Here is a 40,460-nt window from a genome sequence, read left to right on the forward strand (position 1 = left end):
AAGAAAAGGCACCAGAAATGTATCCTGATGCCTGGCCGTTCTATATTGAATCTAACGAGCCGCGTAACACGTGATACTATCTTTTTACTAATCTTCTCAAAAAGGGCAAAGTTGCTAATCCGAGTCCACCAATGATTAAAGCGATGCCAACCGTTACGAAATAAGGAGGAGTAATTAAAAACCCAAATTCTGAAACAGCTATACCCGTGCCAGTCACTTCTAATTGGCATAGTAACCAGCCTCTATAGGCAGCGTAAAGTCCAAAAATCTGCAGGAGATACAGTCCCCATCGCATTACTAATACACCCCCTTCAGATGAAGTGTACCTATTTATGGAAGTTTTTACAAAAGACAAAAGGATTATTTTTGGCTTGAGATAAGAAAAACGTCCAAGTTGCCTTCATTATGGAATATTTACATTTCCTCCACCGTTCATGCGGCGGGCTGTTTTAGCTACCATTCTAATATGGTAATCATCACCCTCAGGAATATCATAGAAAGTATGAGATTCTAGAGTGCTTCCGTTATTATTTAATGTGAATGTTTCGGTATCTCCATGCAACTTCCATCCATACCAGACATCTTCAACAACTCCATACTGGATTTTTGCTAAAGCGTCATTAACCCCTGTTGATTGCCAAAACTTAATGGTTACTCGCTCTTTAGAATTTACCGAATACGCATCATCAGTATACAAAATACCGCCGTTTTTCCAAGTGGTATCAAAATTCGTAAATTCCCAGTAGTCTACAACACCTGCGAAAGCAGACGAACCTAATGCTAAGGTACCAATAAGTACAGCAGTCGCACCTAGTTTTTTCTCAAATTTCATTTTTCCACTTCCCCTTTTCATATTTTTCAGAATTTGAAATCATTCAACGGTGACACTGCCATCTACAATAAGTTTCCAGTCACCATTAACTTTTTCAATAGGGAGAGAAATTTCAACGGCTCCTTTGTCATCAAAGATTCGGAAACTAGCTTTAATTGTATTCTCACTTTGTTTTTCTACCGAAATCAATTCGATTGGGTCAACTTTTGTTAGGTATTTACTTTCACTGTTGTGATTTATTTGTTTTTGCAGTTTTTTCTTGGAAGTATTCTTGGCTGTATTTTTATTGCGAGTATCTAAGATGTACTGAGCAGCTTCATCAGCCTTACCTTCATTCATAGCTTTAACAAATGCTGCAGCACTGTTCTCTGCTTCTGTCAAATCACTGGATGCATAACCTGGGGAAATTCCGGCTGAACTAAAAGCTACTATTCCTGCGACTGCAAGACCAAGCATAGAAAAGTCAATTTTTTTCATCAGAATTACCTCTATTTTCCTTAAATTACAATAATAACTATAAAACAAAAGATAGGATTTTCCAACAATTTCTCTCAAATTTTTTTCTGTTAAAAATATATCTTTCATTCCCAATCATTGTAAATTGTTGCATCAAAAAAGTAAAATTTAACCAAAAGCCAATTCCCTTTCTCGCAATACCTATATTAGGGAATCAATACCAAAACGTATTGGAACAAAAAATAAAACACCAGAAATTTATTCTGATGCCGCCGTAGATCTCAATTATGTTTGCCCTATGCTTCTATAGTTATCTTTAAAAAAACTAATTTCCCATTGTAACTTTAGTGTCTTATCAAGCTGTCGGGAAAGGGAAAGTCGATAGCCCTTCATATTCTGTTGACCGCACTGTATCCAAACGCTTTGGCTCATTCCATTTACTTTACTTGACTTTTCGTTTGCATCAATTCTGTTTGTGATGCTGGTATTCCAGATAAGGCTAACGAGGGTGATTGTGCTTGTGGGTTCCACAGGCGGACCTCTATTGAAGCAACTGGTGAACACCGATCAAGCCGCTGGCAAATTGAATCGGAAGCCGGACCCTGTCTTCTGCCGTCTTTAGCTGATAGATATCCCTGCCCTGGGTCTTTCCCGGCTTGATATTTACCTCGATGATCCAAATGTGCCCGTTCTGGTCTACTCCCAGGTCCAAACCGAGCTCCACTAGTCTTTTACACTTTACCTCCTCCAAACCTGCACAGATCCGGCCGGAAATCTCCCGCAGCTTTTGTTCTATCGCCTCGGCTCGCTCAGGGCCAAAGTTTTTCTCCAAATAGGGAAACACCTGACGAGCGCTTCCCCCGCCGGAAAGATTAGATGTAAATTTTCCCGCACCTCCTTCTCGTACGCAGAATCCCATAAGCTGCCACTCTCCCTGTCGGTCTTTCTGCATCAACGAACGAATATCATAGACACGCCCTTCCTGGCTGCGAATGTCTAGCCACTGTTGAACAATGTACTTTCCTTTGCGGCAAATGGCATTGAGAGCCTTTCCGATCGTTCGTCGGGTGCAGTGGCGCATCGGCTCCCCGCCCCCCTCTAAAAGGTAGCCTTCTCCCCCGCTGCTCAACCGATAGATTCCTTTTCCACCTAACCCATTGATTGGCTTCAGCATGACCATTTTGTGCTTTTTGAGCATATCGAGCACATCAGCTTTTTCACGGTATCGCACAGTCTCAGGCAGATGGGGCTGCAATGCGGGAATGCTGAACAACGCCTTGTGAATGCTCCACTTGCTGCCCAGTCCATATCCAAGAAACGGCATCTTTTCTTGACTTTTCAAGGCTTTTACTTTTTGAATCGTCTTCGGCTTGCGATAGTATCCGACATCATAGGAAATGAGCGGAAACGGCACATGTTTCCTCATCCAGCGGCCCTTCTCACATATCCAGCCCGCTATCGTTTCCTTCCGCAGATCTGCGTCATGTGGCGTAAAGACAATAACCCCTGCAAACCCTTCCTCTGCCGCTACGTGAAAGAATGGTCCAAACCGCTTCGGCTCCGTTATGCGATGCGTCATAATCCCAAGCATTTTCCCCATCTTGATCACCCGCTTCCGAAAATGGTATCTACCTCAAACTATTCGATCCCACGGAAAGGGTCGCCAATCAAACAGAGATATCCGCAGATATCCGTTTGGCCGCTTTCACTGAATCACAAGCTCACAAGAACAAAAAAACAGCTTGAGGCATTTTTGCGCCTCGCTGTTTTTCCCGTTATGAGGTAACTTCACCCGGCCACGCCAGCATGCCGCCAGCCATGTTCTCCACCTTGTAGCCGTAATACTGCGCGAATTCCGTCGCCCGCCAGCTGCGTGCGCCGCTGCGGCAGACCATCACGATCGGCGTCTCCTTATCAAGCGCCGGCAGTTTTTCGGGAAGGGTCCCGAGCGGTATGTGAATCGCTTGGGGAATGTGACCGTCATCCCATTCGTGCTGCTCGCGCACGTCGACGATCTGAATTTTATCTCCCCGCTCGATCCGTTTGATTAATTCCTCGGGGAGAATCTCTTTAACCTCGGTTTCCACCGTTTTCGCCCTCCTGTACACTGCGTAGCTGTCATTTTTCCATGAATTCATCTTAACACAAACCTTCAGCCGCGCGCCAATGAGCCGTTATTTTCCCTGCACGTACTTGGTGTCAAACAGGAACAGGCGCATCAGCAGAATCAAGGACGGAACCAGCAGACACAGGCCGGCGATAAACCCGATCACCAGCGCCACCCCCATCTGCGGACTGGTGACGCTGTCCGAGATCGTAATGTACGGGTACAACAGGTAGGGCAGATGGGAAGCGCCGTAGCCGAAGAAGGCGAAGGCGAACTGCAGCATGACAAACACAAACGCCCATCCGTAATTCCGCTTTTTGAGCAGCAACGCCAGAGCGATCAGAAAGCAACCGAGCGACAGCAAAAACAGCCAACTCATATCCAGCATGTTGTCGAAGTGCTCCGGATTGTGCGTTCTGATCGAGAAAAAGACGAGAAAGCTGGCAAAAATGGTCGGCAAGCTCCAGCCGATCGCAAACGACCTGAGAAGCTTCGCCGCGGCGGCATCCTTGGCCTTGTCGGCATAGTAGGTCAGGAAGCTGGCGCTGATAAACAACACGCTGACCAGCGCCAGGATCACGACCGCCCAGGAATAGGGACTGGTCAGCAGTTTATCCATCAGCAGGGTGATGCGCTCACCCTCGACCGAGATAAAGCCGCCCTCGGAGATCGTCAATATCGTCGCCAGCGAAGCGGGAATCAACAGCCCGGTCACGCCGTAGACAAACTGGTACGTCGTGTTCTCCCGCGCTCCGTAGTGGGCAAAAGCGTAAAACGAACCGCGCAGCGAGATCAGGACGAGCGCGATGCTCCCCGGCACCAAAAGAGCCGTACCATAGTAGTAGGCGGTATCAGGGAAAAAGCCGATCAAGCCGACCACGAAAAAGATCAAAAAGACGTTGGTCACTTCCCATACCGGCGAGAGATAGCGATCGATGACTCCATTGATGAGGTGATCCTGCCGGCGCATTTTGCTGTAAAAGGAGAAGAAGCCTGCGCCAAAATCGATGGATGCGACGATGATGTAGCCGTACAAAAAGGTCCACAGCACGATAATTCCCAGCATTTCCAGCATGTTACTTCTCCTCCTTTCAATGAATGTCTTGTGCTTTGGCCAAGTCGTTTTCGACCGGATTCTTTTTAAACATTCTCCGCAGTACCAATGTACAGACGATCCCTAGGAAGAGGTACAAGCATCCGAACAGGATCAGCATCTCGCCGACGTTGTCCGCAGTCGTAGCGGCGTGCTGTGTCTTCATATAGCCGTACAGGATCCACGGCTGCCGGCCGATTTCGGAAAAGATCCAGCCGAGCTCAATCGCCAGAAAAGAGAGCAGCGCGCCCAGCAGAATCGCCCACAACATGGGACGGGAAGTGGCGCTGCGCTTCTTTCTCCAGCGCAGAAGGACGTACAGCAGAGGTACAATGACCAAGTAACCGCCAATCGCCACCATTCCGTCGAACAGATAGTGAATAAACAACGGGGGCCTTAGCTCCTCGGGAATCTCATTCAGCCCCTTCACTTCCCCCGTCGGCTTGCCTGTCGCCAGAATGCTCAGCACGTAAGGAAGTTTGATCCCATACTTCACTTCATTCGTTTCTTTATCCAGCATGCCGCCAAAAATCAGTTCGGCGTTCGGCTTGGTTTCAAAGTGCCATTCGGCTGCCGCCAGTTTTTCCGGTTGGTATTTGGCCAGGAACTTCCCGGCGATATCTCCCCAGACCGCTGTTCCAACGGAGAAGATCAAGGCCAGCACTACCGTAAAATGAAGCGACTTGCGATAATATTCGTGATTTCTCCCCTTGATAAACTGGTATGCGGCAATGGCTGCCAAGGCAAAGGCGGAAGCGGCGTAGGCGGACAGAATCATGTGCCCCGCTTTCGAAGGCGTCGCCGGGTTAAACATCGCGACGAGCGGCTGGATGTCGACGATCTTGCCGTCAGCAAGCGTAAAGCCCTGCGGCGCATTCATAAAGGCGTTTACCGTCATGATGAAAAAAGCGGACGCCGTGGAACCGATGATCACCGGGATGGAGAAGAGCCAGTGAACGTACGGGTTCTTAAACCGATCCCAGGTGTACAGATAAATCCCTAAGAAAATCGCTTCAAAAAAGAAGGCAAATGTCTCTAAAAACAACGGCAGGGATATCGCCTCACCAGCTATCTTCATAAAACTTGGCCACAACAAGCTAAGCTGCAACCCGATGCAGGTACCTGTCACGACTCCTACCGCCACAGTGACGGTGAAGCCTTTCAGCCACCGCTTTGCCATGACCAGGTAGAGCGGATTTTTCTTGCGGATGCCAATCCATTCCGCAATCGAGACTGCGACGGGAATGCCCACCCCCAAAGCAGCAAAGATGATGTGAAAGCCCAGTGTTAGCGACGTCAGGATGCGGGCAAGCATGGTATTATCCAGTTCCATATCTGTCTCTCCCTTCCACAGGCAGATGATTGTTGCCCTCACCATTACTTTACGCTAAATTGCGGCGGCGAAAGGAAAAGATTGTGAATAACGGACGGCGAATTATTTACGAATTTGTAACACTGTTAGTCGGCGAAAAAGTTTTCAAAACTGGTTGACAATTATCTCTGCTATCTTTTACAATACGAGAAACAACTACATATCTCATCAAGAGAGGTGGAGGGACTGGCCCGATGAAACCCGGCAACCGGCACAGGCAATGTGCAAGGTGCTAATTCCTGCAGAATCTACAGATTCTGAGAGATGAAACCGGTGACACAATCGTGTAACGAGCCTTCTTCCACTCAGAAGAAGGCTTTTCTTATTCCCCAAAAAACGTAGAAAACAGGAGAGATGCAAAATGGCAGATCAACAGTGGAAATTAGAAACCATCGCCCTGCACGGCGGACAAGAGGCCGATCCTACTACCGGTTCGCTGGCTGTTCCCATTTATCAGACCTCATCGTACGTATTTCGTGATGCAGAACACGCCGCCAACCTGTTCGCCTTAAAGGAGTTTGGCAACATCTATACCCGCATCATGAATCCGACACAAGACGTGTTCGAGAAGCGTGTCGCCCTGCTCGAAGGGGGCGTGGGAGCTCTGGCAACGGCTTCCGGACAGGCTGCCATCACGTTTGCCATCCTCAACATCGCCGGAGCTGGCGACGAGATCGTTTCGTCCAGCAGCTTATACGGCGGAACCTACAACTTGTTTGCCCACACGCTGCCGAGGATGGGAGTCAAATTCCACTTTGTCGATCAATCCAACCCTGAGAACTTCCGGGCCAAAATCAACGAGAAGACCAAAGCCCTATTCTGCGAAACCATCGGCAACCCCCGCATCGACGTCGCTGACCTGGAAGCCATCGCCCGGATTGCCCACGAGCACGGGATCCCACTGATCGTGGACAACACGTTTGCTTCACCGATTCTCTGCCGGCCATTTGAGCACGGGGCTGACATCGTCGTCCATTCCACGACCAAATTTATCGGCGGACACGGCACTTCCATCGGCGGGATCATCGTCGACTCCGGCAAGTTTGATTGGAACAACGGCAAGTTTCCCGGCTTGACCACTCCTGACCCGAGCTACCACGGCATCGTCTATACAGAAGCAGTCGGCAATCTGGCCTACATCATCAAAGCCCGCGTCCAACTGCTGCGCGATATTGGCGCTGCGCTTTCGCCGTTCAACTCCTTCCTGTTCCTGCAAGGTCTGGAAACCCTGCACCTGCGGATGGAGCGGCACAGCCAAAACGCACTGGCGGCAGCCCGGTTCCTCGCCGATCACCCGCTGGTCAGCTGGGTGAATTATCCTGGTCTGGAGACAGACTCACAGCACCAACTGGCGAAGAAATACCTGCCGAAAGGACAAGGAGCCATCCTGACGTTCGGGATTAAAGGCGGAGTTGCACAGGGCAGCAAGCTGATCGAATCTGTCAAGCTGTTCTCCCACCTGGCCAACGTCGGTGACTCCAAGTCGCTGATCATCCATCCGGCCAGCACCACCCATCAACAGCTCACGGAAGAAGAACAGCGCCAATCCGGGGTATTGCCCGAGATGATCCGCCTGTCGATCGGCACAGAGGCGATTGAGGACATCCTGGCTGATCTGGATCAGGCATTGAAGACGGCAGTCGCCGGTTAAGCATCTATCCAAAAAATGCAAATAAGCCCGCACATGTCAAAGCGATGTGCGGGCTGTTTGCATCACTTGCCGGTCTTTCCTTTATTGCCATTAGGCGAATTGGATCGATTGCCCTGCTCAAGTACGACAAATTCCCTGGCACAGACAGGCGAATTGCCTGCGTACACGGTTGCCTTGTACGTACCGTTGGTGACGACCGAGTATTGGCGGGTATGGAACTGTGCCAGGGAATGGCTGCCGGTGCGCTCCAGCGACCCGTCAGCCGAAGAGAATACTTATGTTGCGCTGCCGCCGCCTGTCCCTGGTCCGGTGATTTCCAGTCGGACCTCTCCGGCTCCCTTGGCATCGTCGGGAAGCTCGAATTTGATGGGGACGTTTGACACCGCGGCATTACCGCGGTGTAGCATCAATTCCAGCGGTTTTTCAGGTAATTTGCGCTAGATTGGATTGAAGAAAATCTACCATTTCATCATACCAGAGAACGACAAAGGGTCTATACCCCAAACGGGTGATTCTTCCCTCGCAAGGAGGGGATAAAGGCTGCCTGTTTTGGGCAGCTTCGAGCTGTACTTGCCTGATTGCAGTCTCTATCATCTATCGTTCATCATCCATTCATGACAGGTATCCGTATGCAGCATGTCGATTAAGGGAGCATGATGGCGCAGCATAACACGAAAGCAGACACAAATGCGGAAGCGCGATGCTTCCGTATCTGTGTCTGCCGTTTCAATCAAGCGGGCGTCCGCCTGCTGCCCGCCCTTGGGATTAATCCGGAATTTTGCCTGTGTATGCCGATTGCGGCCGAATAATCCGGTTGTTCGCCGCCTGCTCCAGGACGTGGGCCGACCAGCCGACGACCCGGCTGACGGCAAATGTCGGGGTAAACAGCGTATCTGCCAAACCGACTGCCCGCATCACCGCCGCGGCGTAGAATTCGACATTGGTGTTGAGCTTGCGTCCCGGTTTGTACTCTTCCAGCAGTTGCAAGCCTACTTTCTCCACATGAACCGCCAGATCAAACCACGGGTCATCTCCCGCCAGAGCGGAAGCTACCGTGCGAAGGGCGGTCGCCCGCGGATCGGTGGTCTTGTAGACGCGGTGGCCGAAGCCCATCAGACGCTCTCCGGCCTCCAAAGCCCTCCGCAGCCACGGCTCGGCGTTTTCCTTGCTGCCGATTTGCTCCATCATCTCGGTGACCTCCGACGGGGCACCGCCGTGGAGCGGTCCCTTCAGAGCACCGATGGCCGCCGTGATGGATGAAATCAGGTCCGAACGTGTGGAGGCGACTACCCTGGCGGCAAATGTAGACGCGTTCATGCCGTGCTCCTGGGTCAGGATCAAATAGGCATCCAATGCCCGTACATGGGCGCTGCTGGGTTCCTTGCCCTGCAGCATATACAGGTAATTGGCCGTATGTCCGAGGTCTTTTCGCGGTTCCGGCATCTCCCGCCCTTCCAGACGAGCCTGGCGGTAGGCGACAATCGTCGGCAGCTTCGCGGTCAGCGAAATGACCTGCTCCAGGGTCGGGGGCCAGCTGTGAGACGGTTCACCGAGCAGCGATACTGCAGACCGCAGCACGCTCATCATGTCTACGTCGGCGGGAATCAGGTCAATGGCCGCCTTTACATGCTCGGGAAGCTGGCGATTGGCCGCCAGGGCTGCCTGCAGATTGGCTGTCTCCTGCTCACTCGGCAGATGTCCGTACCACAACAGGTGCGCCACTTCCTCGAACGTGTTGTTCACAGCGAGATCGCGCGCCCAGTGATTGCGATAGACTAAAAGACCGTTTATTCCGTCGACCAAACTCAGGTCGGTTTCCGCGACAACGATACCCTCCAAGCCTATGGCTACAATATGTTCCGCCATACCATTCCACCCCTTTTTTCTTTCAATATATCAAGAGAAAATCAACAGGGGAAATAGAATAAAACGACATGATCAATTACGATTTGTAATCAATCACGGTCGGCTACATCGACCGGATCAGCGGCAGCGGCGGGTACAGGGAGGCGAGAATTTCAATCATCTGTTTGGCCGTTTGCGAACAGCCGGTTTTGGAAACGACTAAATACGAAGCGGCCTGGGGCAGGACAAGCCCTGGCGTCTCCAGCTCGATAAAGCGATTTTCAAACAACTCCCGGCCAATGGCCGACCTGGGCAGAAAAGAGACCCCCAACCCTTCTTCAATAAACCGTTTGGTAATATCCACATGGGTTACCGTCATGGTTCGAAAGGACAGCCCCCGCTGCCGCAGCGCCAGCAGAAGGTCATCCCAATAGCCCGGATGGTTGTGCGTCAGCAGCAGATTTCCCGTCAGTTCCTGCTCCCAGTCGGGCAGGGGCGCCTCGATATCTCCCCCGTTCAGCGGAACGGCAAACACGACCGGATCCGTCTGGATCAAGTGTGCGTCCAATTGGAACTCTCCCGGCACCATCCGGGACAGGCCGAGATCGACCTGCCCGCTTTGCACCAACCTGCCGATCTCGAGGGAATCGGCAATTCGAATCGATATATCTACCTCGGGATACCGTTTGGTGTAGTGGCGAATCAAGCCGGGGAGGGAACTGCGGGCGATCACCGGGGAGACGGCGATGTGCAGATTTTCGCTGTAACCCTGCTGCCACGCCAGCAGATCCTCCATCCCTGCCTGCCAACCTGCCAGCAGGGCGGTGGCATGGGGCAGGAACCGCTTTCCGGCGGGAGTGAGCTTGACGAATTTCCCCACCCGGTCAAACAACTCAATCCCCAGTTCTTTCTCCAGCAGGCGAATATGCTGGGTGACCGTCGGTTGAGCGATAAACAGCGCTTCTGCTGTCTGCCGGAAGTTCTCAAACTTCGCGGCCACGACGAACGTCTGAAGGATACGCAAATCGATATGGATTCACCCCGCTACCCGAGCCTGCCTATCCGGTTCAATACCTGCCGGGCTTCCGCAAACAGGCTCTCGACGATTTCCCCGGCTGTTTCGCTTCCTTTTTTCGCCAGCTGAGGGACTCCTTGCCCGGCCCAAAGCGACATGTACTCGGCTTGGTTATTCTTCGCCGCCGCGTTGCGGATCTCGCGGGTCAAGCTATTTTGCAGCGGATAGGGCAGAGACGTCAGCTGCTGCCGGGCAAAGGTCTCCATCAGCCGATTCGACAGCCCCCGCGCCGGCCGGCCGGAAAAAGCCCGTGTGATCTGCGGCTCGGTCTCTTTCGCCTGGGCCAGTTTTTCCTTGTAGGCCCGGTGAGCAAGGCTTTCCTCACAGGCCAAAAACCGCGTACCCAGCTGCACTGCGTCCGCTCCCAGCGCCAAGGCCGCAACCACTCCGCGCCCATCCATGATGCCGCCGGCCGCGATGACCGGGGTATCAGGCAAAGCGTCTGCCATCAACGGCAGCAGCGCCATCATCCCGACTGTTTCGCCATTTCCGCTCGGGCCGACGGAAAAAGTCCCGCGGTGTCCTCCCGCTTCTCCACCCTGGGCGACGACCGCGTCCACCCCTTCGGCCTGCAGTGCGAGCGCTTCGGCCACCGTCGTAGCCATACCGATCAGCTTCATGCCAGCCTGCTTGGCCGCTTGGCCGTATCGCCCAGGCAATTGGAAGGCCACGCTGAACACCGGCACTTTTTCGTCGAGGATCACCGAAAAACACTCGTCCAGATCGTTAACGTAGTCCGGCACCTCCCCCGACCAGGCGTCCAAGCCTACCTCTGCGCGCATCTGGTTGATCCAGTCCGTGAGCTCCGGGCTGACTGCCGCCTGCGGCGGTTCATCGGAGATGAGCAGGTTGACGCTAAACGGCTTTTTGGTCAGTTCCTTCACCTGGCGAATAGCCTGACGCAGCGCATCCGGCTTCATATAGGCTCCGCCGAGCGTTCCCAGCCCGCCGGCTTCCGATACCGCGGCCACCATTTGCGGCGAAGTGATATTCCCCGCCATTCCCGCTTGCACCAACGGCAATCTGATCGAAAAGAGATCACAGAACCGGGTGTGAAATAGCTCCTCCATCACTGTTTCCTCCTCATGTGCTGGCAATTTCTCACTATCAGCGTATCTCAATTTTCCCTATTTCGCCAGTGCCCTGAAAATAACCGCACGGCTGCCGACGGTAAACGGCAAAGTGTTTTGGCGTCCACCGTGCCGGAGCGGCCCTGCAGCAAAAAAAGGACCACTCAGTACCTGAGTGGCCGCAATGGAAGAGGATAACACGTGAAAAACAAGAAGTTACACTTATTAACGAATGCAGCTGTACAATTGTTGCGAAAAAAAAGAAATCACGAAAATCGCCCTAATGATCTGCCTCCTATCTCAGGAACAGATGCTGCAACCTGCCTAATTTGCAGCGGATGAAATGACAAAAGCTTCAGGATTTTTTCGTTCTATTCTATCATTTGCGTCAACTAGAAACATTGGTACAATGGCGGTGTCTTTGAAAGACACCATTTACGAGAAGGAGGAACATGAATGAAGAGGATCTTACCGGTATCACTTGCGGCAGCACTGATTTTCTCAGCGGTTCCCTCAGCATTTGCCGAAACCAATGTCAGCGTTGACGGAAATACGTCGTTAGACGGCGGCGGGCAAGGCGACAGTTACTCCAACGGCACAACAGAGACAATTGACGATCCGACATCTGATCCAACATCCGATACGACATCCGACCCAGCTTCTGATCCGACATCCGATATGAATGACGAATCTTCTCCAAAGACCCATGCCCCGGCCGAGGAGAATACCGCCCCGGACGCGGCAGATCAGCCCGCTGACGACCAGGGTGACGAGGACTCCGGAAAAACGGCGGAACAACTGTCCGAGCTCCGTGAACAGCTAAAAAACGCGCCGGAAGTGACAGACGAGGTGGAAGCCGCCTATGGCCAATTGGTCACCGACCTCACCGATGCGTCCGATCTTCCCCAAGCGATTGAAGTTCAAAAAGAACTGCTCGAGCGAACCTACCAGCCCGGGGAACATGAGAATTTTACTAGATTGGGCGACCTGTACACCCAGGCCAATGTTCCAGGCGTAAAGGCGTTCGTAAACGGTCACGAACAGCAAATGGACCAGCCCCCGTATATCCAGGATGGCAGAACGCTGGTGACAGAGCAGACGATCACAACGGCATTAAAAGCAGAGGTAAACCGGGATGTCACCGGTTTGGTCACCATTACCCGCGACGACAAGGCGATCACCCTGTACCTTGACAAGAAAGAGGCCGCAGCGGACGGAGAGACGGTAGCGCTGGAGACTGCGCCGACGATCAAAAACGGCCTGCTCTATTTGCCGCTTCGCTTCATCTGTGAACAGCTGGGCGCAGACGTCGACTGGCAGCAAGCGGGGCAGATCATCATCATTGACGATCATCAGACTGACATGGCCGCACCGCCAACAGCAGAATCGGGACAATCCGGCGCCGCAGCAGCTCCGATCGCTCCGGAACAGAATGCCTCTGCCGGTACCGACGACTCTGACGGAACTTCGGCACAAGACTAACCCCCGGCTGTCATACGGAAAAAAGGGTTGAGAAGACAGCTTCTCAACCCTTTAACCTGCTCCGCCAGAAGTCTCCCACCTCTTAGGTGGGGGATGAATGGTGGAATATTTTATGGTAAAATATTCAGTAGTAGACATAGGAAAAAAAGTGATGGTAATGAAACTGAATAATAACAACCATTCAGTATTCCTCCTCTATTATCACCTCGTTCTGGTCATCAAATATCGCCGAAAAGTCATCCATGTTCACATATCAGATAGACTCAAAGAGATTTTCGAATATATTCAGCCTGGCTACAATATTTCCTTGCGAAATTTCGAAATAATGAAGGTACGGGCGAACGCGAAACCAGGATCAGCCTCTGCTTTCCCGTCTTGTGATCACTTCCCTCCGCTGTGGTCCTGCATGCAACTGAAGCTGATAAGACGGAAACCCTATACTCCTACATTATGAACAGCGCAAAAGGCAAGGCAGGGCTAAATCATCTTGCGTTCGAAATATATTCAGCTGCCTCCAAGGAAGATTTTTGCCGGTGAACTTCAGGGAGCGGACAGGAATGATCTGATGCCGTAACGAATAAGAATAGGAGTTCACGTTCACATACTTTCAACCTAATTCTTTAGCAACGGGAGGTTGGGTTTTATGTCATCGGCAACACCATTTTCCTTGGAGATACCTGAATATTACAACTTCGCTGAACAGGTAGACAATTACGCCGCCGAAAATCCGGACAAACAAGCACTGGTAATCGTGAACGAGTCGGGAGAGTCCGCTTCCCTGACCTACCGGGAACTGGTTTGCTACGCCAACCGGGTCGTCAATGTCTGCGCTATTTTGGGCATCGAACGCGGAGACAAAGTGATCGTCCTGGTACCGCGCGGGCTCGAATCTTACGGCATTTATCTCGGGCTGATCAAACTGGGCGCTGTCGTCATGCCGGGCTCGGAAATGCTGCGGAGCAAGGACATCGAGTATCGAGCCAACCACTCCGGTGCGAAGGCAGTGATCGCTTTTGCGGGTATTTCCCAGGAAGTAGACAAGATTCGCCCGCTGTGTCCATCTATTCAGCATTACGTCCTGATCGGCGAGCAAAAGCCGGGCTGGCTGGCATTTGATGAGCTGCTGACCGATGTATCCGATGAAGCCCCCGCAGCCAAAACACGCTCAGATGAATTGGCACTTCTGTCCTACACCTCAGGCACCACCGGCGGACCAAAAGGTGTCATGCACGTCCACGGCTGGCCGTATGCCCACATCGCCGTAGCAACAACGCAATGGCTCGACGTCCGCGAAGACGACCTCGTCTGGGCGACTGCGGGGCCGGGATGGGCCAAGTGGGTGTGGAGCCCGTTTGTCTCGGTGCTGGGAAGAGGAGCTACGGCATTTGTTTACAAGGGCAGATTTGTCCCTGAAAAGTACTTCGAATTGCTGGAGAGCCATCCCATCTCCGTCCTCTGTGCCACGCCGACAGAGTACCGGCTTATGGCAAAAGTAACCGACATCGAGTCTCACAAGCTGCCTGCGCTCCGCTCGGCCTGCTCTGCCGGAGAGCCGCTCAACCGGGAAGTCATCGATACCTTCAGACGGGTATTTGGCATCACCGTCCGCGACGGTTACGGCCAGACGGAAAACACCCTCATGATCGGCACGTTTGTCGGCATGGAACCGCGCCCCGGCTCCATGGGTCGACCATCCCCGCTGGTGAAGGCAGCCATTATCGACGAGCAGGGGACAGAGCTTCCCATCGGACAGGTAGGAGATATCGCCATCGACAAGGGCATGGTCGCCCTGTTTAAAGGATATCTGAACGACCCTGAGCGGACGGCCCGCGCATTTCGCGGAAACTGGTATGTGACCGGCGACCAGGGGCGGATGGATGAAGACGGCTACATCTGGTTTGAAGGGCGTTCCGACGACATCATCATCTCCGCCGGCTACACGATCGGTCCGTTCGAGGTGGAAGACGCCCTGGTGAAGCACCCGTCTGTTGCCGAATGCGCCGTGGTGGCCAGTCCCGACCCGGACCGGGGCCACATCGTCAAAGCGTTTGTCGTTTTGAAAAAGGGCTGCGAGCCATCCGAGCAGTTGGTCGTCGAGCTGCAGGAACACACCAAACAGCTTACCGCGCCGTACAAGTATCCGCGCAAGATCGAGTTCGTGAGCGACCTGCCGAAAACCACCTCCGGCAAAATTCGCCGCATCGAACTTCGCCAGCAGGAACAAAAGTGAGCTTGACAGTTATAACCACCGGCTAAGCCGGTGGTTCAATAGAAGTTGAACTTAAATATGTGTCCCTATAATACACATTATGAAAGAAACGCCCGGAAGTCTATATTCGGGCGTTTTATGCCGTTATAAGCGACTATGGTCTAAACGTTGAGGTGTAATTGTCCTTTCCAAGTGGACAAACCAGCAATTTGGAGTGAAAAATTGATCTCGTTCTAGCTCCGTTTTGCTTCAATTCTCGCCTTGCGAAAGCTCTTGCCAAGGCATACGATTTCCTTTGAAATTTATTAGTTTATGGTTCCGGCTTGTAGTTGTCAAAAGTATACACCAACCTGGAGGAGCTGGGCGCGATCCGGGCGCTGCCGGTTCTTTGTTGTATCAAATAAATATCCGGAATGAGCTGGCCAGGGGCGTTTTTGTATTCAGTTTTTGCCCTACAGCTCGCCGGCCGATCGTACGACGGTAGGCTGTAAGCGATTATTATGGCTTGAATACTTCTTTCAAGATGTTCAGCGCCTTCTGCTGGCGGCTTTCGCTTTGCTCCAGCAAGAGGGTGACAGCTTCCCATATCAGCTTGTTTCGAAGCACCTCTTTTTGTTCACAGTCGAAAAAATCAAAAACGCTTACTTGAAGCGCTTCGGCTGCTATTTCAAGTGTTTGCAATGTAACGTTACGCTCGCCGCGTTCGAGGCGTCCGACGTAAGAGCCGGTCGAGACGATGGCTTCTGCAAGCTGATCCTGCGTTTAGTTCCGCAGTTTCCGAAGCTCGCGAATTCTTAAGATTTCACTTAATCAAATTCTTTCTGCCGAATTGGGATAATGTTAAAAAAATTAGGAAATGTTGTAACGAATATTTAGTATGGTTCGTCTTTATTTACGGAGGGGACTACTTTAAGCGGTCATGTAATTATCATGTACCGCCAGCAAAACGCGAATTTACCACGTTAAGAAAACCAGCGTAGCTGTTACAGCCCGCAAATTATTACCATAAATTTACATAAGTTTGCCCCTGGTGTAACGGACGCTGGACGCTGGTATAGGCTTAGCGTATAAAACCGTCAAAATGTTGTCTCTACCCCTTAACGTACATTTTTCGTATTTAGTTGGCGGTGCCCCCGGAAAGAAAAAAACCAGATATGTCGAATTTTATTGTAAATTTAGAAAATATGTGAACATTTCGCAAAAACTGTAGACCCAGTATTATCCATGTTATATTATCCCATAAAAGGGAGGAGGATGAAATATGAAGAAAATACTTATTTTCTGTTCCGTCTTTTTGTTAGTATCAACTCTATTTGGTGGTTTGTTGGCATTTGCAGAAACGAATAGCCTTGGAGATTTATCAGAGCAACAAAAAAGAGAATATTATAAGCAGTATCAGGAAATTGTAGAAGCAATCAATTCAGAAAATCCAAGATTTACATTGGAACTTGTACCTTTTGAAGACTTTAAATCAGAAGATTATATTGAACCATCAGAATTTAAAAAATATGCAATCGGAAGAGCTAATGCAGAACTTGTTCATGAATGGAAATCTAACAGTGACATTACACCTTTGAGTACAGCATCAGCTTCAAAGCAAGTAACTGTAGATTCTAAAGGGACATCAGTAGGTATTACTATTAAAGGTTCTTTTGAAACTCAATATGATTCTCAAAGTAATCGACAATTTTTTGCTGGAATCAACTCAATTACTTCTTCATCTGACAAAGGAACATGGAATCAAACAGGTTATACTCCAAGGTTAATTGATGGCAGACAAACTTATGAAATTACAGTAGGAGGTAGATTGACTTTAAATAGTATTACTACTTCGCATAATATCACTGTTGAATTTTACTGTGATGCAAATGGTAGAGTTAGTTAAGAACTTGAGTCTTGCAAATTAACTACTCCAATCCCCCAAATGGGCAGACGGGTAGCGTTGTAGTTAGGCAGTCGTTTTTAGGCGCTTAGTTTCAATTCGGCCAGTATTTCGGCTAGAGGTCTTTTGAACCAATTTCAAACGGATAACAAAAACTTGGTGGCCCTTCCGAGTAGCGGGAAGGGCTACATTGATTATTAAGACACGCGAATTAATCAGCTTTAAAATGTAATGTATACATCATCCTGAAGCAGCTCCGCGAGATCGCGGTGCCGGTGATTTTTATATATTGGTGGAGATCCGGAAAGAGTTGGCCAGGGGTGATTTTATATAACGTTTTCGCCCCTGCAGCTCGCCGGCCGATCGCTTTTTTGTATACGACCGTATAACAGAATATGAGTAGGAGAACAGTCATGGAAGGCTGGTTTACCGTTCCGCAGGCAGGCCGATTTGCCTGCCGCCGCGGCTGTACCATCGCCAGCACCGTCCGACGTCTTTTTGGTCAAAACCAGGTGACTCCATACCAATCTCCCCCTGTATGGCCCAACACTTTTACGGACAATAAGAGCAGTCACTTGCGCCGCTGGAACACGGTTAAAATCAAACGGGCTGACCTCGTCCCCATTGGATGGAAGGTCAGCCCGTTTTTCCTTGCTTGCGGTCTATTCTGCTCTCAGTTGCCCGGAGCCGGTTCAAGCGCTTTTTGCCCCGCTACGGGTGCCGGCGCCGGCGCGGGAGCCGGTGCAGAGGGTGCCTTCTTTTTTCGTAAATAGAAGAACACAAGCGGTATGCAGGCGAACACCGGCATCGCCGAAATGAAGAAGGCATCGCCAATTGCCCTGACCATCGCCTCCTGCTGGATCACGCCTCCCAGCGTTGACATCGCGGCAGCCTGCGCCGAAGCCGCGTCAAGCCCGCCTTGGGCCAGCGTCGCCGAGAGCATTTGCAGCGTTTGATTAGCGGTATCGTTCGTCACCGAGACGCCTTCTGCGATCACGGCTCCGTGCCAGGTCGCACGGGTCGTCATGATCGCCGTCAGGATGGCGATTGACAGCGAGCCCAGCACCTGCCGGATTACATTGGACAGCGGAGATGCCCTCCCGACGAGGTGCTTCGGCACCGCGTTCATCCCGACGGTAGACAGCGGCATCATACACAGCCCGATCCCGATTCCGCGAATCGTCACCAGGATGTTCAACCAGTGGGTTGGCGTGTTGACTTCCAGAAGGTGCAGGTCATACGTGGTAATCCCGACAATCGCCAGTCCCACAACACCCAACGGAACCACGCCCACCTTGTCAAACAGCCGTCCGCTCAACGGCATCATCAACGCCATCGCAATCGACTGCGGCATCAGCAGAAGACCTGTCTGGATCGCGGACATCCCCAGGATGTTTTGCAAATAGATCGGCATCAGGAAGATCCCGCCGAACATCCCCATCGTGACCAGGCCCGAGGTGATGACGCTCAGGCTGAATTCGGGAATCTTGAACAAGCGCAAATCCATCAGCGGCTGTTCCTGGCCGAGTTCTACCCAGATGAACAAAATCAGACTGAAAAACCCGGTAAACAGCAAGCTGACGATATAAAGAGAGGTCCATCCCTCTGACTGGCCCTTGCTCAGCGCCAACAGAATCGTTCCAAAGGCGGTCATTGACAACACGGTACCCATTTTGTCAAAGAACGCATTTGGCTTTTTCGGCGTCTCCTTGAGCAGGATCGAGGTCATCACGATCGCCAGGATCCCCAGCGGCACGCTTAAAAAGAAGAGCAGGCGCCAACTGAAGTACTGGACGAGGTAACCGCTGAGGGTAGGCCCGATGGCAGGCGCGGACATGGAGGATATCCCCCACAGCCCCAGCGCCATCCCGATCTTGTCGCGGGGAATAATCATGTAAATGATCGACATCCCCACTGGCATGATCAGCCCGCCGGCAAGTCCTGTGAGAATCCGGAAGGCGATCATGCTGGTATCGCTCCAGGCAAGTCCGCACAAGAAGCAGCCTGCCGTAAACCCGGTGATGGACAACAGCAAAATCTTCTTGTATCCAAACTTGTCGCCCAAGTAACCGCTCAGGGGAATGACCACGGCCGAAGCCAGCATGTATCCGGTCAAGACCCACTGCATGGTATCCGTGGTCGAGCCGAACACCGTGACCAGTTTGGGCAGGGCGACGTTGAGCAAACTGCTGTTAAGAACGGCGACAAACGTACCAATGATGATTGCCGCAAGCGCTAACCACTGTTCCGAACCTACCTGACTGCTGTTTTCTTTCGCTTGAGACACGCGATCGCCTCCTACTCAACCCGAACGCTGCTGCCGTCAGTCAACTGGTCGCCAGGGTTGAGTACGATTTGTTCGCCATTCTGTACTCCGCTTTTTACGTATACCCAATCCGCATTTTTCGGTTCGGTAGACACTTCTGCCTGGTGCACAACACCGGCGTCCACCTTGAAGACGTAGGTTTTCCCATCTTTGGCGAGCAGCGCCGAAGCAGGCAATTCGATGCGCTGCTCATCCGGTTTATCGGTGAAGTAAACTTGCGCCACCATCCCCGCCTTGAGCAAACCATCCGGGTTGTCTACGACCACCTTAACCGGAAAAGTGCTGCTGTTCTGGTCGGAGACCGGGCTGATAAAATCGACGGTTCCCTGGAACGTCTTGTCAGGCATCCCGTCCACCTTCACGCTTACTTGGGAACCCTTTTTGACTTGGTTGATCTGCTCCTGGGGAACACTTGCCTCCACTTTTACCTTGTTCATGCTCACCACTGTCATCAGCGCTACTCCCGGCTGGGCCATTTCTCCCGGATCGACCGTCCGGTTGACGACCTCCCCGTCAATCGGCGCTTTAATCGCGGTGTTGGCCAGTGCCGTTTCCGCCATGGTCAGACTGGTGCGGGAGCGTTCAACCTCTGCGGCAAGCGCCTGGATCGAAGCTGGTGTCGCCCCTTCCTGTGCCAGGTCGAGCTGCGCTTTCGCCTGGTCATAACCGGACTTCGCACGCTCCAAATCAAGCGCCACCTTATCCAGGTCGGCCTGGGAAATCGCCCCGGAATCAAACAGCGATTTCATCCGGTCATATGTTTTTTGCGCGGTGTCGAGACTTGCTTTGGCCTGGTCCACACCGCTTTGCAGTTGGGCGATTTGCTGGGAACGGGTTCCCGCCTTCAAATCGGCCAGACGCGCCTCAGCGCCGGAGATTCCCGCCCTCGCTTGCCGCACTTGCTGAACGTAATCATCCGATTCCAGTTGAATCAATGTCTGCCCCTTGGTTACTTTTGAGCCTTCGTCTACTTTCACTTCGGCGATTTTGCCGGCAATTTTCGATACGACTTGAACAGACTGATAAGGGGCGACCTTCCCGCTGGCCATCAGGCCGGTACTTCCGGTACTGGCCACCTTGATTACTTGTACCGCCGGCAGGTCCTGCTGGCTGGCGCTTGCACTGGGATCACTGCAACCAGTAAAAATCAACGCAGAAGCGGAAAGGAGCGTAAACACGACAAACGAATTGAAATAGGTTTTCTTTATCATGTACGTCACCTTAATTTCCTTTCAAATGGATTTTGATCACAGCATTCGCACCCGCGAACAGGTGGGCATCTGGATTCGCATCAATCGAGATTTTAATCGGAACGCGCTGCGTTACCTTGGTGAAGTTGCCGCTGGTGCTTGTCGCCGGCAGCAGCGAAAAGGTGGAGTTGGTCGCTTGGCCGATCTCCATTACCTTGCCGTGGAACTTCTGCCCCGGGAAGGCGTCAACCGTAAAGTCTACGTTTTGCCCAAGACGAATCTTGTGCATTTCCGTCTCTTCAATGTTGGCTTGAATGTACAGCTTGCTCTCATCGACGACCATGGCCACCGCCTGGCCCGGGGAAACGACTTCCCCTACTTTGGCGTTTGTCTTAATCACTTTTCCGCTAATTGGAGCGCGCAGAGTGGCGTTTTCCAATTGGTTCGTCGGCAGATTGGACGTGTCTTGCTGACCGACGATCTGATCGGCGACTACGGTATCGCCTTCGGAAATCGACAGGCTGGTCAATTTTCCGGAAATTCTCGGCATCACGCGGTAGATGTCACCCGAGATGCGGGCGTCTTCCGTAGAAACGTAGTTGGCGCCTTGATACCAGTAGTAGTAGCCGATTCCACCTCCCGCCAGGACCATCACGATCAGGATCACGAAAAGTACGATCTTTCTCTTCATGGTTTCTCCTCTACTTTCTTCTCCAATTGAATTGTCAACATTTGCAGTGTTGTAATGGTGTTGTCTATCTGGCTCTCGGTGAGACCCTGCAGCATTTGCGAATAGTATTCTTCCTGAAAAAGCGGGACTTGTTTCTTTATTTGGGCAAATTTATCTGTTTTGTTAATCCATACCACCCGGCGGTCCTCATGGTCCCTCGACCTTTGCACGAAATTATCCCGTTCCAGACGATCGATAATGCCTGAGACCGTGCTGTAGGAGAGCTGAACCTCGCAGCTGATCTGGCCGATCGTCTTCCGCTCATCCATGACGCAGCGCAAAACCAGCATTTGCGGGAGTGTCAAACCAAAATTTGCCAACTCTTTCGAAACAATCAACCCCATCAACTTGTTTAAATTCCGCAGTAGATCCCGGATGATTGCCGCTTTTCCCAACGATCCTCCCTCCCCCTTATTTATTTCGGAGCAGAAAATTTCTTACACGAAACAATATTATAGTGGAAAATCTGGCCTATGCAAGTATTTTTTTTGTCGAAATGCACATTCACCTGTGTCCAATTTCACCAATCTTCATACGATGGCAAAAGGACGAAGCAACCTTTAACGGAAAAAAATGGGGTGATACCATTGCCAACACCTCCCATTCACTACACAGCGATCGGCGACTCCATCACAGTCGGAATCGGGGCCTTGTTCAACTACGGTTTTGCCTATCAGTACAGGGATGCCCTGAAAAAGGACCTTCAGGCCCGCATCGTCTTCCAAAACGCCGGGAAGTCGGGAATCACCAGCAGGGAGCTCTTGCAGCTCCTCCGAAAAAAAACCGAGTTGCAAAAAGCGGTCGCCTCCGCGCAGGTCATCACCTGTTCCATCGGAGGAAACGATTTGCTGCAGGCGAGCAACCATTTTTTTACAAGGTCGCAGGAAGCTGTATTTGAACGGGCGTTTCAAAACTTCAGGAATAATCTGGAAGACATTCACGATGCCATCAAGAGGATAAAAAGCGACGCTTCCTCTCCATACATGATTCGCTACCTGGACCTGTACAATCCGTTTCCCGACATGAAGTTTGCCGTGAAGTGGGTGAAGCGCTTCAATGGGGCATTTGATGGATTGATCGACAAACAGACGGCAATCGCCCCGGTCTATGCAGCGTTTTTGGGGCAGGAGACGCACCTCTTGTTCCTCGATCACAAGCATCCCAATATGGAAGGACATCGCGTGATCGCCCGCGCGGTGCAGCAGTTGGGCTACTACCCGATCAGATAAGCTGCGCGGTGAAACAGGACATGCCTGCAGGCACCCGACTCATTCCGCTTGGAACGAATTTGCGATATAATTATCATAATTTCGTCACATCCTTTCATTACACAAAGTAGGGTGAAAACATGTCCTCATCATTTACACATCTTCTCTTTGACACCCGGATCGGTTCGCAAAAACCGGAGAGCATTCGCAATCGAGACACCAAGTGCCCTTTTTGCGATCGGACCCAGTTGGATGAGATATTGGCGGAACGCGGACCGATTCTGCTCGTCAAGAACAAGTACCCTGTCCTGCGGGACTCCTTTCAAACCGTCTTGATCGAGACCGACGAATGCGAATCGGAGCTGTCCATCTATAAAAAGGAACATTTGCACAAACTGATTCGCTTCGGCGTGGACAAGTGGCTGGAAATGGATCGCAGCGGACAGTACGCCTCCGTCCTTTTCTTTAAAAATCACGGGCCGTATTCGGGCGGCACCATCCGCCACCCGCATATGCAGATCGTCGGCCTGAAGCATATCGACTACAGAAAGCAGCTTGATTCGTCCCAGTTTGAAGGGCTGGTCATCGACCGGCGGCCGGGAGTTGAGTTTAACCTCTCGACCAAGCCCCGGGTGGGATTTTTCGAGTTTAACGTGATCTTGTCCCAGCTTGACAGACTGGATCAGATGGCGGATTACATTCAGACGGCAGCCCACTACGCTTTGACTGATTTTCATAAAAACTGCAACAGCTACAATCTCTTTTTTTATCAGTTCGAGGGTCAGATCGTGGCAAAGGTGGTCCCCCGCTTTATCACATCTCCGCTTTTTATCGGTTTTGCCATACCGCAGGTGGCTACCCGGGGCGAGGAAGTCGTCGCCGAGATCCGCAGCAAGTACTACTGTGACAAAAACCTGCCGGCAGCCACATAACGAAAGTTGACAGGATTTTTTTTCCATCTATAATCAAGGTTAGGTGTAAACGCGTAAAAAGAAGGAGGAAGCGGAATGAAAATCACTTACCACGGTCACTCGTGTGTACAAATCACGCATCAGGAGACTTCCCTCATCATCGATCCTTTTCTTTCCCCTAACCCGCAAGCCAAGGCAAAGCCGGAAGACATTCAGGTCCAGTACGTGCTGCTCACCCACGGCCACGCCGACCACATCGCCGATGCCGCCGAGATTGCCAAGCGCAACAACGCGACGGTCATCGCCACTTTCGAGCTGGCAAACTACATGAGCTGGCAGGGTGCCTCCACCTTTGCGCTCAATTTGGGCGGCTCCTACACCTTTGATTTCGGACGAGTCGAGATGACCCAGGCATTTCACAGCTCCGGAGTAGTCCTGGACGATCAGAAAAACATCATCTATATGGGCATGCCGGGCGGATTTGTCCTCACGCTTGGCGGCAAGACCTTGTACCACGCCGGGGATACCGGATTGTTCGGCGACATGAAGCTGATCGGCGAAAAACACAGCATCGATCTGGCCTTTCTTCCGATCGGCGACACCTTCACCATGGGTCCTGGCGACGCATTGAAGGCGGCCGAGTGGGTCCGGGCCAAAGCAGTCATTCCGATCCATTACAACACGTTCCCGGTGATCGAACAAAACCCGCAGCAATTCGTCTCGGACCTTGAGTCCAAAGGAATCAAGGGTGCTGCGCTCGCTCCCGGAGACACATACGAGCTGTAAGACGTTTATGGGCACTTCCCGGCGAATTGGGAGTGCCCTTTCTTGTGCGCACAAACGACCCGCCCCTTTGATTCCGTAAATTCCCAGGGTTTATCTCTTTTGGCAGGTCTCGATTCTGTGTTACGCTTCCATTGTTTCCGATTTGTAACGACTTTTGCGATCCCGCGTTCTAATGGAAGGAACGGCTGTTGAACGGAAACTAAGGTGATGGGAATGAAAGTTCTTTTGCTTGAAGATGAAAAATCAATCCGTGATTTTGTCAAGATCAACCTGAAGCGGCACGGCTTTGCCGTAACCGAGGCCTCTACCGGGGAAGAAGCGCTTGAGCTTGCCGGGCTTGACAGCGAGATCCGGATCGCGATCCTCGATGTCATGCTCCCCGGCGGCAGCGGCGTACTCCCGTTCGCGACGGCTACCTCCTGATGCCGCCGGTCAGGATCAGTTCTGTGCCGCCTGCTTTGGCCTTGTCCAGCCTGAAAGACGCCCCCAGCTTTTCCGCCCGCTCCCTGATCATCGTCAGGCCGTATCGCTGCCTGTCCGCATCTTCCTGACGAATGCCGCGGCCATTGTCCGTTATCGCCAACTGCCAGCTCTCGCGCCCGATCTTCAGCCGGATGGCCGCCTGACTGGCCCGCGAGTGCTTTTGGATATTGGTAAACGCCTCTTGTACCACCCCGAACAACTGCACTTCCTCATTCGGCGAAAAAAAGCCGTCTACCTCATCCAGCGCTTGTTTCACCTCAATCCCGGTCACGAGACTCCATTCGGAGAGCCACGTATTGATGCGGGCAGCAAGCGAGACCCCCTCATCAGGGGATGAACGCAGGTTAAAGATCGCCTGCCTCAGGTTGTTGTCAATTTCCGTAATCGCCGCTTTCGCTTCATCCAGACGCCCCTGCTTCACTTTTACATTCAGCAAAAACAGCGTCTGCGCGATATTGTCGTGCAATTCGCGGGCCAGCCTTTCCCGCTCTTCGTAGACGGCCCTTCTGGCCTGCAGTTCAGCCAGCCGCGTATTCATCCGTTCAATGGTTTGAAACATCTTGGTGGCAAAGATATACGATAGCAATAGGGTGAGAAGAGTAATATAATAGTTCCCAGCTTCCATCGACAGGTAATCCAGCAAAATGCCGTGCCGAATGAATTCAAATCCGCCGATAATCAGCGGCGGCAAAAGGATGCACCGAATTTTCCATTTACGGTATGTCATGGCAGCCACCTCCCCAGGGCTATGATAATACGCAAATTCCCAAAGCCGCAGACGGCAAGTTAGACGTTTTTGTGAACATCGCACATTATCCGGTGCAAATAGCCCAAAAGAGTCATCGGTATACACCGGCTTACTTTTATAATATAGGTAGCAGGAACTAATGAGGGAGGAGATCATCATGCCGAAAAACAATACAGCCAAAACGATTGTAACCATTTTCATCGGTGTGCTGCTTCTCATAGGGGCAGTGTACCTGGTATTTGCACTCACGCAGGCAGATTCATCTTCGTCGTCCGATTCTACCGACTTGTCCAAACTGGACTGGTACGTCCCAGACTTCACCTATACGAATCAAGACGGCAAGCCATTCGGCCTCTCCGACTTAAAGGGACATGTTTGGTTAACTGATATGATCTTTACGAACTGCCGTACCGTATGCCCGCCCATGACGGCAAACATGGCCCAATTGCAGCAGAAGCTGAAAGAAAAAGGTGTAGAAGTCGATATCGTCTCCTTTAGTGTCGATCCGGAACGAGACACTCCGGACGCGCTTAAAGCCTACGGGGAAAAGTTTGGAGCCGATTTTAGCCAGTGGCACTTCCTGACGGGATATTCTCCAGAGCAGATCGAAGAGCTTTCTTACAACACATTTAAAGCCACACTGCAAAAAGAAGAGAATTCGGATCAGGTAATTCACGTCACAACCTTCTATTTGGTGGATAAATCGGGGAAGATAGTGAGGAAATACGATGGTCTAAACCCGCCTTACGACACCATCATCAAAGACATCAAAGCATTCAGGTAAAACCTGGGCCTTTATGTAACCCAATTTCAGAAATGGGGTCTGTCTTATGGCATTACAAGATTTTTTAGCCTACTACGGCTTTCAGATCGTCTGGAGTCCTGATGTAATCTTGATCACGCTTTTTATCGCCACCGCTTACCTGTTGGTGGTAACCCGGTTTCGAGATTACTTCCCGGACTCTTCTCCAGTAAAATTTTATCAAAAAGCGCTGTTTCTATTGGGGCTGCTGCTCTTCTATGCAGGAATGGGCAGTCCGCTCAACCTGATCGGCCATTTTATGTTCAGCATTCACATGCTTCAGCAATCCTTCTTGTACTTTATCATGCCGCCATTGATCTATTTAGGAACCCCTGTCTGGCTGTTCCGTGCCTTGTTCCGAACGAGGTTGTTTAAAAAGGCGGCAGTTGTGCTGACCAATCCGATCTTTACCGTGCTGTTTTTCAATATGATGTTCTCATTCTACCATTATCCCGGTATCTTCGACGCGGTCATGGAAAACTATCTGCTGGACAATCTTTTTCACTTCACCTTGATCGTCGCCGCTTTCTTGATGTGGTTCCCGGTTCTCTGCCCCGTCCCGGAAATGAACAGGCTTTCCGAACTGCGCAAAATGGGATACATCTTTGTCAACGGCGCTCTGCTGCTGCCGGCCTGTGGATTAATTATCTTCGCCGGTTCTCCCGTCTATTCCACCTATATAAACGGCCCGTCGATGCTGTGTACGCCATTTTCCTCAGCGAGCCTGGACGGAGGCCCCACACTGCTGACCACGCTTTCTACCATAAACGACCAGCAGTTGGGCGGTATCGTCATGAAGTTCTTCCAAGAAATAGCATACAGTTCGGCTCTGGCCTACAACTTCTTCAAATGGTTTAACAAAGAGAAAAAGACCAATGTAATCGATTCTCCTGATCCGCAAAGAACCTAAACGAGCAAAGTCAAGGAGGAGATGGAAAATGGTTGTCCGTCAAATCAGTTGGAATAAAAAAAGGGCAGACCTGCTGATCGTGATCCTGATCATCCTGATTTTCGCCGGGCTCTTCTTCTGGGTTTGGTGGGGAAATACCAGGTCGTCGGGCAATCAACTGCCCGACGTGACGATGAACACGATCCGGGGCCAGGCCTATCCGCTGCAGGAAACGAACGGTCGCGTGCGATTGCTCGAATTCATCTATACGCATTGTCCTGACGTGTGCCCGGTCACTACCATGAAAATGGTAGAGCTGCAGGAACAGCTGAAAAAACAGGGACTCTTCGGAACCAAAGTAGAGTTCGTCACGATCACGATCGACCCTGAAAACGATACCCCGGAGATACTGGAAGAGTACGCCGAGCGCCTCAAGATGGATCAAAGCGGTTGGACGATCCTGAGAGGGACGGAAAGCCAAACCAAGGAGGTTACGCAAGCTCTCCAGTTTTACGCGGAAAAGGTGGATGGCGGACTCATCTCCCACTCCACCATCACCTACCTCGTAGACGAAAACAACAACATCCGCGCAAAATTCGGAATGGGAGCAAGTCTTGATCCAAATGAAATCCTGTCGGCAATCGACAAGTTAGTTGGGAAAGGAAGTTGAAAATGAAAAAGGCATTCATGGTCATGCTGTCTGCCCTTGTGCTTATGACGGCTTGTTCAAAAGCGGAATCGACCCAGCCCCCCGCTCCTCTGCAGGCGGAGTTAAAGCTGACCCCCGAAACACCCGGCGCAGGAGACACGGTTACCTTTTCCGTGACCGTGACCCAGGCTGACGAGTTCGTAGACGACGCGACTGACGTGCAATTTGAAGTCTGGCAAAAAGGGCAGGACGAGCATGAATTCCTCCCGGCGCAAAGGAGAGGGTCGGGCGTGTACACAGCCGACAAACAACTGCCGCAAGCAGGCACCTACTTCGTCATGTATCACGTGACGGCCCGGGAAATGCACACGATGAAGCAGCAGGAGTTTACCGTACAGGGCGACCACGGGGCGTCTGCATCGACGGAACACGAGCACGGCGAAGCGCAGCCCGGCGACAGTCAGCACAGCAGTCACCGACACAACGATTCCGGCCTGGCGATGCACTTTATGCCGCCCGAAAGCATGACGGCCAACCAGCCAGCCGACTTCACCCTCCATCTGCAAAAGGACGGGGAACCCTTCACCGGAGCCGCCGTCAAATTCGAAGTATGGGCAGGGGACGATGAAAAACACCAGTTCATCGAAGCGAAGGAATCGAAGGCGGGCGAATATACGGCTTCCGTGACGCTGGACAAAGGAGCATACACGGTCAAAGTCCACGTGGAAAAAGGGGATATTCACGATCACCAGGAACATAAAGTAAGCGTCAAATCATAAGGCAGCCAAACGTCCCTTGTGGAAGCGCAGGGGACGTTTGCAGCCATTACTACATATGAGGGGGGGGGAAAACCGTTGCGGGCAAAAACGAAAAACACTGTGATCGGAATCGGCGCGCTCGTCGTCATCGTCGCCGTCATTGCCACCCTGATGGCGGTTCAGTTTAACCGGAGCACGGACTTGTACAAAAACCAGCTATCGCTGTCTGAACTGCAGGAAAAACTGAATAAGAATGAAGATACGTTCGTTTATTTTTATCAGCACAATTGCGAATATTGCCAAAACGTCGCGCCGTACATGATCCCCCTGGCCGAAAAAACAAACACCCCGCTCTTCCCGCTGAACATTCAGAAGTACAGCGACGGCTGGGATCTCTACAACATCGAGGGAACTCCCACTGTCGTGCACTACCGGGGCGGCAAGGAAGTAAAGCGCATTGTGGGCGAGCACCCAGAAGAGGATTATGAAGCGTTTTTCACTCAGCAGTAGCAGCGCCTTCCTGGTGCAGGCCGTCATCTCATGCGTTCTCTTGTATTCCGCCTACGGAAAAATAACGGACATCTTTTCTTTTACGGAGATTCTCTCCTATTACCGTTACATCCCGTCCGGCTGGCAGATTCCGATCGCCTTTGCCGTGCCGATCCTCGAACTGTTGATTGGCCTCGCCATCTGGGTCCCCGTCATGCGGAAAACGGCTGTCTGGGCCTATCAAGTGTTGTTGTTTGCCTTTATCTTGCTGCTGTCCTTAAACGTCGGTCAAACCATGCCCTACGGGTGCGGCTGCTTTGGTCCCGGCGACAGTACCGTCATCACTTGGGCAGCCATCGGCAGGGACGCCCTGCTGCTGATCCCGGCATGGATTCTCCTTTACCTGATGAAAAAATGATTCCTGTGCCTTTTGGAAGGCATCAACCGAAATACACGAAAAGGATGGAGTCAAATGGAAAAAATACCCTTTATGAAAATGAACGGATGCGGAAATGACTTCATTGTGATCGATAACCGGGGGAACCGAATGAACTCGGTCCAGGTCGCACCATTCGTTCAACGCATCTGCTCCCGGAGGATTTCGCTCGGGGCCGACGGCGTTCTGTTCCTGGAGGAATCTTCGGTCAGCGATTTTTCCATGAGGTATTTCAATGCGGACGGCAGCGAAGGGGAAATGTGCGGCAACGGCGCAAGGTGCATCGCCAAATTTGCCTATACACTGGGCCGCGCCATGCGATACGCGTCCGAAGTATTTCCCAACGGAACAAACGTAAACCTGATAGAGCCTGTCGACCGTCAAACGATCCGCATCCGCACCTATGAACGGGGTGTAGAGGATGAGACGCTGGCCTGCGGTTCCGGCTCAACCGCTTCGGCGATCATCGCCAGCCTGCTGGGGAAGACTCGTCCCCCGGTAAACCTGCATACGCGGGGCGGAGTACTGCAGATAGACTTTCAAATCGGGCCAGAGCATATCGACGAGATATACCTGGCCGGCGAAGCAAAAATCGTCGCGGAAGGCCATCTTTTGCCCGACGCCTGGAGATAGGCGGGAGGACCGGCCCGATTACCGATTACGGGCAGTCTCCCTTGCTTTTTATCACTTTCTCCACAAACGCTTTGGCAATGCGCAGCATCCTGTCGTCATGCGCCCACATCCGCTCCGGATGCCATTGCACCCCTACAATCATGGCGTCATCGCTCTCGATCGCCTCGATCACCCCGTCCGGCGCCGTCCCGGTGACGCGAAGTCCCGGTGCAGCCTCTTTTACCGCCTGGTGATGGGAGGTGTTGACCAGCACCTCTGTCTGCCCGAGTGCGTCCAGAATAAATCCCGGGCTGAGACGAACGGTATGCGCTCCATACTGGCGGGAGCCTTTTTGCGAATGCTGCAGCGCCCCGCTCACCTGTGTCGGTATATCCTGCAGCAGCGTGCCACCCAGCGCCACATTGAGGATTTGCATTCCCCGGCAGATCCCGAGCAGCGGCTTTTTCAAAGCGACAGCCTCCTTGATCAAAGCCAGCTCGGCCAAGTCCCGTTCGTAATCGACCTCCCCCAGACCCGGCAGCGGCTGTTCGCCGTACAGGTGCGGCGCCGGGTCTTCTCCGCCGCTCAGGATGATGCCGTCCACCGCTGCCGCCATATCGCGGACAGGGGCGTCCGGGCGCTCCATTAGCGGCAGCAGAACCGGAATGCCGCCGCTCCTCGCGATTCCCTCGACATAGCCTGAAGACACGTACATATACCGATCCAAGGTGTTTCCCGGGAAAAACATTTTCGATGTCACAATTCCGATTACGGGTGGCCGCAAACGATTCACTCCCTGTCTCCGGCGGATGCCTTCTCTTGTCATAGGAACCATGTGTCCATAGTAATATGTAGAGACGAGGAGGAAAACCCCCCTTCTCTAGAACAGGGTATTGTACGCAATCACGAGCAGAATGACGCCGCTCAAGAGGGTTCCAAACTGCCCCAGAGTGAACGAACCGATGCGAACAGCTGCCGCTCTGCGGCCTATGGCAACTCCCGCCCAGACGGTGACAAAGCTTCCGACAGCGGCTGTCAGCGATATAGCCAACGGCGACAATCCAAGCAATCCCGCGCCCAATCCGTTGGTGAGCGCGTTTGCAGAAAGCGCGATGCCAAGTACGATCGCCTCGCCGAATCCAATCTCCCCGGATTTATCAAAATCGGCAATCTCAGGATTGTTCAGTATCCCCTTTATCCCTTTGGCAGGCGCTTCTGTGACCGTTTCATTGGCCGCGTCTCGCTTGCGGGGAACGGCCATCAAAATGATGCGAAGACCGATGACGAACAGCAAAAAGGCTCCCGCCAGTACCGGGAAGATTCCAGGCAAGACCTTGGAGAGCCATTGTCCGAACAGAATTCCCGCCTCACTGAAGAGAAAACAGATAACGGCAATCAACAGATTGGAACCCAAACCGATTCGAATCCCGCGGATGCCGTAAGAAATGCCTACTCCCAAATTGTCAATACTGGACGATATTGCAAAACCCAGGATGGGCAGCCAGTTCATATTTCATTCCACTCCCAACACTTTTTTAGCCATTGTATTGAAAGTGTTGAGAAAAAGTGCTTATCCCCCGCAAAAGTGTTGAGAAAGTTTCAACACTGGCCTTTTACAAGCCTGAAGCCGCAAGGAGTGACCCGCAGATGTCTGTGGATAGGACGGACCTTGATCTCGGTATCATGTTAAAAAAGCTGTTGAAGGAACGCGCACTCTCCATGCGCAAGCTGAGTGCCCTGACCGGAATCGATACGGCGACGATCTCGCGAATTGCCAATGGCAAACAACAGGCCAAGCCCGACCACCTTCAACAATTTGCCCGCCACCTCGGGGTGCCGACGGAACGGCTGTTTCAGGCAGCCGGCTTTGACGTTGGCAGACAGCAGGGTGACGGCAAGCCTTCCGATATTCACGAATCGGTGGATACCATTCAGGAAGTCCTCGTCTCTTCCAATTTGTTGGACCAGCAGTTCACCACGGAACGGGTAAAACAAGAACTGGCCAAGTACGAAAAATACGCCCTCACGGAAGAGGGCCAGCGGATGATTCTCGATGACTTCCGGTCAAAAGTCGAACAAGTCAGCGGCGCCGGACCGTTCATTGACCAGTTGAAGCACATGTTTGAGCTCTTTTGCATGGAAGACGTCAAGGAAAATGAGCGCGCGCTTCTGGGCAGCGCCCTGCTCTACTTCATCCTGTCAACCGACATCATCCCCGACTACGTCTTTCCCATCGGGTACCTGGACGACGCCATCGCTGTGCAGCTGGTCCTGGGCCGGCTTGCGCAGCCGGATGACGAGGAATCCCAAACGTAAGAAACGGCAGAAGAGTGCATCCACTCCTTGCCGCTTCCCCTGTTATACTCACTGCAATGCCCATGGGTACGCCAGGGTTTTACTGCCCTATTTGGCCATGTTCGGCTCAAAGCTGACCTGAATCACTTTTCCGCAGATGCGCAGCTGGCGCTCGTCGATGACAAGCGGTTTGAATCGAGGATTGTCAGGATAAAGCAAGACGAGCCCGCCGTCCGCATGCCTGATTCGCCGAAGCATCACATCGCCTTCATGGATCACCACGGCAATGTCATCGCTTTCAACAACGGACTGAACCTTGACCAGAACCTTGTCGCCGCTGCAGATACGGCTGCCTGCCATCGAGTCGTCCTGAACGGAGAGATAAAACAGGTCCCCATCCCGATAGTTGTAGGGGTTGGACATCTCCACCCAGGTGTCAATTGCCTCTTCCCGGATGAGCCGAGGGTGATTGGCATCGATTTGGCTGACCACCGGCACGCGCAGGAAGGCCCGCGCACGGGAAATGTTGCTCTGTTCCTCAGCCGGGCTGCCGGTGAGCTTATCCGGTTTGCGGCCGACACCGAGCGAGGATTCGACGATCAGAGTAAAGATTTTGAGTCTCGTTTCGATGTCCAGCGACTTGAGCAGCAATTTGGCCTGGTAGTCGTACTTCAAAAAATGGTCTTCGTCAGTCACTTCTATCTCATTATCCTTTAAGGCGTTTCGCAGCAGCTGGCGATACAGCGGGTCGAGACAGCCGTATTCATCGGACATCGCTGCCACCAGCACATCAATATGTCTGCCGATCAGCGCGGTTACGTTGTCCGCCTGGTCCAACATTTCGCGGATGACGAGAGGTGCTTTTTCCCTGTAGCCCGCGATGATCAGGGCTTCCGGGTCGCCGCCGGTCACTGCCGCAATCGCTCGATTCACTTCATCAGAAGCGGGCGGAACGGCCCCTTTGGCGATTTGGCTGATATACGCCTGTGATACGGACGTTCCCCTCTCTTTGCACTGCTTCGATATTTCCCGATGCGACAAGCCGCTGGCCATGATGTATTCCCTTACCAGTTGGTAATAGTTCATCTCCCATCTCCTCCGTAAGTCCATTATACAAAAAACAGCTGCCGTTTGATAAATATTTATCGTTTGGCCGGCATCCCGAGACTCCCGGTTGGACGCTTAAGCTTTGAACCAAAATGATGGCTTCCGGCACATCACAATTGGCAGGCAAATCTATCTCGATAAATATTTATCAATCATATTGACAACTTATTGATAAATAAATATTATTCAGAATAAGTAGTGAATTGGCTTCTTTGAATGGGAGAGGGGTGTGATTCGTGTGGAAGAGGACCAATCGCCGCGGGCAAAGAGCAGCGTTGGCCAAAGACTGGTGAATATTGTATTGCCGTGGATTATCTCCGACCTGAAACAAAAAGGGAAATGGCCTCCGTCTCCGCTGGCTGCATGCCGGGCGAGGCGGGGAGCAGGCACAGCCGGAAAACGAGAGCACGCCGATCCAGCGACCGATACCAAGAGAAAGTAGGGTTCATAGGGTGAAAAAAGTTCAGCGGAAAACACAACATCCTCGTTTTTCGAATGAACAAGCCGTCGTCCGCGACATCCTCATTGGTTTTATTTATTCCCACCATATCAAAGAGCGGATATCCGCCTCGGATATCGGTGAAACGTTTTGCAAGCTGTATCGCCATATCTTTTATGAGATCGCTTCCCATCCCTATCTCCTGGAGCAGTTGACGCTTCTCCACCAGACGGACCTCGTCCGCTTCCATCATTCGCTGCGGGTGGCTGTCACCAGCGGGATTGTGGGATTGGCTCAGCGATACGATTCGCAGCAGTTGTACGAGTTGACGATTGGCGCGCTGCTGTTCGACATCGGCATGACCCAACTCCCGGAACGCCTGATCCATAAGGCCGGCCCCCTGACAAAAGAAGAGCGTTCCGAAATGGAAACGCACACGGTTCTGGGCTATCAGATGTTGAGCAGCCACAGGGATGTTCCCCAAGCGGCAGCTTTGTGCGCGCTGATGCATCACGAGCGACTGGACGGCTCCGGCTACCCGCACCAGCTGCGGCAGCCGCACCTTCATCCTTACGCGCAAATCGTGGGCATCTCCGACGCGTACAATGCCCTGATATCGCCCCGAAGCTACCGCAGTGCCTGCACGCGCCATGAGGCACTCGAGTACCTGTATGGCGCCAGCCACAGACTCTTTGACGTCACTTTGGTCGAAACATTTACGCAGCATATCTGTGCGTATCCAATGAACAGCAAGGTTCTGCTGAGCAACGGGAAAATCGGCGTTGTTTCCATGATCGACTACGATGCGATTCAACGTCCGGTGGTCAAGGTGATCCGGGAACCGGACGGAACCTTGATCCATCCCTCGTATGAGATCGACTTGAAGAAAAATCTCGATGTGGTCATTGTAAACGCCTTGTAACTTGCAGAAGTTGCCGACAAATTGCAGATTTAAAACCACCTCAAAAAATGGATTATTTGAGGTGGTTACTGGTTTTATTATTGAATTAAACAGCATTTATTTTTTTATAAAAGTCAGGATACACCTTTGTGAACGAATTTTCACATGGTGGCCCGGGAGCTATAGTCATACTCTTTTCGGTTAAATCCATGATGATGGATGCTAATGTTTGTATCTGGTTGATGGGTTCCGAATGGCGGCATATTGAATTGGGGAAGTTATCATGGTTCCTTAAAGTATCTTGTATATGTTCAACACTCACTTCAGCAAATTTCGATAATTCATGTTTAATATTTTTCGCTCTAGCTGGAGAATCTGGTAATATCCCTAAGGTCTTATCTTCGAAATCAGTTTCGACTAAAAAATTGTTAGCATGGCCAAATATCCCTTCATCAGACCCCAGATAATAAACATTTTCTTTTCCGCCTGGTCCTGTCTCCAAATTCAAAATGGTTCCCTTGTCATTTGCAATAAGATAGTTACCGGAAGAAGCTCTGTTTGCTAGAGTCACCGCTCTGACGGCTTCATTAAAAGTTCGCGAATTCAGTATTTTTCTTAGAATGGCATGAAACGGAACACCTACTTCCCCCTTATCTAATGAACTGACAAGTAAATTTGCACATAAACCGATACCCGCGGAGTTAAATCCGATTTTGCCCAAATGACCTGCCTCGGCAATCATCATGATGGAGGGATAAGGCGGCTGTTCTATTTCCGTTATTATGGTGTTTTTTTGTACATCCGTTTTCCAATCCCAATTTTGCCCAATTATCACGTGTTGGTTTGTTGTATTGTTTTTGGATAATGCACAAGCAGTACATTCTGCGCTCACACCTTGTGAAAAACCAAACATAATCTCAGTTCTTACATTTAAAGCGATTAAATCCGCCAAATCCAAATCAGAACCTTTCGCCATCCCTTTCAATTCTTCAATCATTTCGGGCGCGTACTCCTGAATGGGTTCGACAAATCGGAGTGCTTTAGTTTGTACGGTGTCCCAATCGGCGTTAGCGTACTCCTTGAAAATCTTTTTGTAAATTTCAACGTTTCCGTTTATTTTATCAGAGACCCTTTCACCTATAAATTTTCCTCTTTGAAACGGATCCGATTCTTGAACTTTTAGGTGAAGAAAAGGAAGTTCTTTTTTCACAGAGAATCACCTCCATATTTCATACTTAGACACTTAAAATACAATATTCATAATCATATAAAAATTTAACCAACATGATTCTCTTGGTTGGTGTGCGGACAACAAAAAATGAACTCCTGGTATCCGCATTTGAACTTGCTTAACTATGGTGGCGATAAACATTTTTATTATGCAGTTCGCATTTTACGTGTAAGCAGGCATGTCGTAGTCAGAAACGGATATCTTTCCTTCTTTGATCAATTGATTTACCCGTTCTCCACGATCAATTAATTTAAGCGGTTCCCGATTTTTCCTGATATCTTCTCTAAGTTGTTTGGTAGCTAGTTCATCTACTTCGTACGCACGTCTGGGATTATCAACCTTGTGCAGGATAACACCGTAATCGTCTTTGGCACTCTCAATTGATACGATACGCCGTTGTACATCGAGACGTACTTTTTCAGGATCTCTATCCAAGGGATCTCCCCAGCCTCCGCCCCCAGGGGTGGTTATACGAACAATATCCCCGGCTTTAATAGGAATGGCTTCATGGCTGTGGATGATCTTTTTTTCCTCCGCAGTTCCAGGATTGATCCAGCAAACTCCAGGCTTCCCTGCCTTACCTCCGTTCACGCCAAAACAGGCAAATTCAGTTCGGTAAGCTACAGGCGAAAAATATCCATCGACCAATGCCCGAACATCTTTCAAGTAACCAAGACCTCCTCTGTATTTGCCGGGACCGCCAGAATCAATGTATGCTCCGACTCGCTCTACGATTACGGGGTAACGTTGTTCAATGAATTCGGCAGGCAAGTTCTTTGAGTTTGGAACCAAATCAACCATATCGGTACCATCCTCGTATGGTCTTGCTCCAGAACCAGCTCCAAAGATTTCACGGTACAAAAACGGCTTGCCGTTATCATCTTCCCCAAAGATGGCATATAATTGAATGTTTTGCATAGCCGCTACCACGTTTCCTTTTGTTGCTTTTGCCATTGCAGCGGTAAATGCGTTGATCATCATTAACATGGAAGCCATTCTGTCCGAACAAGGGGCTGGAAACCTTGCAGATAAAACTGTTTTTGGCGGAAGCATGCACTGAAATACCTTGGTTAATCCATCGTTAATTACCATACCAGGCGCATACCCTTTTATAAATGCACCAAGCCATTTTGAAAAGTGTCTGCCATCCATCGGCCAGTTTACAGGACCTTTGGTCTGAGGATCTGTTCCTTCAAAATCCACAATCATTCGTTCGGAATCCTTACGAATCGTTAATTTAATCTTAACCGGCTTATCACGATCCACTCCATCATTTTCAATAAAATCTTCTCCGACATATACCCCCTCTGGAATCTGAGGAAGGGCTTTTTCTACCACTGTTTTTTCACATCTTTCCATAATCTCGTAAAAAGCAGCTTCCACAGTATCCGTATCATATCGTTGACACAATTCAAGCACCTGACGTTCAATAAGTCTGGCACAAGCAATAAATGCGTCTATATCCCCGCGTAACTCATCTGGAAAGCGACTGTTTCTCAGTATAATGCGATAAGCTTCTTCGTTTATTTTTCCTTGATCATACAACTTAATCGGTGGACACATTGTCCCGTCTTCAAAAACACTTGTTGAAGATAGGGGCCAGCTTCCTACTACTCGACCCCCCACGTCGGTACAATGGCCGAAAATTTGAGAAAATCCAATAATTCTTCCATCGCTAAATACTGGAATTACCGCACAGTAATCAGGGAGGTGCCCAACGGTTCCAAGCGATGCATAAACATCGTTATACAGAAAAACATCACCCGGACGAATATCCTCAAGATCATAGTAATTCCTTACGGGATCCGCGGTTGCTGCCCAGGATACATGGGTGACACTATTACAATCCACTGTATTGAAGGAAGCCCGATAATCATGTTGCTCCCGGATGATTGAACCTCTTGCCATTCTTTCTACTACAGCTTCACCTTCATCTATGGCCCATTCAAGTGCACCCTCGATAATATCGACGGTTAAAGGATCCAGGTGCTTTTTTTTCTCTTGGATTCTTGGCCAATGTTCATCATTTCTTGGCCATTCCTTGAATCGAAAAGGATCATATTTCTCCCTGTCTTCATACCTTTTCATATCAATTTTCATTTTACTTTCCTCCTTTTTTTTCACAGATGATATAACCCAGATTATCAACTTGTGCAGTCCATTCGGGTTCCAAAACAAACGTAGAGTCAAATTGTTGAATAATTGCAGGTCCTTCAAACGATTTGTTAACTGGAATTTTATATCTGTCATAAACGGGCACCGGATAAAATCCTGATTCTCCATTTTGGGTTACGTACATTTTGTTTTCTCCAACTAGCGCATCTTTTAGATCACGAGAGTTGCAATTAAAATCCGCTGGCCGCAACGGATTAAGTACGCCTACTCCTGTGGCACCAATATTCACGATCTCAACCAGTTCTTTGTTTTCATAGGAGTAACCGTAACGGTCAAGGTGAAAACGATGAAATTTATTAATCGTTTCTCTAATCATCCTTTCCGAAACCTCACCGTTGGAAGGAAGATCAACAGGTACCCTAATTTCAAACGCTTGACCCCAATAGCGGAAATCTATAAAACAGAGAATTTTAAGATTTTCCTCATTAAATCCTTCATTTTTTAGATAATTTACCGATTTTTCACAAACTATCTTAAATTCGGACTGGAGTTTTTCAATATCTAGGTCGTCTTCCCGTTGGACATCTGTTATTACTTCATCTGCTCTAATGTCTGTTAAAAGTAACCCTTCGGCTGAAGTTAAACCGGGAAGTAGAGGAACAATGATCCTCTTAATTTTTAAAATATCGGCGGATCGGCAAGCATGTAATCCACCAGCACCGCCATACGGATACAGCGTAAACATCCTGGGATCTTGTCCTCTGGAAATTGACACCACATTAATTCCCCTGGCTATATTTTCGGTTCCTATTTGGATAATCCCTTCGGCTGCTTCTTCTACAGTTAATTTTAGGGGAACTGCAATTTTTTCTTCTATGACTTTTCTGGATGCCTCTCTGTTCAGTACTACGCTTCCGTCTGCCAATGAAGTGGGAATGCGGCCCAATACAAGATGAGCATCTGTTATGGTAGGTTGTTCACCGCCGAATCCATAACAAGCCGGTCCGGGTTCAGATCCTGCACTTTCTGGTCCCACCCTTAAACTATTCCCCGCTGTCAACCATGCAATAGATCCGCCGCCAGCACCGACTGTGGTCATATCGACCATCGGTGTTTTGATGTTGTAAACATCAATTTGACCCTCCGTGAGCATCTTTGGTTCTCCGTTTTCAATCAGACAAATATCGGTGCTGGTTCCACCCATATCAAGTGTGATTAGATTGGAAAAATCACTTGTTTTTGCTAAGGATGCCGCCGATACCACGCCAGCTGCGGGTCCCGACAGAACCGCACTAATCGGCTGTCTTTTAATGGTTTCGCTATCAGTTAATCCTCCGCTGGATTGCATGATGTAAAAATGTGTTCTGGTTTGAGTGTTTTCAAGTTGTTCTGTTAATTTTTCCACATAGCTTGAAAGTAACGGCATCAGACCCGTATTCAAACAAGTACTGACCGTACGTTCATATTCCCGATATTCCCTGATGACGTCAGTCGAAATTGAGACATAGCAGGAAGGATATTCATCTTTTATAATCTCACGAACTTTTTCTTCGTGTGAAGGATTCCTATAAGAATTTAATAATGACACGGCTATGGCGGGGACACCTATTTCTTTGAATTCTCTGGCAACTTCTCTTACAGCTTCTTCGTCCAAAGGCCGTATTTCGTCACCTTTGTAGTCCAATCGACCCGGGACTTCTCTGACTAATTCAAGAGGAACTACACGAGGCGGTTTAATCCATGTAACAATATCACCAAAATCACCCGGTACCGTTTGCCGTGCACATTCCAACATTTCTCTGTATCCGCTCGTTACAATCAAACCCATTTCGCTATACTTACTCTCAAGGATTGCATTGGTTGCAACGGTTGTACCATGCATGACCATGGATATGTCGGATGATTGAATACCCATCTCCCTTAAGGATTGAATCCCATTCAGGAAACTTTCTGAAGGATTTTTTGGTGTTGATCGGACTTTTAATGCTTTTCTGCTGCCTGTTTTCTCATTAAAAGCTACTACGTCCGTAAACGTACCTCCGATATCAATTCCAATTCTCCATGACATTGGTATACCTCCCTCAATGTTTAAAATAGGTTTTATTTCCTGTCCTTGCAGAGTCTCTTCTGATCAATTTCCAGTTACTTTTTTCCACATCCCCCCTGACAAGGCTCTAATGCCGAAAATCAATAACAGTGCCATTTATTTTCGGATACTGGATCCAATATTTATTATAAAATAAACAGAAATATTTTTCAATTAATAATTTTCCCATTATTA

The 40,460-nt window shown here is 50.6% G+C and carries 39 protein-coding genes, 3 pseudogenes and 1 riboswitch; of the genes and pseudogenes, 19 read left to right on the top strand and 23 right to left on the bottom strand.

Annotation, left to right across the window (positions count from 1 at the left end; all coding sequences use genetic code 11):
• Positions 1–76 precede the first annotated feature (76 nt).
• From HGBM_RS30445 to HGBM_RS18235, 7 genes are all read right to left on the bottom strand, one after another.
• Positions 77–295 carry a hypothetical protein gene (locus HGBM_RS30445; protein WP_147512920.1) on the bottom strand — a complete coding sequence of 73 codons (219 nt, stop codon included), beginning with the start codon at positions 293–295 and terminating at the stop codon, positions 77–79.
• 108 nt (positions 296–403) lie between these two features.
• Positions 404–832 carry a hypothetical protein gene (locus HGBM_RS18210; protein WP_019122518.1) on the bottom strand — a complete coding sequence of 143 codons (429 nt, stop codon included), beginning with the start codon at positions 830–832 and terminating at the stop codon, positions 404–406.
• Positions 833–871: 39 nt separating this feature from the next.
• Positions 872–1,309 carry a DUF4878 domain-containing protein gene (locus tag HGBM_RS18215; protein ID WP_019122519.1) on the bottom strand — a complete coding sequence of 146 codons (438 nt, stop codon included), beginning with the start codon at positions 1,307–1,309 and terminating at the stop codon, positions 872–874.
• Between the two features lie 520 nt (positions 1,310–1,829).
• Positions 1,830–2,888, bottom strand: a complete 1,059-nt coding sequence (locus HGBM_RS18220; RefSeq protein WP_019122521.1) for a YheC/YheD family endospore coat-associated protein — start codon at positions 2,886–2,888, stop codon at positions 1,830–1,832.
• Positions 2,889–3,063: 175 nt separating this feature from the next.
• Complete coding sequence (locus HGBM_RS18225) at positions 3,064–3,375, bottom strand: rhodanese-like domain-containing protein (protein ID WP_019122522.1); 312 nt, start codon at positions 3,373–3,375, stop codon at positions 3,064–3,066.
• An 87-nt stretch (positions 3,376–3,462) separates the two neighbouring features.
• The gene (locus HGBM_RS18230; RefSeq protein WP_019122523.1) at positions 3,463–4,470 is read right to left on the bottom strand and encodes a cytochrome d ubiquinol oxidase subunit II; all 1,008 of its coding nucleotides are present in this window, start codon (positions 4,468–4,470) and stop codon (positions 3,463–3,465) included.
• A 16-nt stretch (positions 4,471–4,486) separates the two neighbouring features.
• Complete coding sequence (locus HGBM_RS18235; RefSeq protein ID WP_019122524.1) at positions 4,487–5,821, bottom strand: cytochrome ubiquinol oxidase subunit I; 1,335 nt, start codon at positions 5,819–5,821, stop codon at positions 4,487–4,489.
• A 201-nt stretch (positions 5,822–6,022) separates the two neighbouring features.
• A riboswitch (SAM riboswitch) is annotated at positions 6,023–6,131 on the top strand.
• 90 nt (positions 6,132–6,221) lie between these two features.
• On the opposite strand from HGBM_RS18235, the gene HGBM_RS18240 reads away from it, so the two are divergent.
• A complete protein-coding gene (locus HGBM_RS18240; protein WP_019122525.1) occupies positions 6,222–7,511 on the top strand; it encodes a homocysteine synthase in 1,290 nt (429 codons plus the stop codon).
• A gap of 765 nt (positions 7,512–8,276) precedes the next feature.
• On the opposite strand, the gene HGBM_RS18245 is transcribed toward HGBM_RS18240, so the two are convergent.
• The 3 genes from HGBM_RS18245 to HGBM_RS18255 all read right to left on the bottom strand — a co-directional run bounded on the left by HGBM_RS18245 (position 8,277) and on the right by HGBM_RS18255 (position 11,552).
• Complete coding sequence (locus HGBM_RS18245) at positions 8,277–9,377, bottom strand: citrate synthase/methylcitrate synthase (protein WP_019122526.1); 1,101 nt, start codon at positions 9,375–9,377, stop codon at positions 8,277–8,279.
• 103 nt (positions 9,378–9,480) lie between these two features.
• Entirely contained in the window at positions 9,481–10,386 is a 906-nt protein-coding gene (locus HGBM_RS18250) for a LysR family transcriptional regulator (RefSeq protein WP_026074517.1), read from the bottom strand.
• A 14-nt stretch (positions 10,387–10,400) separates the two neighbouring features.
• Complete coding sequence (locus tag HGBM_RS18255; protein WP_261798172.1) at positions 10,401–11,552, bottom strand: NAD(P)H-dependent flavin oxidoreductase; 1,152 nt, start codon at positions 11,550–11,552, stop codon at positions 10,401–10,403.
• 405 nt (positions 11,553–11,957) lie between these two features.
• Here HGBM_RS18255 and HGBM_RS27885 point away from each other — a divergent pair, with 405 nt between their 5' ends.
• From HGBM_RS27885 to HGBM_RS18270, 3 genes and pseudogenes are all read left to right on the top strand, one after another.
• On the top strand, positions 11,958–12,983 hold the full coding sequence (locus HGBM_RS27885; RefSeq protein ID WP_019122529.1) for a copper amine oxidase N-terminal domain-containing protein: 1,026 nt from the start codon (positions 11,958–11,960) through the stop codon (positions 12,981–12,983).
• A 157-nt stretch (positions 12,984–13,140) separates the two neighbouring features.
• Positions 13,141–13,302 (top strand): annotated as a pseudogene (locus tag HGBM_RS32580) (transposase); the annotation flags it as partial.
• Between the two features lie 324 nt (positions 13,303–13,626).
• Entirely contained in the window at positions 13,627–15,213 is a 1,587-nt protein-coding gene (locus tag HGBM_RS18270) for an acetate--CoA ligase (protein WP_019122531.1), read from the top strand.
• A gap of 477 nt (positions 15,214–15,690) precedes the next feature.
• Here HGBM_RS18270 and HGBM_RS31835 read toward each other — a convergent pair whose 3' ends face one another.
• Positions 15,691–15,873, bottom strand: a complete 183-nt coding sequence (locus HGBM_RS31835; RefSeq protein WP_019122532.1) for a hypothetical protein — start codon at positions 15,871–15,873, stop codon at positions 15,691–15,693.
• Positions 15,874–15,885: 12 nt separating this feature from the next.
• A pseudogene (locus tag HGBM_RS32585) lies at positions 15,886–15,930 on the bottom strand (hypothetical protein); the annotation flags it as partial.
• A gap of 523 nt (positions 15,931–16,453) precedes the next feature.
• Between HGBM_RS32585 and HGBM_RS30450 the strand changes: the two are divergent.
• Positions 16,454–17,077: a hypothetical protein gene (locus HGBM_RS30450; RefSeq protein WP_147512921.1), complete on the top strand. Its 624-nt coding sequence runs from the start codon at positions 16,454–16,456 to the stop codon at positions 17,075–17,077.
• Positions 17,078–17,747: 670 nt separating this feature from the next.
• Here HGBM_RS30450 and HGBM_RS18285 read toward each other — a convergent pair.
• From HGBM_RS18285 to HGBM_RS18300, 4 genes are read right to left on the bottom strand one after another with little or no spacing between them, the layout of a single operon-like run.
• On the bottom strand, positions 17,748–19,361 hold the full coding sequence (locus HGBM_RS18285) for a DHA2 family efflux MFS transporter permease subunit (protein ID WP_019122534.1): 1,614 nt from the start codon (positions 19,359–19,361) through the stop codon (positions 17,748–17,750).
• Positions 19,362–19,372: 11 nt separating this feature from the next.
• A complete protein-coding gene (locus HGBM_RS18290) occupies positions 19,373–20,611 on the bottom strand; it encodes an efflux RND transporter periplasmic adaptor subunit (RefSeq protein ID WP_019122535.1) in 1,239 nt (412 codons plus the stop codon).
• 10 nt (positions 20,612–20,621) lie between these two features.
• Positions 20,622–21,281 carry an efflux RND transporter periplasmic adaptor subunit gene (locus tag HGBM_RS18295; RefSeq protein ID WP_019122536.1) on the bottom strand — a complete coding sequence of 220 codons (660 nt, stop codon included), beginning with the start codon at positions 21,279–21,281 and terminating at the stop codon, positions 20,622–20,624.
• A complete protein-coding gene (locus HGBM_RS18300) occupies positions 21,278–21,715 on the bottom strand; it encodes a MarR family winged helix-turn-helix transcriptional regulator (protein WP_019122537.1) in 438 nt (145 codons plus the stop codon). The genes HGBM_RS18295 and HGBM_RS18300 overlap by 4 nt, the downstream gene beginning before the upstream one ends.
• A gap of 192 nt (positions 21,716–21,907) precedes the next feature.
• Here HGBM_RS18300 and HGBM_RS18305 point away from each other — a divergent pair, with 192 nt between their 5' ends.
• The 4 genes and pseudogenes from HGBM_RS18305 to HGBM_RS18320 all read left to right on the top strand — a co-directional run.
• A complete protein-coding gene (locus tag HGBM_RS18305) occupies positions 21,908–22,549 on the top strand; it encodes a GDSL-type esterase/lipase family protein (protein WP_161605066.1) in 642 nt (213 codons plus the stop codon).
• A gap of 119 nt (positions 22,550–22,668) precedes the next feature.
• Positions 22,669–23,460 carry a DUF4931 domain-containing protein gene (locus HGBM_RS18310; RefSeq protein WP_019122539.1) on the top strand — a complete coding sequence of 264 codons (792 nt, stop codon included), beginning with the start codon at positions 22,669–22,671 and terminating at the stop codon, positions 23,458–23,460.
• A gap of 75 nt (positions 23,461–23,535) precedes the next feature.
• Positions 23,536–24,225, top strand: coding sequence for a metal-dependent hydrolase (locus HGBM_RS18315; protein ID WP_019122540.1), 690 nt, complete (start codon positions 23,536–23,538; stop codon positions 24,223–24,225).
• A gap of 213 nt (positions 24,226–24,438) precedes the next feature.
• A pseudogene (locus HGBM_RS18320) lies at positions 24,439–24,618 on the top strand (response regulator); the annotation flags it as partial.
• Positions 24,619–24,637: 19 nt separating this feature from the next.
• Here HGBM_RS18320 and HGBM_RS18325 read toward each other — a convergent pair.
• Complete coding sequence (locus HGBM_RS18325; RefSeq protein WP_019122542.1) at positions 24,638–25,435, bottom strand: sensor histidine kinase; 798 nt, start codon at positions 25,433–25,435, stop codon at positions 24,638–24,640.
• A 178-nt stretch (positions 25,436–25,613) separates the two neighbouring features.
• Between HGBM_RS18325 and HGBM_RS18330 the strand changes: the two genes are divergently transcribed.
• The 7 genes from HGBM_RS18330 to HGBM_RS18360 all read left to right on the top strand — a co-directional run bounded on the left by HGBM_RS18330 (position 25,614) and on the right by HGBM_RS18360 (position 30,112).
• Complete coding sequence (locus HGBM_RS18330) at positions 25,614–26,240, top strand: SCO family protein (RefSeq protein WP_019122543.1); 627 nt, start codon at positions 25,614–25,616, stop codon at positions 26,238–26,240.
• 46 nt (positions 26,241–26,286) lie between these two features.
• A complete protein-coding gene (ctaG, locus tag HGBM_RS18335) occupies positions 26,287–27,168 on the top strand; it encodes a cytochrome c oxidase assembly factor CtaG (RefSeq protein WP_019122544.1) in 882 nt (293 codons plus the stop codon).
• 28 nt (positions 27,169–27,196) lie between these two features.
• Complete coding sequence (locus HGBM_RS18340) at positions 27,197–27,817, top strand: SCO family protein (RefSeq protein ID WP_019122545.1); 621 nt, start codon at positions 27,197–27,199, stop codon at positions 27,815–27,817.
• A gap of 2 nt (positions 27,818–27,819) precedes the next feature.
• Positions 27,820–28,575: a FixH family protein gene (locus tag HGBM_RS18345; protein ID WP_019122546.1), complete on the top strand. Its 756-nt coding sequence runs from the start codon at positions 27,820–27,822 to the stop codon at positions 28,573–28,575.
• A 75-nt stretch (positions 28,576–28,650) separates the two neighbouring features.
• Entirely contained in the window at positions 28,651–29,064 is a 414-nt protein-coding gene (locus HGBM_RS18350) for a thioredoxin family protein (RefSeq protein ID WP_019122547.1), read from the top strand.
• Positions 29,039–29,461 (top strand): MauE/DoxX family redox-associated membrane protein, encoded by a 423-nt coding sequence (locus tag HGBM_RS18355; RefSeq protein WP_019122548.1) that lies wholly within the window; start codon positions 29,039–29,041, stop codon positions 29,459–29,461. Before HGBM_RS18350 ends, HGBM_RS18355 begins: the two co-directional genes overlap by 26 nt.
• A gap of 54 nt (positions 29,462–29,515) precedes the next feature.
• On the top strand, positions 29,516–30,112 hold the full coding sequence (locus HGBM_RS18360) for a diaminopimelate epimerase (protein WP_019122549.1): 597 nt from the start codon (positions 29,516–29,518) through the stop codon (positions 30,110–30,112).
• 25 nt (positions 30,113–30,137) lie between these two features.
• On the opposite strand, the gene HGBM_RS18365 is transcribed toward HGBM_RS18360, so the two are convergent.
• A complete protein-coding gene (locus tag HGBM_RS18365) occupies positions 30,138–30,875 on the bottom strand; it encodes a gamma-glutamyl-gamma-aminobutyrate hydrolase family protein (RefSeq protein ID WP_019122550.1) in 738 nt (245 codons plus the stop codon).
• 96 nt (positions 30,876–30,971) lie between these two features.
• Complete coding sequence (gene ytaF / locus HGBM_RS18370) at positions 30,972–31,601, bottom strand: sporulation membrane protein YtaF (protein WP_019122551.1); 630 nt, start codon at positions 31,599–31,601, stop codon at positions 30,972–30,974.
• A 137-nt stretch (positions 31,602–31,738) separates the two neighbouring features.
• On the opposite strand from ytaF, the gene HGBM_RS18375 reads away from it, so the two are divergent.
• The gene (locus HGBM_RS18375; RefSeq protein ID WP_019122552.1) at positions 31,739–32,407 is read left to right on the top strand and encodes a DUF1232 domain-containing protein; all 669 of its coding nucleotides are present in this window, start codon (positions 31,739–31,741) and stop codon (positions 32,405–32,407) included.
• Between the two features lie 87 nt (positions 32,408–32,494).
• Here the strand turns inward: HGBM_RS18375 and HGBM_RS29025 are convergent, their stop codons facing one another.
• Complete coding sequence (locus HGBM_RS29025) at positions 32,495–33,472, bottom strand: LexA family protein (protein ID WP_019122553.1); 978 nt, start codon at positions 33,470–33,472, stop codon at positions 32,495–32,497.
• Positions 33,473–33,731: 259 nt separating this feature from the next.
• On the opposite strand from HGBM_RS29025, the gene HGBM_RS18385 reads away from it, so the two are divergent.
• Both HGBM_RS18385 and HGBM_RS27905 read left to right on the top strand, forming a co-directional pair.
• On the top strand, positions 33,732–33,935 hold the full coding sequence (locus HGBM_RS18385; protein ID WP_019122554.1) for a hypothetical protein: 204 nt from the start codon (positions 33,732–33,734) through the stop codon (positions 33,933–33,935).
• A gap of 10 nt (positions 33,936–33,945) precedes the next feature.
• Positions 33,946–34,854 (top strand): HD-GYP domain-containing protein, encoded by a 909-nt coding sequence (locus HGBM_RS27905; protein WP_019122555.1) that lies wholly within the window; start codon positions 33,946–33,948, stop codon positions 34,852–34,854.
• An 85-nt stretch (positions 34,855–34,939) separates the two neighbouring features.
• Here the strand turns inward: HGBM_RS27905 and HGBM_RS18395 are convergent, their stop codons facing one another.
• From HGBM_RS18395 to HGBM_RS18405, 3 genes are all read right to left on the bottom strand, one after another.
• Entirely contained in the window at positions 34,940–36,043 is a 1,104-nt protein-coding gene (locus HGBM_RS18395; RefSeq protein ID WP_019122556.1) for a C45 family autoproteolytic acyltransferase/hydrolase, read from the bottom strand.
• A 183-nt stretch (positions 36,044–36,226) separates the two neighbouring features.
• Positions 36,227–38,164 (bottom strand): hydantoinase B/oxoprolinase family protein, encoded by a 1,938-nt coding sequence (locus tag HGBM_RS18400; RefSeq protein ID WP_019122557.1) that lies wholly within the window; start codon positions 38,162–38,164, stop codon positions 36,227–36,229.
• 1 nt (position 38,165) lies between these two features.
• Positions 38,166–40,247: a hydantoinase/oxoprolinase family protein gene (locus HGBM_RS18405; RefSeq protein ID WP_019122558.1), complete on the bottom strand. Its 2,082-nt coding sequence runs from the start codon at positions 40,245–40,247 to the stop codon at positions 38,166–38,168.
• Positions 40,248–40,460: the final 213 nt, after the last annotated feature.

The organism is Brevibacillus massiliensis (assembly GCF_000311785.1).
GTDB classification, from domain to species: Bacteria; Bacillota; Bacilli; order Brevibacillales; family Brevibacillaceae; genus Brevibacillus_C; species Brevibacillus_C massiliensis.

What these genes read in the sequence shown, in the direction of transcription:
- HGBM_RS18245 (WP_019122526.1), bottom strand. Translation starts at nt 9,377, where the DNA reads ATGGCGGAACATATTGTAGCCATAGGCTTGGAGGGTATCGTTGTCGCG.
- HGBM_RS18330 (WP_019122543.1), top strand. Translation starts at nt 25,614, where the DNA reads ATGCCGAAAAACAATACAGCCAAAACGATTGTAACCATTTTCATCGGT.
- HGBM_RS18345 (WP_019122546.1), top strand. Translation starts at nt 27,820, where the DNA reads ATGAAAAAGGCATTCATGGTCATGCTGTCTGCCCTTGTGCTTATGACG.
- HGBM_RS18360 (WP_019122549.1), top strand. Translation starts at nt 29,516, where the DNA reads ATGGAAAAAATACCCTTTATGAAAATGAACGGATGCGGAAATGACTTC.
- HGBM_RS18315 (WP_019122540.1), top strand. Translation starts at nt 23,536, where the DNA reads ATGAAAATCACTTACCACGGTCACTCGTGTGTACAAATCACGCATCAG.
- HGBM_RS18295 (WP_019122536.1), bottom strand. Translation starts at nt 21,281, where the DNA reads ATGAAGAGAAAGATCGTACTTTTCGTGATCCTGATCGTGATGGTCCTG.
- HGBM_RS18210 (WP_019122518.1), bottom strand. Translation starts at nt 832, where the DNA reads ATGAAATTTGAGAAAAAACTAGGTGCGACTGCTGTACTTATTGGTACC.
- HGBM_RS30445 (WP_147512920.1), bottom strand. Translation starts at nt 295, where the DNA reads ATGCGATGGGGACTGTATCTCCTGCAGATTTTTGGACTTTACGCTGCC.
- HGBM_RS18270 (WP_019122531.1), top strand. Translation starts at nt 13,627, where the DNA reads ATGTCATCGGCAACACCATTTTCCTTGGAGATACCTGAATATTACAAC.
- ctaG (WP_019122544.1), top strand. Translation starts at nt 26,287, where the DNA reads ATGGCATTACAAGATTTTTTAGCCTACTACGGCTTTCAGATCGTCTGG.
- HGBM_RS18340 (WP_019122545.1), top strand. Translation starts at nt 27,197, where the DNA reads ATGGTTGTCCGTCAAATCAGTTGGAATAAAAAAAGGGCAGACCTGCTG.
- HGBM_RS29025 (WP_019122553.1), bottom strand. Translation starts at nt 33,472, where the DNA reads ATGAACTATTACCAACTGGTAAGGGAATACATCATGGCCAGCGGCTTG.
- HGBM_RS18405 (WP_019122558.1), bottom strand. Translation starts at nt 40,247, where the DNA reads ATGTCATGGAGAATTGGAATTGATATCGGAGGTACGTTTACGGACGTA.
- HGBM_RS18355 (WP_019122548.1), top strand. Translation starts at nt 29,039, where the DNA reads ATGAAGCGTTTTTCACTCAGCAGTAGCAGCGCCTTCCTGGTGCAGGCC.
- HGBM_RS18375 (WP_019122552.1), top strand. Translation starts at nt 31,739, where the DNA reads ATGTCTGTGGATAGGACGGACCTTGATCTCGGTATCATGTTAAAAAAG.
- HGBM_RS30450 (WP_147512921.1), top strand. Translation starts at nt 16,454, where the DNA reads ATGAAGAAAATACTTATTTTCTGTTCCGTCTTTTTGTTAGTATCAACT.
- ytaF (WP_019122551.1), bottom strand. Translation starts at nt 31,601, where the DNA reads ATGAACTGGCTGCCCATCCTGGGTTTTGCAATATCGTCCAGTATTGAC.
- HGBM_RS18235 (WP_019122524.1), bottom strand. Translation starts at nt 5,821, where the DNA reads ATGGAACTGGATAATACCATGCTTGCCCGCATCCTGACGTCGCTAACA.
- HGBM_RS18400 (WP_019122557.1), bottom strand. Translation starts at nt 38,164, where the DNA reads ATGAAAATTGATATGAAAAGGTATGAAGACAGGGAGAAATATGATCCT.
- HGBM_RS18290 (WP_019122535.1), bottom strand. Translation starts at nt 20,611, where the DNA reads ATGATAAAGAAAACCTATTTCAATTCGTTTGTCGTGTTTACGCTCCTT.
- HGBM_RS18240 (WP_019122525.1), top strand. Translation starts at nt 6,222, where the DNA reads ATGGCAGATCAACAGTGGAAATTAGAAACCATCGCCCTGCACGGCGGA.
- HGBM_RS18310 (WP_019122539.1), top strand. Translation starts at nt 22,669, where the DNA reads ATGTCCTCATCATTTACACATCTTCTCTTTGACACCCGGATCGGTTCG.
- HGBM_RS18215 (WP_019122519.1), bottom strand. Translation starts at nt 1,309, where the DNA reads ATGAAAAAAATTGACTTTTCTATGCTTGGTCTTGCAGTCGCAGGAATA.
- HGBM_RS18230 (WP_019122523.1), bottom strand. Translation starts at nt 4,470, where the DNA reads ATGCTGGAAATGCTGGGAATTATCGTGCTGTGGACCTTTTTGTACGGC.
- HGBM_RS18220 (WP_019122521.1), bottom strand. Translation starts at nt 2,888, where the DNA reads ATGGGGAAAATGCTTGGGATTATGACGCATCGCATAACGGAGCCGAAG.
- HGBM_RS18325 (WP_019122542.1), bottom strand. Translation starts at nt 25,435, where the DNA reads ATGACATACCGTAAATGGAAAATTCGGTGCATCCTTTTGCCGCCGCTG.
- HGBM_RS27885 (WP_019122529.1), top strand. Translation starts at nt 11,958, where the DNA reads ATGAAGAGGATCTTACCGGTATCACTTGCGGCAGCACTGATTTTCTCA.